Consider the following 55,829-nt stretch of genomic DNA (forward strand, 5'->3'; position numbering starts at 1 on the left):
GTGTCGGCGAGCGCGCTCACCGCGGCAACCGCCGAACAGAAGCTCTACCCGTCGTCACTGGCAGTAGCAGCCCAAGCGGGCATGTCGTGGGGTGCGTTCGCGCGCATGGCATCCACGATGGCGATGTCGGCCACCGGCGGGTCGTCAATGACCGCCGGATTCCCGGCCACCGCACCGGCCAGCGCCACCTATCCGACACCAGGCACCTACAGCTACACGATCCCGTGGTGGTGCCGCTACATCGCCTACGCGACACTCGGCGCGGGCGGTGGCGGCGGCAGACACAACGCGTTCAGTGCGTTCACCGGGCGCGGTGGCGCGGCTGGCACGTGGACGACCGGCATTCTGGAACGGGGCGTCGACTTTCCGTGGACAGCGACTGCTATCACCATCACCATCGGGGCCAAGGGCGTGGGCGGCGGACTCAACGGGACGGCGGGCGGCGACACCAGCCTGTCCGTCACCGGCCTGGGCACCCTGACAGCCCCGGGCGGTGTCGGTGGGCTGGGTGACCAGGCGGGCACAGTCACTGCTGGCGGTAGCCCCGGCAACGCCACCGTGGACGGCCAAACCTACGTCGGTGGCACCGGCGGGGCATCAGGATCGGGCACCAGCAGCCCCGGTGCCGGTGTTGCACCAGGCGCCGGAGGTGGTGGCGGCGGCGGCGGCCTGGTCAACGGGCAGCAGAACGGCGCGGACGGCGCGGACGGCCGCGCATGGATCAGAGCACGACAATGAAAGGGAACCCCCAGTGAATGTCACAGCAACCAAGAACGCGCTCGTCGACGCGCTCGCCGGACTCGGCGCGCACGTCGGGCTGGCCACCGGAGCACCCGGCACCACAGCCACCCCGGCGAACGAGGCATCCGGTGGCAGCTACGCCCGCGTCGCCACCACATGGGCGGCGGCGAGTGGCGGGGTCCGCACCGGGGCGGCAGTCATCATCAACGCACAGTCCGGGACCTACACCCACGGCTTCATCGCGAGCGCGGCCACCGGCAACACCATGATCGACAACGCGGCGCTGAGCCCATCGATCGTGCTCAACGCGCCCGGCCAGATCGTCGTGACACCAACCCTGGCCGTGGTCTGACATGCCCGACCTCGACCCGCTCGCCGCCGGGATGGACATCGACCTCGGAGTGTGGCCCGTCTACGTCGGCGTCAGCGACGACCCCGACCACCGTGCCCAGATCACATGGCGACACCAGGACGGGCAGATCGTCGGCGCCGCACAGCTGACCGTCCCTGCAGGCACCTACACGCGGCTGCACTACTTCCATTCTCCAACCAGCCCGGTAGCCACAGGCGGCGTGGTCGACATCGAACCCATCGTCATGGCCGAAGACAGCGTGATCGACATCGACCCGATCACCATGGACTGACCAGATCGCCGAGGAGACCTACATGATCCCCGCCAAGGAGGACACACCATGAGCACCATCACCTTCACTGTCGACGGTCAGGACGGCAAGGGAGGGCGGCTGACGTTCAAGCCGCGCGCCATGTCAACCGCGAACGGCGAGATCATCACCCCGACTCTGTCGGCCCGTGAGACCATCTTCCGCAGCAACGAACCGGCGACGGTCGATCTGCCGGATGGCGCGTGGCGAGTCACCGGCCTCGACGGCTCACGGTTCGTCGACATCAACGTCGACGGCGACGCGGACCTCAAAGACCTCATCATGTTCAGCATCCCGCCCGGCACCCCGGCAGACACGCTCACCGATGCTGTCGCCTCATGGCTGACGGCGCACGCGGCTGATGTGCTCGATGATGCGGGGGCCGCGAGGGACACGGCTACGGCGGCGGCGACCGCAGCATCGGCGTCGGAGTCGGCGGCTGGCGCGTCGGCGACCGCGGCTGCCGGGTCGGCGTCGGGCGCGTCGGGGTCGGCGTCGACGGCGTCGACGAAGGCTGAGGAGGCGAGCGCATCGGCGGCCGCCGCGGCGAGTTCGGCGACGGCGGCGGGCTCAGCGAAGACTGCGGCCGAGTCTGCGCGGGATGCCGCGGTGGCGGCGAAGGCCGCGGCCGAGTCGGCGCGTGACGAGACGGTGATCGCGGTGGCGGCCAGCTCGGATTGGTCGGGGGCGGTGTCGCCGTCGTCGGCTGATGTGTCGCAGTCGCGGTGGTGGAAGCGACGTTTGACGGGGAACGCGACGGTCACCCTGCCGAACGGTGTTGCAGGCAAAGCATATTCGATCATCATCGAGGTGACGCAGGATGCGACGGGTGGTCGGTCGCTGGTGTTCAAGCAGTCGGGCGGGTCTCAGGTGTCGTGGGCGTACGGCGTGACGCCGGTGATGTCGACGTCGCCGAATGCGCGTGATCTGTGGACGCTCACGTGGACGGGGTCGGAGTGGATTGGCGGCATTGGGGCGCAGGCCCTCGCAATCGGCACAGGGACAGGAGTCTGACGCATGGACACACCACAGGAGCGGTTGGATGCGGCGGTGGCCGCGGTGCAGGCTGCGGGCGGGACAGTGCGGTCGGTGACCCCGCTGGCTGACCCGGCCGATGTGCACACGGTCGTGGCGCACTGGATCGACATCACGTCCCCGGACCGTGACACGGATGTCGCGGTGCGGGCGGCGCTCGCCGAGGTGTCGGTGCCGACGGCCGGGCTGGTGCCGTGGGTTGATCCGACGCCGCCCGCCGACGTCGAGGATGTGGCGTGATGCGCGCGGCAACGATGGCCGACACCCGACTGGCGCCAGTCCGCAACCTCTACCCGCAGCCGAACGGCGAGTTGAAATCGGACACGCTGGTAAACGGAATCGGATTCCAGTGGGGCGCGTACTCGGCCACAGGCGCGGCAACGAACTCTACCCAGGCGGTCACCGGCCACCCGACGGGGTGGACGAAGGCCATCCGCACCACCCTCCACGACGACACCACGGGTGCGTGGGGTGTGTACTCGGGACTCAACACGACGGCAAGCGATCCCGCTCTCCGGCCCCTGTGGGGTGCGGGGAAGCGTTTCTTCATCTCGATGTGGCTGCGGTGCTCGAAGACCGTCGAGATAACTCCCACCTTGGAACGGTGGCTCCCGGGAAATGTGTCCGGCACACCGAGAACCTTGCCCGCGGGCGTGTGGACGCTGGTGACAATCCGACCAGGACCCCGCCAGCCGTCCAGCGACAACCCTGGATCAGCTTTAACCACATACATTTTCGGCGGCCAGGCCGGCGACTGGATTGAGGCAACAGGCATGACGCTGGTAGCCGAGCCGCTCTCTCTCTCTCTCTCTCTCTCTCTCTCTGCGCTCTCTTGGCAGGGTGCGACGAACGCGAGCGAGAGCGTCGGGATCCCGATCCTCGGCTGACCTGCGGGCCGCGGCGTGAGGGCCGCGCTCGTCCGCGACGACCGCGAACGGATCTGGCCGAACATGCTGCCCCCTCGTGCCGCGACCGCCGATTCGACGGTAGGCACGGGGCTGAACCAGATGAAGACCACGATCGCTACCGACACAGCCTGGGCGTCCGAGGGGATGCGGTCATGGAGAATCCAGAACGCCGATGGCAACACCGACCTCGACTGCTGGGCGGGACTCGCTGGGGATGCGGACGCGTTTCGCCTGGGGATGCGCCCTGGGCGGACGTACTGCCTGGTCGGAGACATCCGAATCGACACTCCGCTGGGAACTCCGACTGGGGGCAACGCGCAGCGAGCCCTGACGCTTTGGAAAACCACATCCACGGGCAAGCACACGATCACAATGGTCCGTCGGAGCCCGCTACACCGGCGGCGGGATGGTCGGCCAGGACTTCGTCACGCTCCCGCTGACCGTCGGAAACCGGTGTGACACCTACGGCCTCGTCGATAGCGGCGGCAAATTCTGGTACGACCGACCAACCGGACGAACTACCGCCACCATCGCCGGAGCCACCCTGCCTCACGAGAGAATTGCAAGTTCCACATCCAACAGCGCGGAAGCGGCCATCCGCACCCGCGGTCAGCGCACCGTCGTCTACGCCGGGGTGCACACACCCGCCACAGCAGCCCGAATCCGCGGGTGGCTGATGCGGCACACGGTGCTCACCTGACAGCGGGCACAGTCGGCGGTTTTCGTCGTTGACGGCTTCCTATCCGAGCGCCGCTGGATCTCCATCACCCTCGACGACGGGGACCTCGGACTCTTCGCCGCACACGAGATCGAGCACCTGGACTGACACCAGCCCCATCCTCATCGCGAGGGTGGGGCCGGTTTCGTCGTTGGAGGGGACTGCGTGCACGTCATTGGCGCCGACCGGTGGGGCAAGGTGGCGGGCGATCTGCGACCACTGATCGCGGTCGACCTCGACGACGGGGATCGGGGAGTGTTCGCGGCCGAGGAGCTGGAGCACCTGGACTAGTTGCCCTGTTGCCTAGGCAACAACACGCCAACAAACTTCCTGGTCGCGCGTCTGCCTCCGAGCCTGCTGCAAAACGCTCCGGCGCAGGTCAAGGGGCATTTCCGCAGGAGTGACAAGGGGTTCGATTCCCCTTAGCTCCACCGAGAACACCAGATCAGGCGGCCTCTCCCGAACCGAGGAGGGGCCGTTTTTTTGCTCACCCGCCGAAGGTCCGATCCGATCAGGAGGTCGGCGAGGTCGGGAAAGTCGGTGCCGCGTTTCGGACCGTAACGGTTGGTGTCAGACCAGGCGGCGATGCATATCCGCGACTGCTGCAGCTCGCTGATCGTGCGGGCGTGTGCCGGCAGGTGCGGCGGGTGGTGTCGTTGATGGGGTTGCGGTGGATCGCGTCATGCTGGGCGTCGAGCGTGAGCATCCCGATAGCGCGGTGTGGTGCCGCCGGGACCGCGCATTGGTCGGCACCACACGCCGGAACCGGTCGAGGACGCCGACGGTGCCTCTCCGACTCGGATGTCACCGAGGCTGGGGGTGATCTGCAGGGCGATCAGTTCGTGGTCATCGTCGAGGGTGTCCACCGCGTGGTCACCGAATTCGACGCGCATGGCGAGCCACAGCCGGGCGGGTGATCCGCTCCCAGGTGCCTGGGGGTAGCGGTGGACGTGGCATGGCTAGTCATCGAGACCGAGTTCGGCCATCACCTTGTCCAGAGGCATGGTGACGTCGTCGCGCTCGTGGGCTGACAGACGGTCTTCGAGGTCGTCGATGTGTGCCATGAGGTCGTCATAGCGCCGCGTGGAAATGAGGACGGCGGCAGGACGTCCGTAGTTCATGATGACGACGTTGTCGTCATCGGCGTCCCTGACGAGTTCGGAGAGACGCCCCTTGGCCTCACTGACCGGGACGAGATGTGGTGTGGTCATCGGTAAACCTATCCGCGTGAGCGATTCGGGTGACAGTGACGACGCGGATCGAATCCTCGATGAGATAGACGACCCGGGAGTTTCCGACGCGGATGCGATAGGCGTCAGTGCCGATCATGGCAGCGCCGAGAATCTGCGATGGCTGCGTACTTGGCCAGTGTATGACTGATCTGGTGTTGTGTGCCGAACGCCCGGAAACGGTAGGTTTCACTCTCTCGGAAACCGCTTGATATTTAGGTGATCGGCGGTAGGTTTCTCGGCGCACACCCGCGGGGACTCTGGTGGCGTGAGCGTGGTGGTGATCGGCCAGATCGGGCGTGATCTGGTAATCCGAACGGACGGCCTGCCCGAGCCGGGCGGGACGGCCCCGATCGTGCAATGGCACGAGGCGCTCGGCGGCAAGGGCGCCAATCAGGCTGTGGGACTTGCCCAATTGGGTGTCGAGGTGTCGTTGATCGGGGTTGCCGGAACCGATCGGTACGGCGACGACGCGGTCGCCCAGGCGGTCCGGGACGTCATCGATGTCACCGGGGTGGTTCGTCGTGGCCGCACGGCGTTGCTGGTCGACCTCGTCGACGAGCCGGCCAGTCGACGATTGTTCGAAGATGTTCCGGCGGAGGCGCTTTGCGGTGTGCCCGACATCGAGCAGTCGGCGGCGCTCATCGCCCGCGCCGACACCGTGTCGCTCCAGTTGCAGCAGCCGGGACAGACCGTGCTGGCAGCCGCGCGGCGGGGGAGGGTCGCCGGCGCGCGGGTCGTCGCGGACGGCGCCGTGCAACCAGACCTCCGGGCCGACCTACTGCCGCTGCTCGATGTGCTGCGTGCCGACGCCGAGGAGGCCGCGCTGATCGCCGACGACGCCGCTCCCACGACGCAGTCGGCGGCCCGCGGACTCGCCCGCAAGCTTCTGGCCGAAGGTCCGTCGCTGGTGGCGTTGGCGATTCCCGACGTCGGCGACCTGCTGGTCTGGCGCGATGGCAGCGAGCTCTACCCGCATGCCGACGTACCGGTGCAGGACACCACGGGTGCGGGAGACGCCTTCGTCGCCGGACTCAATGCGGCGTTGCGGACCGGCGCCGATCCACGTCGCGCCGGGCAGGTGGCATCGGCGGCTGCGGCATCGACCACCCAGCACCTCGGCGGCAGACCGACGCTGGAGGCAGTTCGTCGCCATCACCTCGCGAATCGGTAAGACATGGCTCCCGGAAACCGAGAGCCATGTCGTACCGATTCCGGGCGGGTCACCGTAGCGGGTTGACGATCCGCACGCCCCGACGTGTGTTGCCGTGTGTCAGGTCCTCGGTCCAGAGTTCGTCGCAGCTGCCCGGGCTGCCGCTTCGGCAGCGCGTCGAGGATTCTTGCAGCATCGGTGCGCGTCCGGCCGAGTTGGCGTGTGAGTACCGAGTGCAACTCGATGAGCACTTGCGTGCTGACGACCGCATTCGTGGCATTCGCGCCGAACAGGTCGCGCGCACGTGACTGCTTGTCGGGGAAGCTGTCGTCGAATTGGTAGGCGATAAGATTTGTGTCCAGGAATACGGTCACTGATCGGCCTTGTGGGGCTCGTCGTAGAGTTCTTCGCGCGTCCAGCCGGCGCCGCTGGTGGTTCCACTCAACGAGCGCGATAGGTGAACAAAGTCGACAGCCGCGCGTTGCCGACGGGAATCGTCGGCATCCGTCGGCGCACTCGATAAGACGTTGTGCAAGATACTGATTCACTGATTCGCCGCGTTCGATCGCCCGTATCCGCGCTCGCTTCAGTGTCTTGTCGTCGACGGTGATGGTCAGGTTCGCCACGAAGTCAGTGTAGTACTGGTTCCGTGTTACACGGCTCGCGTCGCGCGACAGGCTTCTCATGGGTATCCGCGGGGAGACTGGTGGTGATCGGCCAGGTCGCGTCATGTGCCGTCCTGTCCTTGCGCGCCATATCGAGTCCACCCCCGAACACCAAGAACTGGATCAGCACCACCCCGCGAATCGGTACGACATGGCTCCCGGAAACCGAGAGCCATGTCGTACCGATTCCGACCCCGGGGGACGGGGGCCGAGCGCTACTGCTGCTCGTTCTTCTCCCGCTGTTCGTCGGTCTTGGCCTGCGCGCGTGCCTTGTCGGCGGCTGCTTCTTTCTCCGCGACCTCGCGCTGGGAGTCGGCCTTGTCCTGCTGGGCCCGGCCCTCGCGGGTCAAGTTGTCCTGACCGCTCAAGGCGCCGGCAGCTTCTTTCACCTTGCCCTTGGCGTCTTCGACGACGCCCTTGACGCCCTCCGAGGGCCCACTGTTGTTGTCAGCCATCAACTTTCTCCTATCCTTGTTATCTGCTGCAGTTCCCGCAATGAGCGACGGTGATCACCTGGTGGTGTAACCGCCGTTGGCGAAGATGGTCTGCCCGGTGATCCATCCGCCATCGGTGACGAGATATTTGATCAGCGGCGCGATGTCCTCGATATCGGTGAGTTGATCGTCCATCGCTTGCGACTTGTGGAATTCGACCCGTTCATCGGTCTCCTGCGGGTAGAAGAAGGGGGTGTCCATCGGGCCGGGCCCCACATTGTTGACCGAGATGCCACGCTCGATGAATTCCTTGGCGGCGGCACGAGTGAAGTGCTCGGCAGCGGCTTTGCCGCCGTTGTAGGTGGAGTAGCCGTCGCTGAAGGCAGGCAAGAGCGAGGTGACCAGGGTGACGATCCGTCCACGGTCATTGATGCGCCGCCCCGCCTCCTTGAGAAAGAAGAACGCCGCTTTCGCGTTGATACCGAGCATCTTGTCGTACTCGTCCTCGGTGGTATCGAGAATCGGCTTGCGGAGCACCATTCCGGCGGTGTTCACCGCGATGTCGAATCCGTCGAATTCCCGGACAGCCGTGTCGAAGACGCTCTCGACGTCGTTCGGCCGAGTCAAGTCGGCCTGGACGGCGACCGCCTGCGCACCGGCCTCCTGCACGGCCTTCACCGTCTGCTCGGCGTCTGGGGCGGAACTGTCATTGTGATAGTGCACCACCACCCCGCGGGCGCCTGCGTCGGCGAACGTTCGGCTGACCAGACCGCCGAGATTCTTTTCGCCGCCGCCGATCACGGCGACCTTGTCTTCCAGCGTCGTCCTGTGCGTCGTCACCACGACCTCCTTCGGTCAGGAACTTCCGTTACGAGATTTCGCCTCAGCTGGGATAGGCAGTACCCGATGTCGGCAACCGGTAAACCGGTCACCGCGGTGGGGTCGGAGCGCCGACCCCCGGGGACACTCGGCCCTACTACCTCGCCGCGCGGGCGTCGACAGGAGCCGCGGCACGGTCGGTGAGCCGGTCGTATATGGGTCGCGAGCGCACCGCGACCGCGACGAGAAGTGCTGTGGCACAGGCGCCGAGCATCGGCGGTAGCTGGTTGGTGGTGCCGGTGAGCTCGGTCGCGAGAATGAGTCCGGTGATGGGGGCATGGACGCTGGCGGTGAAGAATGCGGCCATTCCGATGAGTGCGAGCGCTGCCGGATCGGGGGCCGTGTGGGGGCTGACGTGCACGGCGACCAGGCCGACGATGAGTCCGGTGTGCGTGCCCAGCACGAGCATCGGCGCGAAGAGACCACCGGGTGTGGCGGCCGCGTACGAGACGACACCCAGCGCGAACCGCAGCACGAGCACTGCCGTCACCGCACCGAGTGCGCCGTGTCCGAGAAGTGCGTTCTGCGTCAGGTTGTCGCCGCTGCCTGCCAGGTCAGGAGCGCACCATACGAGAATCCCGACAGCGCATCCGATCCCGGCGGCACGTGCTTCGGCAGGCAGTCGACTCGTATCGGCCACATGCAGACCGAACATCATCGCCGTGTTGTAGAGGACCCCGAGAACTCCGCAGAGGACACCGACGGCCAACACCCAGCCCGCGTTGGTCATATGGGGGTCGTGAAGGTGAGGCATGTGAAAGTCGGTGCTCGAACCGACGAACGGGTATGCGGCGGCAAATCCGGATGCGGAGGCGATGAGGGTGGCCACGGTGGTCCGCGGATCGAACCGCTTCACGAGTTCTTCGAGCACGAACACGCCGCCGGCGATCGGAGCGTTGAAAGCGGTCGCGAGACCGGCGGCGGCACCGCCCGCTGCCAGAATTCGCAGCTCTGCCGACGATCGTCGGGTCGCGGAGGCCACGATGACCGCGATGGAACCGCCCATCTGCACCGATGGGCCTTCACGCCCGAGCGCCAGGCCTGCCCCGATCGACAGCAACCCGCCGATGTACTTGATGGGCAGGATGCGGAATCGGCCCGGGTCGGCACGCCCGGCGACGACGGCCTCGACGCGGGGTATGCCGCTGCCCTCGGCATGGGGTTCGATCCGCCGTACCATCGCCGCCGCCACCGCGGTACACACGGCGCAGATCGCCACGACCACAACCAGGCCCCACCCGGTGCCGTGCGCCCATCCGGCGAGCGAGTCGCGCCAGTGTGCGATATGGACGAGCGCTATCCGGAAGCCGGCCGCGGCGAGCCCGGTCAACGCCCCGACCGCGGCTGCGGCCAGCACGAAACCCACAAGACCCTCGGCTCCTTCTCCGGAGTCGTCGACCGGGCGCGTCGTCGGCATCTGCCATCCGGTGAACACGCTGCGCAGCCAACGTGCCGTGGCCCGCTCGCGATCACCCATGTGTTCATCTCTATCGCGTTGCGGACACCGTTGCCGGATCGGGGGTTGCTACTACGCTGGAGTTGTGGCTTCCATCACAGACCGCGTCGGCGCGTACCTGCTTCGGAACCGTTCGGTGGTCCGCGCCCCCATCTGGCTCTATCGGCACGATCTCGGATGGCTGTTGGGTCGGCGGGTGCTGATGCTCGAACACCTCGGACGCCGGTCCGGCCTCCCGCGGTACGTCTGTCTCGAGGTGGTCGACCGGCCGTCGGCGGACGTGCTCGTCGTCGTCAGCGGATTCGGTACGAGCTCTCAGTGGTACCGGAATCTGATGGCCTGCCCGGAATGCAAGGTCAGTATCGGCACTGCGCGGAACAAGCCTGCGCGGGCGCGGCCGATGTCCGACGAGGAGTCCGCCGAGACCCTGCAGCGATATCAGCAGGCGCATCCTCGCGCGTGGCGGAATCTGCGGGGCATGATCGAACAGGCCACCGATGCGTCCGTCACGACTCTCCCGATGGTCGCTCTGGGGTTGGCCGACGTCAGTCGATCTGCAGGCGGACCGGATCATCGGTCGCATTGAGGTAGACCGCGAGGTCTGCCTCCTGCTCCATGAGTGCGGTGACCTGACCGCCGACGATCTTCAGCGGGACGTCATGCCCGGGGACCATGATCACGGACTTGTCGGCTTCCATCAACGATTTCAGCTTCCGGATGCTTGCGACGCCGGCTGCGGCATCCATCGTCGACGCGGCTGTCTCCGTGCCGAGCTCATACCGATTCTTGACGGAGTCGCCGGCGAAGAGAACGGTGCCGGTAGGGGTTTCGGTCCGGAAAGCGATATGTCCTGGGGTGTGGCCGGGCGTGTCGATCGAGAAGATGCCCGGCAGGACCTCCTGATCACCGCGCACCAGGCGCACATCGCGGCGACCGTTCGCCAGTTCTCTGACGTGGAGATCGGGAACAAACGTCGTTCCCGGCGGCTGTGCTGCGGCCCAATCCATTTCGGTCTCCGACACGAGCACCTGCGCGCCGGGGAACATCGTGAAGTTGCCGACGTGATCCCAATGGAGATGGGTCACCAGCACGTGCGTGATCTCGTCGGCGGTGATGCCGAGCCGGCCGAGTCGCTCGTGTAGAAGCGGAATGTAGGCCGGGGGACCGGTTTCCACCAGCACGCGCCGTTGGCCGTCGTGGAGCAACGAGACGCTGCTCCATCCCAGGCCGCCATGGGTTCGGCTGATGGCCGGAAAGCCTTCGACGAGAAGATCGAGCATGTACATCAGGCAGCCACCTCGGATCGTTGTAGCGGACGATTCGACAAGTACCGGCTGGTGAACGATCCGATGAGAAGCAGGACTCCGGCGACCAGGAATGGCGCGGTGTAGCCACTCGTCCAGTCCACGAGGTACCCGGTGATGATCGGTGCGAGCAGACCGAAGAGGTTGCCGCCGAAGGTCACCAGCGCGAAAACCCTTCCACCGGAAGACTTGTCGGTGGTCAGGTCGCCCGCCAGCGCGAAGTTGAGGGTGATGGCCGCGGTGATCACGAGCAGGATCCAGGAGATCAGGATGACGACGAGGGCAAAATTGCCCACCCACGGCAACGCCAGCAACGGAAGTCCGAGCAGCAGCGTGAGGCTCACAATCTTGCGCCGGCTGCCACTGAGCACGTCGGTGTTCTTGACGGCCCGGTCACTGATATAGGCGATACCGACACTTCCGACGGCGGCGATGCCGTACGTGATGCCGGTGACCCAGCCGGAGCCCACATCTTTGAGGCCCTTTTCGGTGGTGAGATAAAGTGGAAGGAAGCTCAGGAAGAGATAGTTGGTGTAGACGGCGCATCCCTGGGTGATCATCAGCCCCCAGATCGTCCGCATCCGCAGCAGCGCACCGACACTCAACTTTGCGGCACCGTCGGGGGTGATTGGGCTGTCCCGGTTCTCGAGAATGAACTGGCGCTCGGTGTTCGTCAGCCACCGAGACTTCTCCGGCGTGGTGTAGACGATGGACCACACGATTCCGACGAGGATACCGGCCGCGCCGAGAATGAAGAACGATGCGCGCCAGCCCCATGCGGCGATCAGGTAGGCGGCGATGACGGCACCGACGGCCGGACCCACCAGCGCACCCGCATTCAGCATGCCGGTGAAGATGCCGCGTTCCTTCGACGGCGCCCATTCCCGCACCACGAGATTGCCGACGGGATAGACGCTCGATTCGCCGGCGCCGAGCAGCAGTCGCGCGATGACGAGCATCGTGAGCCCCAGCGCTCCGCCGGTCAGGCCGGCACCCAGGGACCAGACGATGATGCTGATCGGCAGGATGAGTCGCGCGCCCCATCGGTCGGCCATCATGCCCACCGGTACGAGAAAGACGATGTAGGCCCAGTTGAAGACGGACGTGATCAGGCCGAATTGTCCGGTGGAGAGGTCGAATTGGTCGATGATGTGCGGCGCGGCCACGGACATGTTGACGCGGTCGATGTAGCCGAGCGTGATGATCAGCAACAAGCCGAACGCGATGATGAAGCGCCGGTTGTCGGTCAGGCCGCGCATAGTGCTGTGCTCCGTCTGCGACTGAGTCAATATTGACTTCATTGTCGAATATCCTTAGAAGGCAGAAACGAGGGTTGTTCGTTGGCCGTCCAAGGGCGCATCGATATCGTTGCGCCCTTGGACTTCCGGGGGTGCGCTATGCGAGGGGCTGGCCCTGCCGCGACGGCAGTTCGACGGTGTAGCGGTCGACCTTTTCGAGGTCGAGTTCCAGGCCCAGGCCGGGGCCCTGCGGAACGGCCAGCATGCCGTTGGTGGGCTCGGGGTAGCCCCCGACAAAGATCTCCCGGCAGGGATTGTCGATGAACATGTGCTCGAGCGCGAGCAGTCCGGGGGCCGCCGCCGAGACGTGCAGCGCGGCCAGCTGCGAGTACCCGCCCGAGAAACCCGTGTGCGGGGCGAAGGCCAGGTTGTGGGCGTAGGTGAGCGTCCAGATGTGCCGGGCGCCGGTGATGCCCCCGCAACGGCCGAGGTCGGGCTGCACGACGTCGATGAGGCGCTTTTCGATCACATCGCGCATCGTGAAGATGCCGAAGTCGGTTTCGCCGCGCGCCAACGGCGTCGACGTCATGCCGTGGATCTGCTCGTACCCGCCGAGGTCGTCCATGAACACCGGCTCCTCGAACCAGCGGATGTCCAGCGGCTCCATCTTGCGTCCCATCCGGATGGCGCCGGCGGCGTCGTAGGCACCGTTGGCGTCGACGACGAGTTCCAGCTCATCGCCCACGGCCTCGCGGATGGCCCAGAGTGCGCGGAGGTCGGCGTCCTGGCCACCCTCGTGCGGCTTGCGGCCGATCTTGACCTTGAGTCGCTTGAAGCCGCGGGCCTGCTGCGCGAGGGCCTCGGTGACCATGGTGTCGGGGTCGGAGATGTAGACCGACGAGGCGTAGACCGGGACCTCCGAGCGACCGGCGCCGGCGAGGAGCTGCCACACCGGCTTGCCCTCGATCTTGCCCACCAGGTCCCACAGAGCGGTGTCGGCGCCGGAGACGGCTTCCATCACCACACCCGACACGTGACCCCAGGTGCGCAACTGCTGAACCATCTCGACCCACAGGCCCTCGATGTTGCGCGGGTCTTTCCCGATGAGAACCGGGGCCAGCAGGGACTCGACTGCGACCGCGGTCATGGCACCCCCGCGTCGGGCGAGTGCTTCGCCGTAGCCGACGTGCCCGGAATCGTCGTGGATCTCCACCAGAACCATGCTGTAGGTGTTGAAGTCTCCGGCACCGAAGACGACGCCGGCCTCGGGCGTGGCTTCGAGAAAACGCGCTGTGACGGCGGTGATGATCGCCATGGTTGTAACTCCTTCTTCATGCTTCCCACTTTGTTGTGAAGCGGGTCACCACCGACGCTAATCACGCGTGGTGTCTCAGCTCAACCTCGCACGGGCAGGATCCGCGGCAAGTTGGCTGGCCCTTGCCATTTCGGGGAGGTAGCTCGCTCGGCTTCTCTATCCATGAAAAGCGGGAAGCGATTTTTCACCTAGTGAGAAGGTCGGATCGATGGCAAGTAGCCCATGCTGATCGACGCCTTGTCGGCGGCGCGCCGAAGCTGAGGGAGGAGTTCGTCGATCATCCGTTCGTGCGACCACTGCGCGGATTCGACGGACACGGCGATCGCCCCGGCTGCTCCGTCCAGGTTCATGACGGGCAGCGAGATCGAGCGCAGGCCGAAGGCCACCTCCTCGTCCTGCGATCCCCAGCCGCGTTCCCGGATGGTGGCGAGCTCGGCGCGCAGTTCGTCCATCGTCTGCACGGCATTGGGGCCCATCCGGTAGCTCGCCAGGTCGACGCCGGCCAAGGTCGCGTCCAGCTCGGGGCCCTCCAGACAGGACAGCAGTACCTTTCCCATTGCGGTGCACGCGGCCGGAAGCAGCGACCCGGCCACCACATTTCCCACGACGTATCCGGCCGACTTGTACCTCAGCAGGTAGACGATGTCGGCGCCGGACAGGACTGCCAGGCTGCAGGTCTCCCGGGTGTGCCGCTGCAACTCGCGCAAGGGCAGGCGGGTGGCCTCGACGACCTCGTTGCCCTGCAGCGCGGCGAACCCCAACGTGAGGACGGCCGCGCTAGGGGTGAACGTGCCGTCATCGAGCTGCTCGACGTAACCCGAGTCCTCAAGGGTGCGCAGGATCCGAAAGCACGTCGACACCGGAATCTTCGTCGTCCTGGCCACCTCGCTGACGCCGAGCGCCCGCTCGTTGGGAGTGAAGCAGGCCAGCACCCGCAGACCCTTCTCCAGCGCGGCAATCCGATAGTGGTCCGTCAAACCCCACTCCACTCGTCAGCAACTATGAACCACAGCATAACGAAGGGGAGTGGCGGTCGATCGTAGCTGTGCTCCCGCTCAACGATTTGCTTCCCGCTCACCGAGATCGGTGAGCGGGAAGCAAATGAGTGAGCGGGAAGCGAACCGGCGGCGGCCGCCGCCGGCGGATCACCGATACATCTGCACCAGCGGGCAGGTGAAGGGGTCACGCTCGCCGAGGCCGGCCTGGTTGAGGTAGCGGACGACGATCGCGTAGGAATTGAGCAGTGACGTCTCGGTGTAGGTGACCGAGTGGCGAGCGCAGTGCGCCCGCACGAGGGGCCGGACCTTCGCGAGATTGGGTCGCGGCATGCTCGGGAACAGGTGGTGCTCGATCTGATAGTTGAGCCCGCCCATCATGAAATCGGTGAAGCGTCCACCGCGGATGTTGCGTGACATGAGGACCTGACGGCGCAGGAAATCTACCCGCATCTCCTTGGGAACCAACGGCATACCCTTGTGGTTCGGAGCGAAGGCGCCGCCGAGCAGGACCCCGAACACGCCCATCTGGATAAGGATGAAGGCGAGCGCCAGCAGCGGTGGCATCACCACGAACGGCAGCACAAACCCGAGACCGAGTCGCAGTGTGATGAGTGAGAGTTCCAAAAAGCGTTGTGGCACATGCGTTCGCGCAAACAACCCTTGATAGCTCGCGACGTGGAGTGCGGCCCCTTCGAAGGTCAGCAACGGGAAGAACAGCCAGCCCTGCCTGCGAGTGAACCAGGCGTAAATGCCCGAACGCGCTGCCGCGTCCTCGGGGACGAACGCGATGGGGCCGTCGGCGATGTCGGGATCGACGCCGATCTGGTTCGGCGACTTGTGATGTCGATTGTGCTTGCCCCGCCACCAGTGCAGCGATAATCCGGCGCCGGCAGCCGCCGTGATGCGAGCCACCCACTCGTTGGCGGCGCACGAGGCGAACATCTGCCGGTGGGCACCGTCATGTCCGAGGAATCCGAACTGGGTGCTGATGATGGCGATGGCGCCCGCGACGCCCAGTTGCCACCAGGAGTCGCCGAGCATGACGACCGCGATCCAGGCGGCGACCAGCGCCACCGAGGTGGCCGCAATGCGGACGATGTAGAAACTCCGTCGGCGTTCCAGCAGGCCCGAGGCACGGACCTCGGCGGCCAGCTCGGTGTAGGAGCTGACGAAATTGTTGCGGTTGGGGCGGATCTGTTCGGTCTGTGACACGTATGCGCCTCGTGCTTTCTGCTCTGTGCGAGCCCCACTGTCAGGCGCCATCGGCGTGACGGGACTCCCAGGGATGAGGCGGGCGGTACTCAGGAAAGTACCGGCGGAAATTCAGGCCGGAGAATGGAATTCACCACGTGGGCCAGACCGTGATGTCGGATGTGCTGATGGGTACGGCGGTGTCGATGGGTGCGGCTATTCGGTGGACCGGTGTTCTCCGGCGCGGCGCGCTTCGGTGCTGTCGGAGAATGTGAGGTGCACCGACATCGGCGCGTCGGTGGGCAGTGGTGACTCGCCTGTCGCCTCATACGGGTGGGAGAAGAGTTCGTGGGTCATGGTCATATCCTTTGAGGTTCGCCGGATGCATCTGAATGTCGTGGGGGCAGTCGTGCGATGGGGTGCGGAGACGGCTCCGGACTCGGTGACTCGGGGGAATGCGCGACATCTCCGCGCTCCTCACTGGACGCCGCTGCAGCGAAATGATCGTCCTGCCGAAGGGTGCGTCAGCACCGGCTGGGGTGCCCCAACCCTACAGGACGCGGGGGATCTCGGTCGGAAACGCCGATATAGACGGCAACAGCCCCGACACCGGGATGGTGTCGGGGCTGTCGGGCCTGATGAGAGGCTTACAGAGCACTCACATTGGTGGCCTGAAGACCTTTGGCGCCCTGCTCGACGTCGAACTCGACGCGCTGCTGCTCTTCGAGAGAGCGGTATCCGTTGCCCGAGATCGCAGAGAAGTGAACGAAAACGTCCTCACCCTGGTCGTCGGGGGCGATGAAGCCGAAGCCCTTTTCGCCGTTGAACCACTTAACGGTTCCTTGTGCCATCCTGCAACTTCTTCCTGTTGAAGGGAATCAACGTGACTCCCCGCAAAGATTGTCGCACACTTCGTACACAAAGCAAGCATCAGTGCACAACGGCTACCATCCGGGCATGACAGCAACTCGCGTCCCCGTGAAGTTCGAGCCACTGTTCGGCGACGTCGGCCTCGATCCGACCTTTGAGGCGATCGCCGAGGAATCGGGCGTCAGCGTCGATGGCGCTCGCGAGGCGCTGACCGGCGCCGTCGACGATTCGACGACAGTGCAGAAGATCGCCGACACCTTGTGTGTGGTGCCCGAGGCCCTCGACGAGCTCATCCAGGAGCGATAGCCGGCCCGGCGGCTCCAACCTCGGCCGAACGCCCGTTCCGCGGCCCAAGCACTTGCTAGGTTCCCTGCATGGGCTTGCGCAGGATGGTCGTCGGCGTCAGTGTGATCGCCGGGGCGATCGTCGCCCTCATCGGCGGGGGCGGTGGAGTCGCACGCGCCGAGTTGCCGGTCGGCTACAACTTCCTCGGCGGCATCCCCGACGAACTCGCTCACCCGGGTGGGTCGCTGCCCGGCTCCAATGACCTCTCCTGCCGGCCGTCGGCCGCGCATCCGAATCCCGTTGTGCTGGTTCACGGTACGGGCGGATCGCAACAAACCAACTGGGGTACCTACGTACCGCTGCTGAAGAATCAGGGCTACTGCGTCTTCGCGCTCACCTATGGCGTCGTGGACCGGGCGCCGTGGCCGGTGAGCGCCGTGGGCGGGATGACGCCGATGGAGGGCAGTGCGGCGCAACTCGCCGCCTACGTCGAGAAGGTGCTCGCGGCCACGGGCGCGCACAAGGTCGACATCGTCGGGCACTCGCAGGGCACGCTGATCCCCGACTACTACGCGAAATTCCTCGGCGGACACGACAAGATCGACAAGTACGTCTCGCTCGCACCGCTGTGGCAGGGGACCGGTGTCGGTGGCGCTGCGGTGCTGATGCCGGTTCTCCGGCAACTCGGCCTCAGCGCCGCGCAGTTCCCGCTGTGTCAGGCCTGTGCACAATTCGACCCGTCGTCGGTGTTCATGACGAAACTGCGTGCCGGCGGCGTCTACTTGCCCGGCATCACCTACACCAACGTCAGCACGCGCAACGACGAACTCGTCGTGCCGTATACCTCCGGACAGCTACCCGGTGGTCCCAACGTTCACAATATCGTGGTGCAGCAAGGATGTCCGGTCGACTACACCGAACACGCCGGGCTCGCCGGTTCCCGGCGGGCGGCGTACTTCGTGCTCAACGCGCTCGATCCGGCGCATCCCCGGCCGGTCCCGTGTGACCGGGCCGCGCCGATCACCGGCAGCGCGTTCTAGGCGATGTCTGCGGCGGTCAGACTGCGGGCTGCCGCCAGGCGCCGATTGAGGCCGACGGCCAGCCATGGCTTTGTTCCCCACGCGATCGCCCGACCGGTGAGAAGAGCCGAGCCGGCCGAGAAGCGACCGTGCGCGGCGAGGACGACGGTGATCGGGTCGACGCTGATGTAGACGTCTGGGTGCGGCGAATCGGCCGGGTCGATCTCGAGGTGCCCGTCGTCGAATCGGTAGACGATCCGCTCGGAAGTGCGTCGGATGCGGACGTCGTAGGTGGCGTTGTGTCCATGGCAGATATGCGAATCTGCCCAGGGCCGCAGGAGTTGATGTCCGCCGCGGGTGACCATCGGCGCGATTGTCGGGTCGATGTCCCAGCGTGCACCGAGCACGCGCGCGATATCGCGGCCACGCACCGTCATCTCGCCGATGAGAATGCCCAGTGCGGTATCTGAGCGAACTCGCTGGCTGCCGGCGATCCGCATCATCGGGACCCGTGCGCCGAAGTGGCGAACAGTGTCGAGGAGCTCATCGAGGTCGGCGAGAAACTTATCGGCCAGTGTCCGGGTGTCCCGGGTGGGCAGATTGGCGATCTGCTTCGCGTAGACATCATTGAGATCGCTTGGCCGGCAGGGCCATTCGTCCTTACCGCCGACGAGGTCGAGGTAGCGCGACGGCTCGCATGCGATGTGTCCGACACAGTCGGCCAGCGACCATCCCCGACACGATTCGACGCGCACGTCGGGCGAGTCGACGTCGCGCACCAACTCGGCGAAGCGCTCGCCGATCGTCCGTGCCGCGTCGATGTAGTCGAAACGAGAAATCGTTCCGGGCATGCACACACCCCCATTCGCGCCGCCGACGTTACTCGGCAGTCGGCGAAAGTGCATCAGTTGATCCACAGCGAATTGTCAAAGGAAGCCGAATCGTGACCGATCCTGCTTTCTGGGGACGGACCTACCAATAAAAGGGGAAAGCTGTCTGTAAATACGGGAGGGTCAGAGTCTTCCGAGAAGCGATGCGATGCGGGAACCGCGGCGCGGCGCGGCCAGCTCGCCGGCCCGTCCGGCCCGGGTTCGCAGATCGTCGACGAGCGTGGCGACCGTCTGCGCGGAGTCGGTCTTGTTGGTGCCGATGAACCCCGACGGCCCGCGCTTGATCCATCCCGTCACATACACGTCCGCCAGCGGCGACCGGGACAGCGGTTCGCCGGCCGTTCCGTCGCCGACGACCCGGCCGTTCTCGTTGGGGATGACGCCCCGGACCGGATCGAACGGCAGGCCGGGCACGGGCCGACCGCGATATCCGATGGACGTCAGGATCAACCCGGCCTCGACGCACTCGGAACCGCCGTCGGAACGGTCGACGACGACACCGCAGGCACGTCCGTCGACCACGCTGATCGTGCGTGGCGTGCGGCCGAATGCGAAGCGGATGTGCGGGACCGTCGGCGTCGGACGCGCGGCGACCTCGCGCAGCACCTCGAGCTTGGCGCGTGTGACCGGGTCGGTCGTCGAGGACGGATCAGGAACCTCGTCGGACTGGTCGACGGTCACGGGGATGCCCCCGTCGACCAGCCCGACGAGCTCGGGCAGGGTGAACGCGGCGTGTTCGGCGCCGCGTCGACCCAGGATGGTGACCCGGCCGATGGCCGAGTTGCGGAGTGTGGCGAGGGCGTGGCCGGCGATCGAGGTGGCGGCCAGCTCGCGTGGGTCGCGCACCAGGATGCGGGCGACATCGAGCGCGACGTTTCCGGTGCCGATCACCACGGCCTCCGGCACCGAGAGATCGACGTCGAGGTCGGCGAAGTCGGGGTGATCGTTGTACCAGCCGACGAAAGAGGTGGCGCTGGTGACGCCCCGTGAGCCGGCGCCGTCGATCTCGAGGCGCCGGTCGGTGGGGGCGCCGCCGGCCCAGATCACCGCGGTGTGGCGCGAGCGCAGATCCTCCAGGCTCAGATCCTGGCCGATCTCGGTGCCCAGGCGGATCTCGAGGCGCGGGTGCCCGGCGATGTCGTCGAACAGCGCCATGACCGACCGGGTCGACTCGTGGTCGGGCGCCACGCCGAAACGGGCCAGACCGAACGGGCGGTCGAGCCGTTCGTACATGACCACCCGCACCTGCGGGTAGCGCAGCAGATCGTCGGCGGCGTACATCGCCGACGGTCCCGAACCGACGATGCCCACCGACACCGGGCCGTCGACGCCGAGGGTATCGGGGTGCCCGATCGGGGCGAGCGGCCGGCGGCGCGCGGGGTCGACCGGAAAGCGCGCCTCGGTGAGTCCGGCCGCGGTATCCGGTGCGTCGGCGGACGTGATGGGGTACATCGACGCGTTGATGTCGATGAACCGCTCCTGACCGTCGGTCAGGCGATGCGACGCGGTGATCGCGCCCACCGGGCACGCAGTGACGCATGCGCCGCAGTCCACGCACGTGGCCGGATCGATGTAGAGCATCTCGGCGATGCCGAAGTCGGGTTCGTCGGGGGTCGGGTGAATACAGTTCACCGGGCACGCGTACACACAGGACGCATCACCACAGCAAGCCTGCGTGACTACATGGGGCATGGGATCAGAGGTCTTCGGCTATCGGGGTAATGGCTATCGGGGGAGCTGACGCGGGGTCGCGGCGATCAGGGCGCCGAGTAGATGGGTTCGCTGCGGAATCGTGAGGACCGACCGGAGATGCCGAGTATCCGCCACAGGCCCCGGGCCGCCGAGTTGTCCAGGCCGCACTGCTCCGCGAGCATCCGCACGTCGCCGAAGACGTTGCGCCGCACGCGTTTGGATTCCGGTGAGCCCCAGAAGATCTGCCGCATCACCGAGTCCGGAATGTCGAATTCGCGACGGAAGGACCGCGGCGGCACCATGATCGCGCCGAGCAGCCCGCGCATGGCGATGGGGAGCGTGAGCGAGAGCAGGAAGCGCCGTGCCGGGCCCTTCTTCGGGACCGTCTCACGCAGGTGGTGGTGCGCAAAGGAGATGTGCCGCGCCTCCTCGGCGACGTGCAGTTGCATGACCGCCGACATCGCGGGATGTAGGTCGTCGGTGGTGCGCAGGAAGTCTTTTTGCAGGTGGTCGATCGGCTCCTCGCCGCCGAGTATGCCGAAAAAGAACACCGTCGGGAAGACCGTCGATATCAGCGGCAGGAACATCGAGACCCGACGGTAGAACACTTTCGCGCCGGGCACGTCCATCCCGATCCGGTTCACCATCTCCTGGAACATCAGGGTGTGGTTGCATTCTTCTTTGGATTCATGGGTGGTATAGCGAAATCGCTTGTCGCCGTTGTGGAGTGCGAAGCTGTACTGCATGAGACCACGGATCAGGATGGATTCGAACTGCAGGCCGACCTTGGCGACGTTGGCCTGACGCCACATGCCGATGGCGATCTGCTTGTCCCGCGGCTGCGACTGATACCAAGGGTGGCGTCCGATCGGATCGACGTCATAGGACAGAATCCACCGCGGATCGTCGGGTATCACCGCCATCTCCGGGGCATCCCAGTCGATGTCGAGGTAGGGATCGAAGTTGCGGTGTACCGACGCCGCCGACAGGTCATCGAGGACTCGTGCGTAATCGTGATCGGTGTCGGACTTGGATTGTTCGGGAACGTACCTGAGAACCTCGGTCATCTCTGGCTCCTGGAATTCGGGCGGCACGGGCGATCGGACATCGTGCCTTCATACGACAACAAGCGTTGACACTGACGGTAGATGTGCGCGCCGTCGTATGTCAACGGTCAATGTCACATTTGTCGGTGTGCCAAATCTCCTCATGTTTGCGACCGATCGCCTCGATCAGACGTGCTGACGAGATGCGGATGCCCTCAAGGACGACTCTCGGGAGATCATGTACGGCATGGAGAAGATCCTGATCGTCATCGGCGCGATTCTGTTGATCGTGGCCGTCACCGAGCTGGCGCCTCGTATCCGCGTCCCCGCGGCCCTGGCCCTGGTCGTGATCGGCGCGGTCATCGGTATCACCCCGTTCGTGCCGGCGATCCACCTCGATCCGGAATGGATTCTGGTCGGCGTCCTCCCGCCGCTGCTCTATGCGGCGGCCGTGCAGATGCCGACCATGGAATTCCGCCGCGACTTCCGCACGATCAGCGCGCTATCGGTGGTGCTCGTCCTGGTCAGCGCTGTCGCCCTGGGGTTCTTCTTCCGGGCGATCATCCCCGGAATCGATCTGGCGACCGGCGTGGCGTTGGGTGCCATCGTCAGCCCGACCGACGCGGTGGCCACCTCGATCGCCAAGAAGCTCGGGGTTCCCTCCCGCGTGACCGCGGTTCTCGAGGGTGAGAGCATGCTCAACGACGCGACTTCGCTGGTATTGCTCCGGGCGGCGGTCGCGGCGACCGCGGCCTCCATCTCGTTCGGCGGGGTCGTTCTGAACTTCGCGTATGCGGTGGTGGTTGCCGTGGTGATCGGCGGCGTCATCGGTGTGCTGAATCTGTGGGTGCGTGCGCGCGTCGCCGACCCGGCGGTCAACACCGCCATCTCCTTCACCGTGCCGTACCTCGCCTACCTGCCCGCCGAGGAACTGGGTGCCTCGGGCCTGGTCGCGGCCGTGACCGCGGGGCTGATCACCGGCGCGGGCGCGGTCCGTTACCTGACGCCGCGCCATCGACTCTCCGACACCCAGAACTGGCGGATGGTCGAGATGCTCGCCGAAGGTGGCGTCTTCTTCCTCATGGGCCTCGAACTGTTCGGCCTGATGCGGGACGTGGCCGACGAACACGACGGGGTGGGGCATGCGGTGTGGCTCGGGCTGGCCGCACTCGGGATGTCGCTGGTGATCCGCTCGATCTACATCGTGCCGGTGGTGTGGCTGATCGATCACCGCAGGCAGCGCGGTCAGGCCATCCGTCCATATCTCGAGAACTACACCGCGAGACCGACCGCCGGTGCGTCGTCGGACGAGCAGTCGCCGATACGTCAGCGGCTGCGGCGCTGGGGTTGGCGATTGCGGTTCCGGCACAAGCGGGATCCGGATCAGGCCTCGCCGAACACCATGTCGCCGGAGACGGCCGGACGCATCAACGCGCGCATCACGCGGACGCTGGCCGACATCAACTACTACGACGAAGCACCGCTGGGCCGCAAGGAGGGCGTCATCATGGTGTGGGCGGGAATGCGTGGCGTCGTCACCGTCGCCGCGGCGCAGACCCTGCCCACCGACATCCACTCGCGGTCCCTGCTGGTGTTGACCGCATTCGTGGTGGCGGCCGCCTCGCTGCTGTTGCAGGGCGGCACGTTGACGGGGCTCATCCGGAGCCTGCACCTGCCCGACACCACCGAGAACAAGCGGGCCGAGCGACTACGGTTGCGCGGGGAGATGGACCAGACGATGCGCACCGCGATGGCGCAATCGGAGTTGGTCCGGCAAATCCCTTGGCTGCGTGCACGTATCGAACAGGCCAGCCACGAGGCCGAGCAGGACGACGGCAGCGACGACGGCAATGAAGGAGATATCACGTCCGGGGCCAGCTACGGCCTGAACTACACCGAACGCGCCCAGCTGCGGGCGGTGCGCCGCGAGATCATCGCGGCCCAACGTAGACACCTCCTCCGGTTACGCCGAGAGGGCAGCTACTCGTCGGAGGCGTTGTCGCGGATGCTCAATCAACTCGACGCCGAGGAGATCAGCCTCGACCCACAGCTCGGCTGATCTCCTCGGATACCCGGCGACGGCGTTCAGCGACGGGACTCGCAGGGCAGCAACGCCATCTCGCGTGCGTTGCGGATCGCGGTGGCGACCTGACGTTGCTGCTGCGGTGTCAGACCGGTGGCTCGGCGTGGCCGGATCTTGCCGCGGTCGGAGATGAACTGCCGTAACGTCTCGACGTCCTTGTAGTCCACCGGTTCTCGGCCGGTCGGCCGTAGGCCCAGTGACATGAGCTTGTTGCGAGGCCGCGGCTGGTTCTCGTCGGGCCGCTTGCCTCGCTTGGAATCGGATGGGGACATGGGATTCTCCTGCTGAGTCGGAGGGCTGGGCGCTGGTAGCGATAGCGATACGTCGCTGTGGCAGCGGTTAGGTCGATCAGTGGGCCGCCCAATCACCAGCTCGACTTGCTGATTCCGGGGAGTTCGCCGCGATGTGCCAACTCGCGGAAGCGGATTCGCGATACACCGGCCTTGCCGAGGTAGCCGCGCGGACGGCCGTCGACGGCGTCGCGGTTGCGGATGCGTACCGGACTGGCGTCGCGGGGGAGGGCCTGCAGGCGCTGCCTGGCCGCAGCTCGATCTTCCGGGGCCGCAGCAGCATCGGAGGCGATCCGCTTGTACTCGGCCCGGCGGTCGGCGTAACGCGCAACCGCCTCCTTGCGTTTCTCGTTCTTGACGATCTTGGACTTCTTGGCCATCAGCGGTCCTCCTTGAATTCGACGTGCCTGCGTGCGATGGGGTCGTATTTGCGCAACACCATGCGGTCGGGATCGTTGCGGCGGTTCTTGCGGGTGACGTGGGTGTAGCCGGTGCCGGCCGTGGACCGCAGTGTGACGATCGGCCGGATCACGTTGCGCGCCATCAGATCTTCTCCCCGCGGGCGCGGATCTCGGCGACGACCGCCTCGATGCCGCGTCGATCGATGGTCTTGATGCCGCGGGCGCTGACCCGGAGGGTGATGTAGCGATCCTCGTCGGCCAGGTAGAAGCGGTGGCGCTGAATATTGGGATTCCATCGGCGGTTCGTCCGCTTGTGTGAATGCGACACGGCCTTGCCGAATCCGGGCGTCGCGCCGGTGACCTGACAACGGGCAGACATGCCCACCTCCTTGGTGACGAAGAGTCACCCTATTGACAATGATTGGCGTTAGAACTCGGCACAGGCTACCGTGGGTGCGAGCAAAATGAAAATCGTTCTCAATTACGGGAGGGGTGGTCGGCATCGAACCGCAGATCTTTGGGGGTGGGGAATCGGCGCCACGCCGCACACCGGTCACGCTGGTGACCGGACTCGAGCCGGCCGCGCTCGGACGCGCGGCCCACGCGATGCTCATGTCGGCAACGGTGCTGGTCCACCACGACCTCCGGGTGGTCGCGTCGGGCCGCGTGATCCGCACCGTCACATCGGTCGCCGCCGACGGCTCGGCCGTCGAGCAGATCACCGAGGTCGTCCTCGAACACGGTTGCGTGTCATGCACATTGCGGGAGGACCTGCTCCCGCTGCTGCGTCGGCTCCATCAGCGGGGTTCGGTGGACCGGATAGTGCTGCAACTGGACCCGCTGGTGGAGCCGGAAGCGCTGAGCTGGGCGATCGACAACGTCATCGTGAGTGACATGCCGGGATTCATCGACGGCCCGGCCGGGCGGGACGTCCAGATCGTCGCGACACTGACATGTGTCTCCGAGTCGGGCTGGCTCGAGGACGCGACCGGAGACCTCACCCTCGCCGAGGCGGGCATGGGGGTTCGCGACGACGACGAGCGAACCCTCGCTCAGCTCGCGGTCGCGCAGGTGGGCTTCGCCGACGCGTTGATCGTGCAGGCCACCGACCCGGCGATGCGCGATGCCTGGCAATCGGCGCGGCTCATGGCCGTTCTGCGCCGCGTGGCCCCACGTGTCCCGATCGCGATGGAGCTGCCGCAACGCCGCATGACCGCGGTCACCGTCATGCAACTGCTGCGCGCCATCCCCGAGGGAGCGCGTCGCGGCCGCATCGACGGGCCCCACGATCCGTTGCTGCGCGGCCAACCCCCACTGGTCGACGAATGTGGGGTCGGGATAGTCGAATTCAACGCCGATCGGCCGTTCCACCCGCGGCGGTTGCACGAGGCACTCGACGTCCTGCTCGACGGAGTGGTGTGTACGCGCGGGCGGCTCTGGCTGGCCACCGGACCCGACGAGGCGTACTGGATCGAGTCGGCAGGTGAGGCGTTGCGGGTGGCGACGGGTGGTCGATGGCTGGCCGCGATGGATGCCGACGAGCTGGCCGGACAAGATCCCGAACGACGCGCGATGGCCGCGTTGCGCTGGCGTCCCCAATACGGTGACCGGCACAGCGCGCTGGTCATCGTCACCCACCGGGCCGATGGCGACGACATCAGCCAGGCGCTGGCCGCGGCGTGTCTCGACGACGCAGAAATGGCCGCGGGCCCCGACGCGTGGCGGGAGTTCGACGATCCGTTCGGTACCGAGCACACCGATCCGTGCGACGAGATGACCCTGACCGACCCCGCAGTCGCCGAATACCGCGACACCCCCCGAACCCAGAGCCCCCGAGAGGAACACCCATGAAACCCGGCATCCATCCCGACTATCACCCCGTGGTCTTCCGCGACGCCTCCACCGGAACGCAATTCTGTACCCGATCGACGATGACGTCGGCGACGACGGTCGAATGGTCCGATGGCAACACCTATCCGCTGGTTGTCGTCGACGTGACCAGCGACTCGCATCCGTTCTGGACCGGGACGAGCAGGCCGGTCGACACCCAGGGGCGCGTCGAACGATTCCGCCGCCGCTACGGTGATCAGGCATATCGGACGACGAGGCGGCCGCAGGCGAAGCCCGCTGAATAGGCCCTCACCAGCGACGACGGGTCGTACTCCGTTCGATTGGTTATCGGGCTCGCCGCAACGGGCACGGGTTAGAGTGACTGCGTCACGCCGTCGACCTCGTTGGAGGAATCATGTCCCCGCGCCCCGAGCGCCGAGCCCGTCATGCGATGCGGATCCTGCTGTTTGCCGCGGCCGTCGCGGTGGCGCTCGTCGGTCTCGGGTCAGGGGTGTCGGGGCTCGCCGGGCAGGTGGCCGCCGATCCGGTGACCGGGTCGACCGCGGTCACCGCCGACCCCGGTGATCCGGGCACCTCTCAACCGCCGGACTCCACCCCGCCGCCGGAGACCTCCACCACCGAGCCGACGACGTCGGAAACCGTGCCCTCACCTCCGCCGACGCAGCCCTCGGCACCACCGTCGACGTCGACGACCACGGTGGTGCCCACGAGCCGCCCGCAGACGACGGTGCAACAGGCTCCGCAGCAGCCGGCACCGACGTCGAGGCCGCGGGTGACGTCGGCGCCGGTGACCGTCACCCAGAACGTCGTCCCGGTCGCCCAGAAGAAGTCGTCGTCGGGGCACACCGCACTCATCGCGGTGTCGGTGATCGCGATCGTCGGTGCCGCAGCAATTCTCGGGTATCTGCTGGTCGGCAGACTGCGGAGCCGGCGATGACTCCCGGCGGACCACCCGCCGCCGGCCCGGGCCCCCGCCCTGGACCGCCCGCTGCCCCCGCATCTCCGACGCGCCATGTCCCGGCGCCGGGGTTCGTGCCGCGACCGGTACCGGGCCGGTTTCCGCCCGGTCCGCCGCATCCCGGTCCCCTCCGGTCCGGGGCGGCCCCATCCGGTCGCGGCGATCTCACCCCGGAGCTGATCGAGACCGACGTGTGGACCGACGCGATGGTCGAGCAGGCCGGGATTCCGGTGGTCGACGTCGCGTTCGTCACCGTGGGTTCGGGTATCGGTTCGTTCGTGACCGTCGACTATCTGCGAATCTGCGGGGTTCGACTCGACCAGATCGCGGTGCTCGGGCCGCAGGATGTGCCATGGCATTCATACGAGTACCTGACGCGGGTGTCGCAGATCCCGCGTCGCGAACGGCTGCGGTCGGATTCGGCGTCGACTCCCGACAACATCTGGGGTTTCCCGTCGTATGCGGTGCGCGAGGCGTGGGCCGACAAGTCGATCGGGCCGCTGTGGACAGTTTTCGCAGAACCGGTCTTCGCCAAATTCTACACACCCAAGGCCGGCCATGCCTTCGACTCGATGGAGAAGGAATGTCATCGGATCGGCTACCAGCAGTGCCTGCGGCAAGGGCAGGTGCGGATGATCCGCCGCCGAGCCGGTGGCGGCTACTACACGATACTCACACCGCCGCAAGGGAGTTCGTCGACCAAGCGCATCGCATTCCGCAGTCAGTGGGTACACGTCGCCATCGGCTATCCGGGCATCAAACTGCTGCCCGATCTGCAGGCATTCCGCGAGACGTATCGGGATGCGAGCAAGGTGGTCAACGCTTATGAGCCGCACGAGCACATCTATCAATCGTTGCAGCGCCGCCCGGGGACGGTGATGATCCGTGGCGCGGGCATCGTCGCCTCACGGGTGTTACAGCGGTTGATCGACGACCGCGACGCCCTCGGCCTGCAGACGCAGATCGTGCACCTGTTCCGCACGTACGTCGACAAGTCGCACGGCCCGCATATCTTCATGCGCCGCAAAGGCAAAGACGGATGGGCATATCAGGGATTCAACTATCCCAAATCGGTGTGGGGCGGGCAGCTCAAGTCGCGTATGCGCAAACTCGAGGGCCACGAGCGGGCCGCGGCGTATAAGCTGATGGGCGGTACCAACACGCCCGTGCGCGACGATTGGCAGGAACAACTCGCGAGGGGCCGCCGTGAGGGCTGGTATCGCGTGGCGGTCGGCAAGGCCGAGGCTCTGGTGCCCGCGCCCGGTGGGCAGGGCGTGGTCGCCACCGTCCGCGTCGATCCGCATGCGCCGATCGCCCAGCAAGCCCGCCCCGATGGCACCTTCGAGCTCTACGCCGACTATGTGATCGACTGCACGGGTCTCGAAGCCGATGTGCGGGAACACCGTCTGCTCGCCGACCTGCTCGACCACACCGGTGCCGGCCTCAACCCGATCGGTCGGATGGATGTGGCGCGCAGCTTCGAGCTCACCGGTACCGGCAGCGGTAACGGCAAGATATATGCGTCCGGCTCGGCCACCCTTGGTGGATATTTCCCGGGTGTCGATACTTTTCTCGGGCTGCAGATCGCCGCGCTCGAAATCGTCGACGACCTGGCAAGGCAAGGTTTCTGCAAAAGGCTGTCGCCGTGGCGCTCGACAAGCCAGTGGTGGCGCTGGGCACGTAGCAAAGGGGTGGACTGAGTTGTTGCCGACCCTGTGGGGACGTATCCAGACCCGAATCCTGGTGCTGGGCATCATCGGTGGCCTGTGGACGCTGATCATCGGCCCGCTGCTCCCGGACGGCGCCGCGCTCGGTGACACCTACGCCGTCGCATTCATCGTGCTCGCGGTGATCGTGGTGCTCGGCGTCGGCTGGGAGTTGCTGTATCACCTGCTGCAGCAATTCCGTTGGGAGAAGGACTGGCCGACGTTGTTCGGTCTGCTCACCGGTGTCAACGAGGGCATCGTCGCGTGGTTCGTCGTACAGTATGCGCCGATCTTTCCGGGCACGCTGGGCCCGCCACCTCCCGGTGCATATGCACTGCAGTTCGTGACGACGTGGTTGCTGGTGTGGATCGTGCTCAACGGGCCGCTTCGAGTGTCCTTCCCGCACTGGAGATTCCAAGGAGGTCGGTTCTTTTGAGCGCGCCCGTTCCCAACCCGAATGTGACGCCTGCGGTGACATTGGTGCCGGGGTCGGGCATCGTCATCCGCAAGCGGGCGTTCTTGTGTGTGCTCGGGGAGAGTTCGCGATCGCTGCTTCCCGGCATTCTCGCGATCGAGGAGTCGGTGGCCACACCCGACCGGATGCCACGCCGGGGTCGGCATGTGGTGCGTGCGGTGGCGCAGTTGGTGGCCACCGCCGACCTCGATGAGGTGCCCGACATCGGCTTCGCCGCGCCCGAGGGCGTCGGGATCGCGATCTACCTCAGCGGGGCGGTATTCGGTGAGGCCGACGGGCGGCGGCTGCGCAGCGACGGGACCGAACCATTCGATCGGGCCATCGGGTGGCCCTATGAGGGTCTCGGGCTCTATCTCGCCGATGCCGTGCCGGCCGAGCCCGGTGAGGAGACCTACGATCTCGTCGAGGGATTCGTCCCGGCCGCCGGTGCGCTGCTGCACACACCGCTGGGTCTGCGCGGTACCGAGGTCCTCGACCTCGAGCCTGATGGGCGGAAGCCCGAAGGCGCGCCGGCGGTATCGATTGCCAAGAAGCCCGCGCCGCAGTCCGATCCGGCACCCCCGATCGACCCGACACCCCCGGAACCGCCGTCACCCGACCCGACACCCCCGGAACCGCCGTCACCGCAACCGCCGTCACCGCAACCACAGTCACTTGCGCCGGGTGGTGCCTTTCAGGTCGACTCGCTGCAGGATGCGGTCCCCGAACGCCGTGAACCGCTGCCCGTGCAGGAGAGGCAGAAGCCGGCGACCGAGGTCGTCAAGGTGGTCGAATCGCGTGCTCAGGTCCACGGGATTCGCTGTAGCCGTGGCCATCTCAATCATCCACGCTCGTGGCTCTGTGGTGTGTGCGGTATCCGGATGGACCAGTTGACCGGCATTCTCGTCGAAGGCGAACGCCCGCCGCTGGGGTGGCTGCTCCTCGACAACGGATCGACGCATCTGCTCGACGAGGACCTCGTTCTCGGCCGTGAGCCCGAGAGCCCCGGCCGAGCCGGCCGCGGAACACCGAAACCGATTCGCGTACAGGACGAGTCGGGTCAACTCTCCCGACGGCACATCGAGCTGCGGCTGGTCGAATGGGATGTACACCTCATCGACCTGGGTTCGGCGAACGGTACTTACGTCAGCGACCAGTCGAGCCAGAGCCGCGAGTTCCGGCTGACGCCGCGTCAGCCGCACGTACTGGCGCCGGGCTCGCATGTCCGGATCGGCGGACGGCACTTCATCTTCGAGTCACCACACGCCCGGACGTGACACCGGTGACGAGTATGGCGCGGGTGACGAAGAGGGCGTGGGGGTCGGTCTGATGGACAAACATCTGGTGGCGTTTCTGCTGTTGGACGTCGCGGTGGTGATCGTGGCGGCGCGTATCGGCGGACGCATCGCGCAGGCGTGCCGGCAGCCGGCGGTGGTCGGGGAGATCGCGGCGGGCATCGCCCTGGGCCCCAGCCTGCTCGGCCTGCTCCCGGGCAATCCGACCGAGGTGCTGTTTCCCACCGAGGTCCGACCGCTGCTGGAAGCCCTCGCCCAGATCGGGCTCGTCCTGTTCATGTTCATCGTCGGCCTCGAACTCGACATGCGGTTGATCGCCGGCCGGGAGCGCTCCGCGGCAACCATCTCGGTGTGCTCGATCGTGCTGCCGTTCGCACTCGGTGCCGGGCTCGCCGTGGCGCTCTACCCATCCCACGAGGTGGTCGGTGGGCAACGGATCGGCCTGCTGGGTATGACCCTGTTCCTCGGTATCGCCATGTCGATCACCGCCTTTCCGGTGCTCGCCCGCATCCTCACCGATCGCGGGATGCAACGCACGCCGCCCGGCGTGTTCAGCCTGGCCGCGGCCGCTGTCGACGACATCATCGCCTGGACCGCATTGGCTTTCGTGATCGCCGTGATCCAGGGTGGCAGTCCGCTCGCGGTCGCGCGGATCATCGGGCTGACCGCGGTCTACGTCGCGGTGATGTTTCTCGTGGTGCGCCCGCTGCTTCGTAAGCTGCTGGCCTGGCGCGAGCGTGCCGGTCGCATGACTCCCGACGTGCTCGCCGTGGTCCTGATCGGGCTGTTGCTGTCGGCTGCGGCCACCGATGTCATCGGCATTCACCAGATCTTCGGTGCCTTCGTGTTCGGCGCGATCATGCCCAAGGCCGGCGGCGAGACCCTCACCCGGGAGATCCTCGAACGCCTCGAGCAGGTCAGTGTGCTGCTGTTGCTGCCGATGTTCTTCGTGATCACCGGCCTCGCCGTGAACCTCGCCGGAATCGGGTCGAACGGCTGGTGGCAGTTACCTGCGATCCTCGTGGTCGCGATCGTCGGCAAGTTCGCCGGCGCCTTCGCCGGTGCCCGGCTCTCGAAGATCCCGTCGCGGCAGGCGTCGGCGATCGGGGTGCTGATGAACACGCGCGGTCTCACCGAGCTGGTGATCCTCACCGCCGGTAAGGAACTCGGCGTCCTGTCCGACGAACTGTTCGCGATGATGGTGGTGATGGCGTTGGTCACCACCATCCTCACCGAACCGCTGCTTCGGCTGGTCTACCCGGACTCGGTGGTGGCGCGCGACATCGCCGCCGCCGAGCGTCGTGCATTGGCCGTCGGTACGGCAGCGCGCACGATGATCGTGGTCGCCGACCTCGATGCGGACGTGGAGGAACTACTCGGCCGGCACCGACGTGCCTTCGCCGCCGGCGCCGGGACCGACGTGGTCATCGCGGGCGTGCTGCCGAGTGCGCCGCGTTCGGAACGACTGGAACTCGGCGTGCCGCTGGTGCCGGACCTGTCGGCGATGGCGTCGGCGGTCGAGAAGCTCACCGACCTGGGTAGTCGGCTTGCCGGCGTCGGGTCGGTCTCGGTGTTGTGCCGCTTCGGAATCGACCCGCCCGCCGACCTCGAACAGATGGCCGCCAACGCGGCCGTCGACGTCGTCGTCATCGACACACGGTGCCGGGAGATGGCCGCAGCGATCACCAGCGCGCCGGTCCTCGTCGTCGACGAAGCGCCCGCTCCCGGCGTCGTGCCCGGCGTCGTGCCCGGCGCCGCGCCGCTGGTATGCGCCTGTACCGACAGCAGATCGGGCCGTACCGCGGTGTTCCTGTCGGCCGCTCTGGCGCAGCCGAGCGGTGCCGCGCTGACGGTGGTCACTGCCTCGTCACGCCGTCGGCTGGCCGCGGATCTCGCTCCGTTGGCCGAACTCGGTGTGCAGGTTACGGTTTCGACGCACTCCGACCTTCTGACGAATCCGGGGACACTGCTCCTCGTGCCCGCCGGGGCACAGTCCGTGACCGCACCGGCCGCCTACACGGTCATCGACCACACCGGCACGAGCGAGCAATCGTTGTCCGAGCGGATCGGCATCCGCTTCGCGGCTGATCGCGCGCAGATCGCCGCGGCACCGACCACGCCCACCGCACCTACCCCGGTGGGGTCCACATCGACGGCGCCCGCATCTTTCGCGTCGACACCCACTGCGTCTCCGGAGAGGCACTGACATGGCCACACTCGACGTTCCACAAGAGCTGGCGGACTTCACCGTCCTGCACCGACTGGGCGAGGGCGGCAACGGCACCTTCTACCTCGCGGTGCCGCCGCAGCGCCTCGGCCTCGACACCGACCGGGTCGTGCTGAAGGTGTTCAGCGGGGTATGCAGCGACGACGCCTACCGTCGTGGCGTGCGGGAACTGCGTGCCTTCGCCGCGGTGCGCTCGCCCTATCTGGCGTCCCTGTACGACGCAGTTCTGCAGGGACAGTTCATGTATGCGATGGAGTACTTTCCGCTCGGTTCGTTGCAGACGCCCACCGGATCGCTCTCGCGGGCGGCGGCGCTGGCCGCGGTCGCCGACGCCGCGCGGGGGGTGGACGCACTACACGAGGCGGGAATCGCGCACGCCAACATCACGCCGTCGAGTGTCATGCTCGCCGGTGGTGACAAGCCGAATGTGCACGGCGGCAAGATCTCCGACCTGGGGCTGGCCCGCGTGCTGGCCGCTGATGAACCGATCACGAGCTTCGCCCAGCCCGGCGCCGTCGCCTATATGGACCCGGCGTTGCTCGCCGGCGATGTGCCGTCGCGGGCCACCGACATCTGGTCGCTCGGTGCGGTGCTGCATCGGGCGCTGACCGGTCAGGGCGTGTACGGGGCGGTGCCCGACACGCAGCCGCTGCTGGCCATCCGTGCGGCGCTGTCGAACCCGCCTGCGTTGTCGGAGAATCTCAGTCGCGACGAACGTGCTCTGATCGCCAATTGCCTTGCGCTCTCCGGCGAACGTCCGGCCACGGCGGGTCAGGTCGCCGAGCGCATCGATCGGCTCGCGCCCTAGCGAGCCGGGGCCGGCCTCGGCAGCTCAGCTACCGAACGGTGCGTTGCGCCACCATTCGTCGAGTACCTGTTGACCGGTGTGGCCTGCCCAGGTGGCGACGACGGTGTACGGCGCGCGGGCGGCGTCGGCGAATGTGGTGACCACCCAACCGTTGGCAACGGCGTCGGCCGAGACCGCCACCGACCCCTCCGACCAGATGCGCGGGGTGCCCGGCTGATTGCCGAGTGCATCGAGTACGACGGCCCTCGACTGCGGTGTCGGGGTGTGCGTCACCGTGTAGTGCACCCCTGACTGGGCCGAACAGGTGATCGCGTCGAGTCCGTTGTCGGCGGACGTGGTGCAGTCCGCATCCCCCCAGCCCTGCGCCCCGGGGCCGGCAGGCAGGAGGGCGGAGAACTGTTGCGCGATGGGTTCGGTTGCCGCGGGCCAGGTTCCGGTGTTCGGGCGATTCAGGTAGGCGAGCACGCCGGCGATCACACCGACCAGCGCGAGCACGGTTGCGAGCGAGACCAGGATCGTCGTCTTGCGGTGATCACTCGCGCGTGGGCGGGCGACGGGTGCGGGCGCGCGGTTGCCCACGAGTTGGGTGGCGGTGTCCGGGTTGCCGGCGGGGGCGAACACCCGACCCCCGGTGCCGGGGGCCGCGAAGCGTGGATCGGAGAAGCGGGGATCGGAAACAACCGAGGTCGGCGTGTGCCGGGGTCCGCTCGGTGCTGTGTTATGCGCTGCCACACCGGGATTCGACGAGTTTCCGGAGGTGATGAGGGCGGTGCGCATGCCCGCCGACAGCGGTGACGCCGGGGGCGGGTTCAGGCCGATCGCCACCGCGGCGGCATAACAGAACTCTGCGCATGTGCGGTACCGCTGATCGGGCTCCTTGGCGAGGGCGATCGCGAGCACGGAGTCGAGGTCGGCAGGCAATGACCGCACACGTTCGCGCACCGACGGCGGAGCGTCGTGCAGGTGTGCGCTCATCGCGGCCAGGCGATTGTCACGTGGGAAAGGTGGTGCCCCGGTGAGTAATTCGACAAAGGTGCACGCCAGTGCATAGATGTCGGCACGGCCGTCGAGCTCGTAGCCGTGGAGTTGTTCGGGCGAGGCGTAGGGCACCGACGCCACCGTCAGACCGGTGTCGGTGAGGTGCATGGCGTCGTCGACGGCGCGCGCGATGCCGAAGTCGGTCAGCATGATGGCACCGGTGGTGCCGTCGTCGTCGGATTCGATCAGGATGTTGGCCGGTTTGACATCGCGGTGCACCATGCCGCGCCGATGCGCGTGGTCGAGACCGGTACCGATCTCGCTGATGATGTGGACCGCGAAGGCCGGGTCGACGCCGGCCGGCCGGCCGCGGATCAGTGCCGAGGCGTCGTAGCCGCGAACATAACGCATCGCGATCCACAGCTGGCCGTCGTCGACGCCCCGGTCGTACACCGACACGATGTTGCGGTGCTCGAGGCTGCCGGCGAGGTCGGCCTCGCGTTCGAAGCGCGCCCGGAAACTGGGATCGCTGGAGAACGACGGATTGAGGAGCTTCAAGACGTCGAGGCGCGGCAGGCGTGGATGTGCGGCGACGTAGACGGTGCCCATGCCGCCGTGTCCGAGCACATGATCGATGCGGTAGCCGGCGAACACGGTTTCGGGGCGGAGCTGGCCGAGGTTCGGTGGCGCCTGCGGATGGGTGGTGGCGGGGCCGGAAGGGGTGTCCGCGTCATCGCCCTGCGTCACGTTTTCGCTCCCGTTGCGCTCCTGAGCCATTGCGGTACGAGTGTAGCCGGTGAACATCGCCCGTCGCGGGGGCGTGCACTGTTCAACCGACCAGTGCCGGGCCCGTGCTGAACAGGAAGACGACGAACAGTGCCAGCAGGAACCAGGCCGCGCCTTGCCACACCTGCCAGCGTCCCCCGGCGCGCCACACGGTGAAGGTCCGCCACAGCGCCCCGAGCCCGCCGACCCCGACGACCAGGGGAGCGGCGATCACCAGCACCGTGCGCAGTCCATCGGCGGAGAGCAGGGCTACGACGAGGGTGGCGATTCCGAGAGCGATGACCACCGCCCCGTAGGTCACCGCCTGACGTATCGGTGGCGGTTCGCCGGGCTCAGGCGGTGGATGCTCGTCGGGGCTCATCAGTGGTGCCGATCAGATCCTCGGTGGTGTACGACACGGTTGTTCCCGACTCTACACATCACACCGAAACCGGGGATGTTCAGGACTTTCTTCTCATTACCCACCAGTCAAGCTCGTGGCAGGATGAGAGGTGAAAGGTTGTCCACGGATGTTCGCGACAAGGAGATGACACAAAAATGAGCGCAATTCTCGTCGGCGTCGACGGGTCGGAGGCGTCGGCCACTGCAGTCAAGTGGGCCGCGGCCGCGGCGAATCTCGAGGGGCATGAACTCAAACTGGTCGGTGTCTATGACGCGAGCACGAGCGACTACGCGCCCGGCCTGATCATCCCGCAGGACGTCATCGACGCGATCCGCCAGGACGCCACCGATGCCGTGCATGCGGCCGCCACGCTCGCGGAGCAGACCGCGCCCGGCGTGCCGGTCCACGCCTCGATCGTCGACGGCGACGCCGCGCGCGTACTGCTCGAACTCGGCAAGGACGAGGCCGCGATCGTGCTCGGTACCCGCGGCCTGGGCAGCATCAAGGGACTGTTCCTCGGCTCGGTGAGCGTCACGGTGGCCGCCCACTCGCACGGCCGCGTCGTCGTGGTGTGCGGGCCGTCGGAACCCACCGCGCCGGTCGTGGTCGGCATCGATGATTCGCCGGTCAGCGACAGTGCCATCAAAGAGGCGTTCCGGCAGGCGTCGCTGCGCAACACCCGGCTCATCGCCGTGCACACGTGGACCCCGCTCGACGCCGATGCACTGCACGGCTACGGCATCGAGCCCGGCGAAGTGGACCGGATGTCGGAGGACGCCGTGGCCGCGGTCGCCGAGCGGCTGGCCGGGTTCCGCCAGGAGTACCCCGATGTGGAGGTGGTGCGCGAGGTGCTGCCCGAGGAGCCGGCGAAGGCCGTATTGGCTGCCGCGGAGAAATATGATGCCGGACTCGTCGTCGTCGGCAGCCGTGGCCGCGGCGGATTCCGGGGGCTGCTGCTGGGCTCGACCAGCCAGAAGATCCTGCATCAGGCGCACCTGCCGGTCATGGTCGTCCGCAGCTGATCTCCAGAGCCGGTTCGTATGGGACTCAAGAAGATCGAGCTCTCGGTCGGGGAGCTCGCCCTGCGGGCCGGGATCGCCCCGTCTGCGGTGCGGTACTACGAGGAACAGGGTCTGATCTTCGCCCGCCGCACCGCAGGCAACCAGCGTCGCTATCACCGCGCGATGCTGCGCCGGGTCGCCTTCATCAGGGCCTCGCAGACGGCGGGAATCCCGCTCGCGGTGATCGCCGAGGTGCTCGCCGAACTCGGCGACACCGAATCGCCGTCGACGGCGATGTGGGAGGCGGCGTCCACCCGGTGGATCGACGACCTCGATCACCGCATCGCGTTGCTGGTGAAGATGCGCGACATGATCGGCTCGTGTGTGGGTTGTGGCTGTCTGTCGCTGAGCGCCTGCCATCTGCTCAACCCCGGCGACGAACTCAACCGGCAGGGCCCCGGACCGCGCCGGCTGCTCGAGGACTAGCACGTCGCCGTCGGATCGGCCGCGCCACCGGCCATGGCCGGGCCGGAAAACTGCGCCACTAGGCTGAGCCCATGGCCGATCTGCCGAACCTCGTCACCCACCGATGAGGCAGATCCCCAGCGGATTATGGGTGCTGCTGAGTGCGAATGTGGTGATCGCGCTCGGGTTCGGCCTGATCGCCCCCGCCCTGCCGAGCTTCGCGCGGAGCTTCGACGTCGGATACACCGCGGTGTCGGCGGTCGTGTCGGCGTTCGCGGTGATGCGGTTGCTGTTCGCACCGGCCACCGGCCGCCTCGTCACGGTCCTCGGGGAGCGCCGGATCTACCTCGGCGGCCTGCTGATCGTCGCCGCGAGCACACTTGCGTGCGCCTTCGCCCAGAGCTATGTGCAGTTGCTCATCTTCCGGGGGCTCGGCGGCATCGGGTCGACGATGTTCACCGTCTCCGCGATGGCGTTGCTGATCAGACTGTCGCCCAACGAGATCCGTGGGCGCGTCGCCGGGGCGTTCTCGGCCGGCTTCCTGCTGGGCAACATCACCGGGCCGCTGGTGGGTGCCGCGCTGCTGGGGTTCGGGCTGCGGATGCCGTTCGTGGTGTACGCCGTCGCGCTGCTGATCGCGTCGCTGGTGGTGGCGACCCAACTACGCGGGTACGGTGCCCCACCGGCCACCGAGGCCGGTGCCGGCCATGGCGTGATGTCGTTGCGGACGGCGCTGCGCGACAACACTTACCGTGCCATCCTCGCGTCCAACTTCACCCAGGGCTGGGCGTCGACAGGGGTGCGGGTGGCTGTCGTGCCGTTGTTCATCACCGACGGGCTCGGCCAGCGCCCGGCGATGGCCGGGATAGTGCTCGCGGTGTATGCGGTCGGCAACGTCATCGCGATCCTGATCGCCGGCCGTTTCTCCGACAGATACGGCAGGCGCCCGGTCATGCTGCCGGGCCTGGTGATCATGGCGGTGGCCACCGCGCTGCTCGGGTTCTCGCCGAATGTGGCCGTGGCGCTGGCATTGTCGGTGGTTGCCGGGGTCGGCTCCGGATTGTTTGCGCCGACCCACCAGGCCGCGCTCGCCGACGTGCTTGGTACCCGGCAGCAGGGCGGGTCGGCACTGGCCGCCTACGGGATGTCGTCGGACCTCGGAGCCATCGGCGGTCCGGTGATCGTCGGATATGTGGCCGACGCCGTCGGGTTCGGCCCGGCGTTTGTGCTCACCGCGGCGGTCGCCGCCGTCGCCGTCGTGCTGTGGCTGTTCGCGCGGGAGACCGCACCGGACGTGGTCGGTGCACCGGCCAAGCTCTCCGATCCGGAATCGCCGGCGCCACCGGACTAACGTTGACCCCATGGCGACAGCTGACCCCATGGCGACCGGACCGGCACACCCGGCGCCCGCAGCCCGCACCGGAACCGAATCACCGGCCCTGGGGTGCACCACCGAGGTGGGGCGGCTGCGCACGGTGATGCTGCACCGTCCGGGACCGGAACTGGCACGCCTGTCCGCGGCGAACAGCGCCGAATACCTCTTCGGCCGGGCGCCCGACCTGGTGCGTGCGCGCGAGCAACACGACGCCTTCGCCGGTGCACTGCGCGAGCGCGGGGTGGAGGTGTTGCTGCTCGGCGATCTGCTGGTGGAGGCGATCGAACACAGTGGGGCCGCCCGCATCCAGGGGATCACCGCGGCGGTGAGCGTGCGGCGCCTCGGGCCGCACCTCGGCGCAGAACTCGGCAAATATCTGCGCACGTTGCCTGCGGCCGATCTGGCGTGCATCCTCACCGCCGGAATCACCTTCGGCGAGCTCCCCGACATCTCGGTGTCGACCTCGTCGTCGCTCGTCCGCCAGATGCATCACGGCGACGATTTCGCGATCGATCCGCTGCCCAACCTGATCTACAGCCGCGACAGCTCGTTCTGGATCCGGTCGCGATTCGCGATTTCCTCACTGGCGCGGCGGGCGCGCGCACGCGAGGCCTCACTCGTCGACCTGATCTACGCCCACCACCCGAGATTCTTGGGCGCCCGACGCGCCTATGAATCCCGGGTGGCGCCGGTCGAGGGCGGTGATGTGTTGCTGCTCGCCCCCGGGGTGGTCGCGGTCGGGGTGGGGGAGCGCACCACCCCGGCCGGCGCCGAGGCGCTCGCCCACAGTCTCTTCGCCGACGACCTCGCCCACACGGTGCTGGCCATCCCGATGCACCGCTCCGGGGTGTTCATGCACCTGGGAACGATGTGCACCATGGTCGACACCGATGCCATGGTCGTCCATCCTGCGATGGCAGATGACATGTCCGCCTTTACTGTTCACGACGACGGAGTAGGTGGGGTGGCGGTGTCGCCGGCCCGGCCGTTCGCCGAGGCTGCCGCGGCGGCGATGGGTCGCGAGCGCATCCGGTTTCTCGACCCCGACATCGCCGTGGGCGTGACCGACAACGGCGAATGGAACGACAGCAGCAACACCCTCGCCATCGCCCCCGGCGTCGTCGTGTCGTATCGGCACAATTCCGACACCAACCGGCGCCTGGGCGATTCGGGGATCGAGGTCATCGAGATCGATGCCAGCGAACTCGACGCCGGGCGGGGCGGCCCGCGCTGTATGGCCTGCCCGCTGGCCCGCGACGAGATCTGAGCACCGATGAGCACCGATCCGAGAACCCCGATCGACCTCGCCGGCCTGCTCTCGATCGACCCCGAGAGCGCGCGGCCACCGTTCGAGCAGATCCGGCTCGGCGTCATCGATCTGATCGGAACCGGACGGCTGCTCGTGGGAGCGCGGATCCCGACGGTGCGGGCCCTGGCCGCCGATCTGCAGCTGGCGCCCAATACGGTCGCCCGCAGCTATCGCGAACTCGAGGCGGCCGGGGTCATCGAGACCCGCGGGCGACATGGATCCTTCATCAAGGCCGGGCCCGATGCGACCCTCGCGGCTGCGCAAAACGCGACCATCGAACACCTGAAACGGCTGCGGGAGTTCGGTTTCGACGACGATGCGATCCTTGGCCTGATGCTCCGGGCATTGGGCCGGAGTTGAATCTCACCTCGTCCGGACACGATCCGCGTCCGCCGGTCCTCAGCCCCAGCTCGGCAGCCAGATCTCCTGGCGCCACATCGTCGGCGAGATGGGCGAGGCGGTCAGGATGGGCCACAGCCAGACGAAGTTGGCGACCACCAGCCCGACGTAGATCGCCACCACGATGACCGCGAGCATCTGCCGTTCGGGTCTGGCGCCCGGGACCGCCCGTCTCGATCCGCGCAGGATGTCGCCGCAACACAGGGCCAGCCCCATTGCCAGGAACGGCGCGAGGGCCGTCGCGTAGAAGAAGTACATCTGGCGGTCGAGTTCGATGAACCAGGGGAGGTAGCCCGCGGCGTAGGCGCTGACCACCGCGGCGTAGCGCCAGTCGCGCCGCACGAACCACGACCACAGGCCCCACAGCAACATCGGCGCCGCCAGCCACCACATGGCGGGTGAACCGATCAGCATCTGCGCACGTACACATTCCCCGCCACCGCACTGATCGGGGCCGTTTTCCATTGCGTACAGCATCGGCCGCAGACTCATCGGCCACGTCCACGGCTTGGACTCCCACGGGTGGTGATTGCCCGCCGAATTGGTCAGATGCTGGTGGAAACTCAGGACCCCGGCCTCGTAGTACCAGAGGGAGCGCCACGCCCCCGGCAGCCACGACCAGGGGCCGTCGGTGCCGATGGTGTTGCCGACCTGATAGCGATATACCGACGTCTCGCTGGAGAACCAGGGGATGAAGGTGGCCAGATAGATGACCACCGGCATGACTGCCAGGCTCATCCCCGACGGCACCACATCCCGGCGCAGGGTGCCCAGCCACGGACGTTGCACGTGGTAGGCGCGCCGCGCGGCGACGTCGAAGCCCACCGAGAGCAGCACGAAGAACACCACGTAGTAGATGCCAGACCACTTTGTGCCGCAGGTCAGCCCGAGCATCACCCCGGCAGTGAAGCGGTACCAACGAAAGCCCAGACGTGGGCCGTACACAGAGTCGTTGATCCGGCCCTCGAGATACACCTTGTGCATGCGGGCCCGCACCTGGTCGCGGTCGGCGATCAGGGCGGTGAAGGTGGCGACGACGAACAGGGCCTGAAAGATGTCGAGCATGCCCAGCCGCGACTGGACGACGAGCACCCCGTCGCAGATGGCGAAGACGCCGGCGATCGCACCGATCAGCGTGGACCGGGTCATCCGCCGGACGGCGAGATAGATCATCACCACGATCGCGATCCCCGACAACGCCGAGATCACCCGCCAGCCGAGTGGCGTGTAGCCGAACATGGACTCGCCGATCGCGAGCATCCACTTGCCGACCGGCGGATGCACCACCAGCCCGTAGGCGGGGTTGTCCTCGATCCAGTTACCGCCGGTCAGCACCTGCCAGCCCTGCGGCACGTAGTGCTTCTCGTCGAAGATGGGGGTGCCGTCATCGGTCGGCGAACTCAGCGACCAGAACCGGGTGATGGTGGCCGCCAGCGTGATGACCAGCCCGACGATCAGTCCCCGGACCCGGTCGGGCGCACCGAAGAGTGGGGCGGGGATCTGCGGACCGGCGGTCGGAGCCGTCGGATGTGCCGACGCGGTGATCTCGGCGCTGTGGTGTCGGTCGCGCAGGGCGACGTCGCCGGCAGTGAGGGTCACGGGACCGATCGTAATGGTCGGGTGCCCGGCGGCGTGGGAGCCGTACGCTTGCGGGCATGACTTCGACGCTGCCGACGGGCGCGCTGGTCCTCGCGGCCACACCGATGGGCCGCTACGACGACGCCTCCCCGCGACTCGTCGAGGCCCTGCGGAGTGCCGACATCGTCGCCGCCGAGGACACCCGTCGCGCCCGCGCACTGGCCGCCGGCCTCGACGTGACCATGACCGGCGAACTCATCAGCTATTACGACCAGGTCGAGGCGGCCCGGACACCGCGCCTCGTCGAGGCCATCACCGGTGGCGCGACGGTGCTGCTCATCACCGACGCGGGGATGCCCTCGGTGAGTGATCCCGGATATCGCATCGTGGTGGCGTGCGCAGATGCTGGATTGCCGGTCACCGCACTGCCCGGGCCGTCGGCGGTGACCACCGCGCTGGCCGTGTCGGGGATGCCGTCGGAACGCTTTTGTTTCGAGGGCTTCGCGCCGCGCAAATCGGGTGCGCGCCGCGACTGGCTGGCGTCGCTGCGGGACGAGCCGCGGACCGCGGTGTTCTTCGAATCGCCCCATCGGCTCGCCGACACCCTGGCCGACGCGGTCGAGGTGCTCGGCCCACAGCGCCGGGTGGCGGTGTGCCGCGAACTGACGAAAACCTACGAGGAGGTGCGCCGCGGGTCGTTGGCCGAACTCGCCGAGTGGGCGTCGAACGGGGTGCGCGGCGAGATCACCGTGGTGCTCTCCGGGGCGCTGCCCGTCGAACCCGAACTCGACGACCTCGTCGCGCGTGCGGCCGCACTCGCCGACGGCGGCATGCGATTGAAGCAAGCCTGCGCCGAGGTCGTCAAGGGCACCATCGCCTCGCGCCGCGAGGTCTACGAGGCGGTGCTCGCCGCGCGCAGGTGAGGGTCCGTGGATCGGCACAGCTGCGGGGCTTCGGAAATATAGCGTGCGGCTATGGCGACGGTCGAGCCGATTATTGTCGTGTTCGTCGCTATAGGCGCAGGTTATATTCGCTTGTCGCTCAGAGTTTGTCGCTCAGGGGTGGTGGATCGGCGTCGAAGCCACTCGTTGCGCAATTCTGTCGGACCCCCTTCGTAGAATGGAGACTGTTCCACACGCGGATCGGGGGGAGGTGAGCGGTGATGATCACTCGAGAATTGTTCTGCTATACCGATTCCGAGGCCGACCTGTCGGCGATCGACGGTCTGTCGTCCACTGATGTCACCGCGGCCACCCGCGAGATCCAGACCTTGCAATATCAGAATGCCGCACGGACGGTGTTCCTCGCAGATCGGCTGGCGGCGGCCGTCCTCGACGAGTTGTCGTTCGCCGACCGGCTCGGACACCCGCATATCGACCAGTTGGCCGACAAGGCCATCGTCGGTGAAGTGTCGGTGCGCCTGGGTATCTCACGCACCCAAGCCCGTTCCTGGTTGTTCCTGGCGAGCGCACTCCGCGTCTTCCCGGCACTACTCGACGCCTTCATGGCCGGGCGGTTCGCCATCCGCCGCACCCAGATCATCGTCGAGGAACTCTCGGTGCTGCCCGACCGCACCGACGACGAGCAGCAGATCCGTGACCACGCCGAACGCCTCGCGATCGCCATGGCCGACGGTCCGGTGCACGATTCGGTACTCCGCGAACGCCTCGCCGAGATGGTGATCGCGTTGGCCCCCGAGTTCGCCGCCGCCGGGCGCCGCGACCATGCCCGAGATCGCCAGCACGTCACCGTACGCAAAGACGCCAACGGCCACGCCCAGCTCAACGCCAACGTGCCCGCCGAGGTCGGAGTGCACCTGCGACAACGTATTTCGGCACTCATCGAGGAACGGCTGTGCGCCGACGACCCACGCCCGGCAGGCGTCCGCCAGGTGGATGCACTCCGGGAGATCCAGGGGATGCCCGGCTACCGGCTCGCATGCAAATGTGGACGCGAGGGCTGCGCAGGCAGAATCCCCGAGCCGATGCCCGAGTGGATGAACGACCTCCACGATGACGACCTCCCCGATGAGCCCCGAGCCGAATCCGAACCTGCCGAATCCGAATCCGCTGGCCCCGAGCCCGTTCCGTCAGAAACCGCTGTGGGCGAACAGACCGCGCTGACCGTGATCACCGACCCCACCGGCCGGCATGCGCCGCGTCTGCAGGGGTTCGGCGCGATCGACCCCGCGCACGCCGTCGACCTGATCGGCTCCGGCGCCGCCACGGCGATCGGCGGCCCCACCTTCGCATATCCGAGTGGCAGCAGTGATTCGCTCGACGAGTACCTCTGGGCGCTCGGCGAGGATCTCGCCACCTGGCAGCGGGCCGCTCTGGTCGCCGACCATGGGTTGGCGCCGCCGGTCGACTCCACCGGCCATGGCGGCGAGAGTCTGCCGCCACCCGGAGCACTCCGATACCGGCCGTCTCGCCGGATGATCGAGAAGATCGTCGCCCTCGACCGCATCTGTCGTTATCCGGGGTGCGGAAAACCGGCCGCCGACTGCGAGATCGACCACGTGGTCAAATTCCGCAACGCCGACCCCGAAAACGGTGGCTGGACCGTGGAATTCAACCTGGCCGCGTTGTGCACACCGGACCACCACCGCAAACACATGGGCCTGTGGATACCCACCATGCGCGCCGATCGCACCATCACCTGGCGGAGTCCGCACACCGGCGAGACCGTCGTCACCTATCCCGGGTGAGCGCGCGGGCTCCGACGATGCTGGCGGCCTTGTCGAGACACTCCTGCCATTCGCGTTCGGGGATCGAGTCGATGGTGATGCCGCCGCCGACGCCGAGTTCGAGTCGGCCGGCGGGGGAGATCTCGACCGTGCGGATGGCGACACTGAGATCGAGGAGACCGTCCGGGCCCGCCAAACCCACTGCGCCGCAATATGCTCCGCGCGGATGTGCCTCCCACTCCTCGAGCAGTGCGGCGGCCCGGATCTTCGGGGTCCCGGTGACCGACGCCGGCGGCCACGTGGCGTCGAGCAGTCGGGTATTGAGTAGATCCGGCCCGACGATGGCCTGCACGGTCGACACCAGATGCCACACCCCGGGCGCCGCGACGACCTCGAGTAGGTCGGTGACGCGCACCGACCCGGTGACCGCGACGCGGCCGAGATCGTTGCGGACCAGGTCGACGATCATCACGTTCTCGGCAATGTCTTTGGTCGACGCCGACAACAGGCCCGGGTCGGCGTCGGCGGGGATCGTGCCCTTGATCGGAGACGACGTCACGATGTTGCCGGTCCGGCGCAGGAAGCTCTCCGGCGAAAAGCTCGTCACCGCACCCCAATCACCCTGCAGAAAAGCAGATTTCGCGGGCCGGGTGGTGGCGGCCACGTCGTGATAGAAGTCGATCGGGTCGCCGTCGAGCCGACCGGTGAACCGGGTGCAGACACACGCCTGATAGATCTCGCCGGCCCGGATGGCGTCCAGGCACTTCTCGATCGCCGCGAGATGGTGGTCGTGGTCCGGTGCAACCCACGTCGTGGCCCACGCCGCCCCGGTCGGCAGCGTCGCCGACGCTCCCGCGACGGCGTCGACGACCCACCCCGGTGGCGCCGACCCGTCGACGGACACGGTGTCCCACCGGCCCTCTCGCAGCACCAACAGATGAGCGGTGACCCCGCCCGCACCCGGCGGGAGCATCGCCGCGGTCGCTCGTGGACCGCCGAAACCGCAGTAGCCCAGCCAGAATCGGTCGGCGCCGGCGTCCGGGGTCAGCCCGGCGCGGATCTCGATCGAGGGCGCGATCACCGCGTCGGCACCCCACCAGTCGCCGATCAGCGCCGCCGGTGGCGGCAACCCGTGCCGACGGGTGTGGGCGTAGAGCGCGCGCAGCACGTCGAGCGCGGTCGCGGTCATCCCGCTCGGTCAGGCTTCGTAGCGCGGGAAAACCGGTGTGGGCTTGGGTAGCTCGGTGCCCGGCACCAGGCGCTGCGTCACGGCGGCGAAGTCGCGTTGCGCGCCGACGCCGAGCAGATCGAGCAGCTTTCCGCACGACGTCGGCAGCACCGGCTGGGCCAGCAGCGCCACCACGCGAACCACCTCGGCGCACACGTAGAGCACGGTGCCGGTGCGGTCGAGGTCGGTCTTGGCCAACTTCCACGGCTCCTGGGCAGAGATGTAGCGGTTGGTGTCGGCCAGCGTCGACCACAGGGTCTCGAGCCCGAGGTGGATGGCCTGCGCGTCGAAGTGTGCGCGCACCTTCGGCAGCAGTTCGGTGGTCGCGGTGAGGAGTCGCTGATCGTCATCGGTGAAATCGCCCGGGGCGGGGACGGTTCCGTTGAAGTTCTTTCCGACCATCGACAGGGTCCGCTGCGCCAGATTGCCGAATTCGTTGGCGAGATCGGCATTGATCCGGGAGACGATCGCCTCGGCCGAATACGAACCGTCCTGCCCGTAGGAGACCTCGCGCAGGAAGAAGTAGCGCACCGGGTCGAGCCCGAACTCGTCGATGAGGTTCTCGGGGTCGACGACGTTGCCCACCGACTTGCTCATCTTCTCGCCCTTGTTGAACAAGAACCCATGGGCGAACACACGTTTGGGCAGCGGAATCCCGGCGCTCAGCAGGAACGCCGGCCAGTAGACACAGTGGAACCGGATGATGTCCTTGCCGATGACATGCAGATCGGCGGGCCAGTACCGCTCGAAAGTTGCTGTGTCGTCCGGGAATCCCACCCCGGTCAGGTAGTTGGTGAGGGCATCGACCCAGACGTACATCACGTGATCGGGATGGCCGGGGACCGGGACACCCCAGTCGAACGTCGTGCGCGACACCGACAGATCGGTCAGGCCGCCCTTGACGAAGCTGATCACCTCGTTGCGGCGCACATCGGGTCCGACGAACTCCGGGTGGTTCTCATAGAGGTCGAGCAGCTTGTCCTGATAGGCCGAGAGCCGGAAGAAGAAGCTCTGCTCCTCGGTCCAGGTGACCACGTGGCCGGTGTCGGTGGCCACCCGCTCGCCCGCCTCGTTCACCTCGGTGTCGGCGGCGGCGTAGAACATCTCGTCGCGGATGTCGTACCAGCCCGAATAGGTGTCGAGGTAGATGTCGCCGGCCGCGGTCATCCGTTCCCAGATCGCGGCCGAGGCGCGCTGGTGGTCCTCGTCGGAGGTCCGGATGAAGCGGTCGTAGCTGGAGCCGAGCCGATCCTGCGTGGCCTGGAAGCGATCCGAATTGCGGATGGCGAGCTCCGCGGTGGGGATGCCCTCCTTCTCCGCGGTCTGCTGCATCTTCTGCCCGTGTACGTCGGTGCCGGTGAGGAACCGGACGTCGAACCCGTCGAGCCGCTTGAAGCGCGCGAGGGCGTCGGCGGAGATGTACTCGTAGGCGTGCCCGATGTGCGGTGCGCCGTTGGGATAGGCGATCGCGGTGGTGATGTAGTACGGGTGGCCTGCGCCGTATGACGCGGTGGCATCCGAAGCGGGGGTGTCGGTGCTGGTCAGATCACTGGGCATAGTGGCTGCCAGGATACGTGGCGTCGCGCGGTCGGGCACCGGCGCACCTGCCACGGCCCCGGCGTGGATCCACGACGGCCGCCCACCTTGCGTCGGGGCGGATACGCTGTCCGCATGGTGATGGCCGATCGTCCCGAAGTCCAGACCGCATCCGGGCCGTTGACGGCGCTGACCCTGGTCGGGCTCGCCGACAACATGCTCAACGGACTGGCGCGCGTGCCGTTCCGGCGCTTCTGGCAGGGGCCCGGCGGTCTCCTCGACAACGTCGGACAATCCGTCACCAGGCAGGCCGTGCGCTCGTTCATGGGCTACATCGTCGGGCTGCCGATCGAGGAGTTCCGCTCGATGGAGAAGGTTCTCGACGAGCTCTGCCGGGTGGTCATCCCGCCGTTCATCCACCTCACCGACGACGTCGAGGTCACCGATGACGAGATCGGTGGCGTGCCCGGATTGTGGCTGCGGTCGCGGGCGAGTTCGGACGACGCCGTCGACGACGCGTCGGACAAGAAGACGATCGACGGCACCATTCTGTATCTGCACGGCGGCGGCTACATCGGGACGACACCGATGATGTACTCCGCGTTCGCCGCGTCGCTGTGTAGCGGCACCGGTTGCGAGGTGTTCATCGCCGACTATCGGATGGCGCCGGAATTCCCCTTCCCGGCCGGTGTGCACGACGCCGCCGACGTCTACCGGGGTCTGCTCGAGCGCGGCGTCGACGCCGACCACCTGGTGATCGCCGGGGATTCCGGTGGCGGCGGACTTGCCACCTCGCTTGTCGGCTACCTGGGCAACAACGACTTGCCGCGGCCGGCGGCGCTCGCCTTGTTCTCGCCGGAGGTCGACCTCGACCTCGACTATCCCTCGGTCACCGAGAACGCCACGACCGACATCCTGCCGTGGAATGTGCCGGTCACTCCCTACCTGCATGGGGTTTCACCCGACGACGTCCGGGTCTCGATGGTCAATGCCGAGCCCGATCCGGCATGGTTTCCGCCGACCTTCGTCACCTGGGGAGGCGACGAGATGTTTCGCGACCCGATCCGTGCCTTCGTGGCGTCCCTGGGTAAGGCCGACATCGAGGTGACGTCGCTGGAGGAGCGGGGCATGTTCCACGTCTTCCCGATCCTGATGCCGTGGGCGGAGAGTTCGCACGAGGTCTACCGCGAACTCGATGCCTTCATCGACCGCCACGTCACGCCCGACCCGGACGCCGAGCCCACGCACTGAACCGTCCCCGCCCGGATCGGGCGAACCGGGCCGGCCGGCGCCGACGACGGCCGCCTAGGCTGGACGTATGGTGATGGCCGATCGTCCCGAGGTCCAGACGGCGTCCGGGCCGGTGAGTGTGCTGGCGGTGACCGGGCTGGCCGAGAGCCTGCTCAACGGATTGGCCCGGGTGCCGTTCCAGAAACCGTTCAGCGGGCCCGGCGGACTCCTCGACAACCTGGGCCAGACAGTGACCCGCCAGACCATCCGCTCGTTCATGGGCTATTCGATGGGATTGCCGATCGAGGAGTTCCGCTCGGTGGAGAAGCTTCTCGACGACGTCTGCACGCTCGTGCTGCCGCCGGTCGTCGGACTCGCGGGCAAGGTCGAGATCATCGAGGACGAGATCGGTGGGGTGGGCGGCATCTGGTGCCGGGCCAAGGACAGCACCGACTCGTACGTCGAGGACAGCGATGAGAAGAAGGCCATCGAGGGAACGGTCCTGTACCTGCACGGCGGCGGATACATCGGCACCACGCCGATGATGTACGCAGCGTTCGCGGCCGCCCTCGTGCGCCTGTCCGGATGCGAGATCTTCATCGCCGACTATCGCATGGCCCCCGAATTCCCGTTCCCGGCAGGCATTCTCGATGCCGCCGAGGTGTATCGCGGACTGCTCGAGCGGGGCGTCGACCCGCACCATCTGATCGTCGCCGGCGACTCCGGCGGCGGCGGGCTGGCCACCTCGCTGATCACCCACCTGCGTGATCACGACCTGCCCAAACCGGCCGCGATGGCGCTGTTCTCACCGGAGATCGATCTCGACCTCGATCAGGATTCGATCGTGAACAACGCGCAGCACGACATCCTGCCGTGGAGCATCCCCGTTGCTCCCTACCTGCGTGGGGTGCAACCCAACGACGACCGGGTCTCGGTCGTGCACGGTACGCCCGATCCCGACTGGTTCCCACCGACATTCGTGTGCTGGGGCGGGGCGGAGATGTTCCGCGACGGCATCCGCCAGTTCGTCGAGAATCTGCGCGCCGCGGGAGTGCCGGTGAGTGCGATGGAGGAGCGCGGCATGTTCCACGTCTTCCCGATCCTCATGCCGTGGGCGGAATCGTCCAAGCGGGTGCTTCGCGAACTCGGAGAGCTCGCCAAACTCTACGTCGTTCCCGATCCGCAAGCCGCACAGACGCATTGACCGTCAGACCTGACGACGGTACGGCTCGCAGCCGGGCGGCGCCTTCGGTGGCTCCCGCCATGGGATCTCCTTGATCGGCATGGTGACCGGGGTGTTCTCGGTGAGGACGAACTTCTCGCCGTGGTGGGCCAGATCGATCTCGGGTCCCGACAGCAGCCGGTAGGTGGCCGAGGTCTTGTCGATGGCGACCACCAGCTTCGAGTCGCGCACGATCATGCGGAACGACAGGTAGTCCAGCCGCGACGGCAGGCGGGGCGCGAAGGTGATGTTGCCGCCGAAGTCGCGCATGCCGCCGAATCCGGCGACGCAGTCCATCCACGCCCCGGACAGTGCGGCGATGTGCAGGCCGCTGGCCACGTTGTTGTGCAGGTCGTGCAGGTCGGTGAACACCGATTCGACGAGCAGGTCGTAGGACAGATCGGGGTAGCCGACCTCGGCGGCGGTGATCGCCTCGCAGCATGCCGACAGCGACGAGTCGCGCACCGTCAACGGGTAGTAGTAGTCGAAGTTCCGCAGTTTCTGTTCCGGAGTGAAGCTTTCGCCGAACATGTACATCGCGAACACCAGGTCCGCCTGTTTGACGACCTGCTTGCGATACAGCTCGTAGTACGGATAGTTGAGCAGCAGCGGGTACTTGCCGATCGACGCCTCGAAGTCCCATGCGCCCAGCAGGGTGAACGCCTCGCACTGCTGGTGCACCCCGAGTGCCTCGTCGTAGGGCAGCACCATGTCGTCGGCGCACGACTCCCAGTGTGCCGTCTCGGCATTGGTGACGCCGAGCTCCCGCGCCACATCCGGCCGCCGGTGCACCGCGGAGATCGCGTCCCGAAGGTTCTGCTGGGCAGCAAGATTGGTGAAGACGTTGTTGTTCACCACGGCGGTGTACTCGTCGGGGCCGGTGACGCCGTCGATGCGGAAGTGTCCGTTCACATCATGGTGTCCGAGCCCGGCGAACAATCGGGCGGTCTCGACGAGGAGCTCGACACCGCACTCGGTTTCGAACTCTTCGTCATGGGTGGCCCGCAGATAGCGGCCGGTGGCGTTGGCGATGTCGGCGCTGACATGGACGCCCGCGGTGCCCGCAGGCCAATACCCCGAGCATTCGTCGCCGTTGATCGAGCGCCACGGGAACATCGCCCCGCGCTGGGCGAGTTCGGCCGCCCGCGCCTTGGCCTTGTCCATGGTGGCGTGGCGCCAGCGCAACTCCTCGCCGGCCGCCGCGGGCACCGTGTACGTGAGCATCGGCAGGATGAAACTCTCGGTGTCCCAGAAGGTGTGGCCGTCATAGCCGGGGCCGGTGAGGCCCTTGGCCGGGATGGCGCGGGACTGGCCCCGGGCCCCGGCCTGCAACACGTGGAACAGTGCGAACCGAATCGCTTGCTGCAGTTCGGGATCGCCGTCGAGTTCGACGTCGGCGTCGCGCCAGAAGTCCTCGAGGTAGGCGACCTGGTCGGCCTTCAACGACTCCCAGCCGGTTTCCATCGCCATGGCCAGCGCGGCGTCGACCTGGGCGCGCAACGCCGGCACCGAGCGACGGGCCGACCAGCCGTATCCGATGTACTTGGTCAGGCTCAGGCGGGTGCCCTCGGGTACGTTCGCGGCCACCGTCAGGCGTGCGAGATCTCCGTCGGCGCGGATGAATGTGTCTGCGCGGTCCGGGAATTCGATCTGGTGATCCATTCCGGCGGCCACATGCAGGCCGGACTTCTTGGTGTGGTGGACGAGGATGCCCCAATAGTTGCGGCAGGTGGCCAGATCCGAGACCAACGGCTGATCCAGCGCCGCGGCCAGCCGTGGATCGTTACCCGGCGTCGGGATCGGCTCATTGGCAAGCAGATCCGACTGCAGTACCAGTTTCATGTCCTCGCCGACCGGCTCCACCTCGTAGTGGATCGCGACGATGGTGCGTTTGGTGAACGAGACCAGTCGCTCGGATTTGATGCGGACCGTGCGCCCAGTGGGGGAGGTCCACAAGGTGTTGCGCCGCAGCGTGCCGGTACGGAAGTCGAGCACCCGCTCGTGTTCGACGGTGCGCCCGTAGCGCAGGTCCATCGGCTCGTCCTCGACGAGCAGACGGATGATCTTTCCGTCGGTCACGTTGACGACCGTCTGCCCGGATTCGGGGTAGCCGTAACCACTTTCGGCGTAGGGCAGCCCGCGCTGCTCGTAAAAGCCGTTCAGGTAGGTGCCCGGGTGATCGACGGGCTCGCCCTCCTCGAAGGTGCCGCGCAGCCCGATATGTCCGTTGGACAGGGCGAACAGCGTCTCGGTCCGGCCGAGCATGTCGACGTCGAGTCCCCGCCAGCGCAACTGCCACGGGTTGACGTCGAATCCGAAGACGTTCTCACTGGTGCTCATGTGGTCAGCAATTCCTCGAGATCGTTGACGACGATGGACGCTCCGGCTGCGGTCATCGATGCGGCTTGGGTGCCGCCGACCCGGTCGATGCCGACGACGTAGCCGAAGTGGCCGGCGACGCCGGCCTGTACTCCCGAGATCGCATCCTCGACGACGGCGGCGGCTGCCGGTTCGACGCCCATGCGTTGCGCGCCGAGAAGATACGAATCGGGCGCGGGTTTGCCGCGCAGTCCCGCGGCCGCGGTTTCGAGTCCGTCGACACGTACCTCGACGAACGTGGACAAGCCGGCCGCATCGAGTACTGCGGCACCGTTCTTCGACGAGGTCACCACCGCGATCCGCAATCCCGCCTCTTGCGCGGCCTGTAGGTAGCGCACCGAACCAGGGTAGGGACTGACCTCGCCGCGTTCGAGTTCGGTGAGGAACATCTCGTTCTTGCCGCCGCCGATGGTCTCGACGGTGTGCGCGTCGACGTCGTCGATTCCGCGGGCGGTGAGGAAGGCGCGCACGCCGTCATCACGTGGACGACCGTCGACGTAGTCGAGGTAGTCCTGCTCGGTGAACGGCGTGAAGTCCTCGCCCACCTGCTCGCGCAGGTAGGCATCGAACGCGGTCTTCCACGCCTTGCGATGAAGGACGGCAGTACTCGTGAGGACCCCGTCGAGGTCAAAGAGGCCGACGGTGACCGAATCTGGCAAACCCAACACGATTGGCAACGCTACCCGTCGGCGACGCATGGGGCTCGGTATGCGAGAGAAGCCGAACCTGCGTGTGTCGCCCGCCGACGACAAACGTGTGGACGAGCCGACGGCGAATGCTGAACGATGGGGCCATGTCTCGTCGTTTCGCACAGGTTGATGTCTTTGCCTCCGAACCCATCTCCGGTAACCCGGTGGCCGTCGTCGTCGACGCCGACGGGATCACCGACGAACAGATGGCGGCTTTTGCCCGCTGGACGAACCTCTCGGAGACGACCTTCGTGCTGCCCGCGACCGACCCGGCCGCCGACTACCGGTTGCGAATCTGGACGCCCGGCGGAGAGCTGCCCTTTGCCGGTCATCCGACGCTCGGGTCGGCGTCCGCGTGGTTGCAGGCCGGCGGTACCGCGGCCGGCGAGCACATCGTGCAGGAATGCGGAATCGGTCTGGTGCGGATCCGCCGTGACGGTGCGCGGCTGGCGTTCGCCGCGCCGCCGCTGACCCGGACCGGGCCGGTGGAGGACGCCACCCGCGCCGAGGTGATCGCCGCGATCGGGCTGCACGGCGAGCAGGTACTCGACGCCGAGTGGGTCGTCAACGGTCCGCAGTGGATGGCGTTGCGTCTCGACTCGGCGCAACGCGTGCTCGACGTGCGACCTGACTTCGCCGCGCTCGGCGATCGCGAGGTGGGCCTCGTCGGCGCCTATCCCGACGGGCCGGATACGCCGGCTTTCGAGGTGCGTGCCTTCGCGCCCGGGGTGGGCGTGAACGAGGACCCGGTGACCGGGTCCCTCAATGCGGGTCTGGCGGTCTGGTTGCGCCGCGCCGGACTGGCCCCCGACTCCTATGTGGCCGCGCAGGGCAGCGCACTGCGCCGCGCCGGGCGGATCCACGTGCTCGACGACGGCGCCGACATCTGGATCGGCGGTTTGAGCGCGACGGTCATCGCGGGCACAGTCGAGCTGTGACCCACCCTGCAGACAGTGCTTCGCAGAGCCCCGACAGCGCTTCGCAAGACACCGACAGTGCTTCACAAGACACCGACAGTGCTTCGATGAAGACCGAGAGCGCCAAGGAGGCCAAGCGTCGGCGTCGCCGGGAGCCGCCGCCCGACCCGGCGCCGCTGCCCGGGCTCGTCGATGCCCACACCCACCTGGCCGCCTGCGGTGGCCGGGACCCCGAGTCGGTGCGGGCGATACTCGATCGGGCCGAGGCGGTGGGGGTCGGGCAGGCGGTCACCGTCGCCGACGACATGGTCGACGCCCGGTGGGCCCTCGATGCCGCACGGTGGGACGACCGCGCGTTCGCCGCCGTCGCCCTGCATCCGACCCACGCCGCCGAACTCGACGACGCGGCGCGGGCCGAACTCGAGCAGATGGCCGCCGATCCGCGGGTGGTGGCGATCGGGGAGACGGGCCTTGACTACTACTGGCCGGGTAAGTCGGAGTCGGCGGCACCGCCGGAGGTGCAGAAGGCGGCCTTCGCGTGGCACATCGATCTGGCCAAGCGGATCGGCAAGCCGCTGATGATCCACAATCGGGAGGCCGACCGCGATCTGCTCGACATCCTCGCGGCCGAGGGCTCCCCGGACGTCGTGATCATGCATTGCTTCTCCGGTGACCGAAATGTAGCCCGCGAATGCATAGATCGCGGATATTTTCTGAGCTTCGCCGGAACTGTGACATTTAACAATGCCGCAGAACTTCGAGAGTCAGCTCACATGGCGCCCGCCGGCCAGCTCCTCGTCGAGACCGATGCACCCTTTCTGACCCCGCATCCCTACCGTGGCCAGCCCAATCAGTCGTATTGCCTGCCGTACACGGCTCGGGTACTGGCCGACGTCCGCCGTATGGATGACGACGTGATGGCGCAGACGCTGGGCGAGAATGCGCGACGCGCGTATCGACTTCCTTTGCGGTAATCATCCCGGCTCGTTATCGTATTGTGATCCATCGCCCCGGCGGTGGCCCGTTCATCGGGGGAGCGGCCCGCGGGCCCGACCTGAACGGCCACGACGCGCCGGGTGCGAGGTGCCCACGTTCCCGACCAGGATGCTTGATCTTGTCTGTTTTTGCGAAAATTCATGTGCTGGATTCGATGCGTGCGCGCGTCGCCATCGGTGCCGTGCTCTGCACCGTCGCTGCCGGCGGCATCACGGGTGCGGCGATGCACAAGAACGTCACCATCGATGTCGATGGGCAGAAGGTCCAGGTCGCCACCATGTCGATGAATGTGGACTCGTTGCTCGAGTCGCAGGGCTATCACCCCGCGGACGGTGACATCGTGTCGCCGGCTCCCGATTCGTCGTTCGCCGATGGCCAGACGGTCACCTTCCATCGCAAGAAGCAGGTCGTCCTCGACGTCGAGGGACAGCGCCGGGTCGTGGAGACGACTGCGGTCAACGTCAACGAGTTGCTCAACCAGCAGGGTCTCGCCCACGGCGCCGACGATCCCAACTTCAACGCCAACGGCCCGATCCCGGTCAAGGGAGCGGTCGTCGACGTCACGCTGCCGAAGAATCTCGTCATTCTCGACGGCGGTACCCGCACCCAGACCTCGGTGCCGGCCGAGACGGTCGCCGAGGCGCTCCAGCGACTCGGCGCGCCGCTTCAGGCCACCGACAAGGTGGAGCCGGCCGCCGATGCCAAGGTCGGCAACGGCACGACCATCACCGTCACGCGTATCCGCACCAACCAGACCACGGTCGAAGAGGACGTCAACGCTCCCGACATCACCCAGGACGATCCGACGGTGACCAAGGGCCGCCGGGTCGTGGCCAAACCCGGCACGCCCGGACGCGCCAACGTCCACTACG

The 55,829-nt window shown here is 67.0% G+C and carries 59 protein-coding genes (1 of these 59 running past the window's edge); 31 read left to right on the top strand and 28 right to left on the bottom strand.

Annotated features, from left to right (window positions below):
• From ACPXB3_RS16375 to ACPXB3_RS16395, 5 genes are all read left to right on the top strand, one after another.
• Positions 1–738: hypothetical protein (locus ACPXB3_RS16375; RefSeq protein ID WP_425728477.1), on the top strand; the 738-nt coding region annotated here is incomplete at its 5' end.
• Between the two features lie 13 nt (positions 739–751).
• Entirely contained in the window at positions 752–1,093 is a 342-nt protein-coding gene (locus ACPXB3_RS16380) for a phage tail fiber protein (RefSeq protein ID WP_425728479.1), read from the top strand.
• Position 1,094: 1 nt separating this feature from the next.
• Positions 1,095–1,385 (top strand): hypothetical protein, encoded by a 291-nt coding sequence (locus tag ACPXB3_RS16385; protein WP_425728481.1) that lies wholly within the window; start codon positions 1,095–1,097, stop codon positions 1,383–1,385.
• A 48-nt stretch (positions 1,386–1,433) separates the two neighbouring features.
• Positions 1,434–2,417, top strand: coding sequence for a hypothetical protein (locus ACPXB3_RS16390; protein ID WP_425728483.1), 984 nt, complete (start codon positions 1,434–1,436; stop codon positions 2,415–2,417).
• A 3-nt stretch (positions 2,418–2,420) separates the two neighbouring features.
• Complete coding sequence (locus tag ACPXB3_RS16395) at positions 2,421–2,678, top strand: hypothetical protein (protein WP_425728485.1); 258 nt, start codon at positions 2,421–2,423, stop codon at positions 2,676–2,678.
• Between the two features lie 49 nt (positions 2,679–2,727).
• Here the strand turns inward: ACPXB3_RS16395 and ACPXB3_RS16400 are convergent, their stop codons facing one another.
• Together ACPXB3_RS16400 and ACPXB3_RS16405 are read right to left on the bottom strand one after the other, a co-directional pair.
• Positions 2,728–3,525: a hypothetical protein gene (locus tag ACPXB3_RS16400; protein ID WP_425728487.1), complete on the bottom strand. Its 798-nt coding sequence runs from the start codon at positions 3,523–3,525 to the stop codon at positions 2,728–2,730.
• A gap of 560 nt (positions 3,526–4,085) precedes the next feature.
• Positions 4,086–4,346 carry a hypothetical protein gene (locus ACPXB3_RS16405; RefSeq protein ID WP_425728489.1) on the bottom strand — a complete coding sequence of 87 codons (261 nt, stop codon included), beginning with the start codon at positions 4,344–4,346 and terminating at the stop codon, positions 4,086–4,088.
• A gap of 365 nt (positions 4,347–4,711) precedes the next feature.
• Between ACPXB3_RS16405 and ACPXB3_RS16410 the strand changes: the two genes are divergently transcribed.
• A complete protein-coding gene (locus ACPXB3_RS16410; RefSeq protein ID WP_425728491.1) occupies positions 4,712–4,981 on the top strand; it encodes a hypothetical protein in 270 nt (89 codons plus the stop codon).
• 42 nt (positions 4,982–5,023) lie between these two features.
• Here the strand turns inward: ACPXB3_RS16410 and ACPXB3_RS16415 are convergent, their stop codons facing one another.
• Positions 5,024–5,275 carry a type II toxin-antitoxin system prevent-host-death family antitoxin gene (locus ACPXB3_RS16415; RefSeq protein ID WP_425728493.1) on the bottom strand — a complete coding sequence of 84 codons (252 nt, stop codon included), beginning with the start codon at positions 5,273–5,275 and terminating at the stop codon, positions 5,024–5,026.
• A 286-nt stretch (positions 5,276–5,561) separates the two neighbouring features.
• Here ACPXB3_RS16415 and ACPXB3_RS16420 point away from each other — a divergent pair, with 286 nt between their 5' ends.
• The gene (locus ACPXB3_RS16420) at positions 5,562–6,467 is read left to right on the top strand and encodes a PfkB family carbohydrate kinase (RefSeq protein ID WP_425728495.1); all 906 of its coding nucleotides are present in this window, start codon (positions 5,562–5,564) and stop codon (positions 6,465–6,467) included.
• On the opposite strand, the gene ACPXB3_RS16425 is transcribed toward ACPXB3_RS16420, so the two are convergent.
• The 4 genes from ACPXB3_RS16425 to ACPXB3_RS16440 form a co-directional block, all read right to left on the bottom strand.
• Positions 6,449–7,072: a hypothetical protein gene (locus ACPXB3_RS16425; protein ID WP_425728497.1), complete on the bottom strand. Its 624-nt coding sequence runs from the start codon at positions 7,070–7,072 to the stop codon at positions 6,449–6,451. The genes ACPXB3_RS16420 and ACPXB3_RS16425 overlap by 19 nt on opposite strands.
• A gap of 254 nt (positions 7,073–7,326) precedes the next feature.
• Positions 7,327–7,566, bottom strand: coding sequence for a CsbD family protein (locus ACPXB3_RS16430; RefSeq protein ID WP_425706476.1), 240 nt, complete (start codon positions 7,564–7,566; stop codon positions 7,327–7,329).
• A gap of 54 nt (positions 7,567–7,620) precedes the next feature.
• Positions 7,621–8,385, bottom strand: coding sequence for an SDR family oxidoreductase (locus tag ACPXB3_RS16435; RefSeq protein WP_425728499.1), 765 nt, complete (start codon positions 8,383–8,385; stop codon positions 7,621–7,623).
• 136 nt (positions 8,386–8,521) lie between these two features.
• Positions 8,522–9,901 carry a ClC family H(+)/Cl(-) exchange transporter gene (locus ACPXB3_RS16440; protein WP_425728500.1) on the bottom strand — a complete coding sequence of 460 codons (1,380 nt, stop codon included), beginning with the start codon at positions 9,899–9,901 and terminating at the stop codon, positions 8,522–8,524.
• Between the two features lie 64 nt (positions 9,902–9,965).
• Here ACPXB3_RS16440 and ACPXB3_RS16445 point away from each other — a divergent pair, with 64 nt between their 5' ends.
• Positions 9,966–10,466: a nitroreductase family deazaflavin-dependent oxidoreductase gene (locus ACPXB3_RS16445; RefSeq protein ID WP_425728502.1), complete on the top strand. Its 501-nt coding sequence runs from the start codon at positions 9,966–9,968 to the stop codon at positions 10,464–10,466.
• On the opposite strand, the gene ACPXB3_RS16450 is transcribed toward ACPXB3_RS16445, so the two are convergent.
• From ACPXB3_RS16450 to ACPXB3_RS16480, 7 genes are all read right to left on the bottom strand, one after another.
• Positions 10,426–11,166: an MBL fold metallo-hydrolase gene (locus tag ACPXB3_RS16450; protein WP_425706473.1), complete on the bottom strand. Its 741-nt coding sequence runs from the start codon at positions 11,164–11,166 to the stop codon at positions 10,426–10,428. The two genes, ACPXB3_RS16445 and ACPXB3_RS16450, sit on opposite strands and share 41 nt — an antisense overlap.
• Positions 11,166–12,443, bottom strand: coding sequence for an MFS transporter (locus ACPXB3_RS16455; protein WP_425728504.1), 1,278 nt, complete (start codon positions 12,441–12,443; stop codon positions 11,166–11,168). Before ACPXB3_RS16455 ends, ACPXB3_RS16450 begins: the two co-directional genes overlap by 1 nt.
• 136 nt (positions 12,444–12,579) lie before the next feature.
• On the bottom strand, positions 12,580–13,737 hold the full coding sequence (locus ACPXB3_RS16460) for a mandelate racemase/muconate lactonizing enzyme family protein (RefSeq protein WP_425728505.1): 1,158 nt from the start codon (positions 13,735–13,737) through the stop codon (positions 12,580–12,582).
• Between the two features lie 188 nt (positions 13,738–13,925).
• Positions 13,926–14,714: an IclR family transcriptional regulator gene (locus ACPXB3_RS16465; RefSeq protein WP_425728507.1), complete on the bottom strand. Its 789-nt coding sequence runs from the start codon at positions 14,712–14,714 to the stop codon at positions 13,926–13,928.
• 168 nt (positions 14,715–14,882) lie between these two features.
• Positions 14,883–15,947, bottom strand: a complete 1,065-nt coding sequence (locus ACPXB3_RS16470; protein ID WP_425706469.1) for a fatty acid desaturase family protein — start codon at positions 15,945–15,947, stop codon at positions 14,883–14,885.
• Positions 15,948–16,142: 195 nt separating this feature from the next.
• On the bottom strand, positions 16,143–16,283 hold the full coding sequence (locus ACPXB3_RS16475; protein ID WP_425706468.1) for a hypothetical protein: 141 nt from the start codon (positions 16,281–16,283) through the stop codon (positions 16,143–16,145).
• A gap of 290 nt (positions 16,284–16,573) precedes the next feature.
• On the bottom strand, positions 16,574–16,777 hold the full coding sequence (locus ACPXB3_RS16480) for a cold-shock protein (protein WP_425706467.1): 204 nt from the start codon (positions 16,775–16,777) through the stop codon (positions 16,574–16,576).
• Between the two features lie 106 nt (positions 16,778–16,883).
• Between ACPXB3_RS16480 and ACPXB3_RS16485 the strand changes: the two genes are divergently transcribed.
• Positions 16,884–17,102 (top strand): hypothetical protein, encoded by a 219-nt coding sequence (locus ACPXB3_RS16485; protein ID WP_425706466.1) that lies wholly within the window; start codon positions 16,884–16,886, stop codon positions 17,100–17,102.
• Between the two features lie 68 nt (positions 17,103–17,170).
• Positions 17,171–18,121: an esterase/lipase family protein gene (locus tag ACPXB3_RS16490; RefSeq protein ID WP_425728509.1), complete on the top strand. Its 951-nt coding sequence runs from the start codon at positions 17,171–17,173 to the stop codon at positions 18,119–18,121.
• On the opposite strand, the gene ACPXB3_RS16495 is transcribed toward ACPXB3_RS16490, so the two are convergent.
• The 3 genes from ACPXB3_RS16495 to ACPXB3_RS16505 form a co-directional block, all read right to left on the bottom strand.
• Complete coding sequence (locus ACPXB3_RS16495) at positions 18,118–18,951, bottom strand: maleylpyruvate isomerase N-terminal domain-containing protein (protein ID WP_425728510.1); 834 nt, start codon at positions 18,949–18,951, stop codon at positions 18,118–18,120. The two genes, ACPXB3_RS16490 and ACPXB3_RS16495, sit on opposite strands and share 4 nt — an antisense overlap.
• Before the next feature lie 162 nt (positions 18,952–19,113).
• On the bottom strand, positions 19,114–20,682 hold the full coding sequence (locus tag ACPXB3_RS16500) for a 4Fe-4S binding protein (RefSeq protein ID WP_425728512.1): 1,569 nt from the start codon (positions 20,680–20,682) through the stop codon (positions 19,114–19,116).
• Between the two features lie 65 nt (positions 20,683–20,747).
• Positions 20,748–21,749, bottom strand: coding sequence for an AurF N-oxygenase family protein (locus ACPXB3_RS16505; protein ID WP_425728514.1), 1,002 nt, complete (start codon positions 21,747–21,749; stop codon positions 20,748–20,750).
• A 226-nt stretch (positions 21,750–21,975) separates the two neighbouring features.
• On the opposite strand from ACPXB3_RS16505, the gene ACPXB3_RS16510 reads away from it, so the two are divergent.
• Positions 21,976–23,787, top strand: coding sequence for a cation:proton antiporter (locus tag ACPXB3_RS16510; RefSeq protein WP_425706461.1), 1,812 nt, complete (start codon positions 21,976–21,978; stop codon positions 23,785–23,787).
• A gap of 26 nt (positions 23,788–23,813) precedes the next feature.
• On the opposite strand, the gene rpsR is transcribed toward ACPXB3_RS16510, so the two are convergent.
• The 4 genes from rpsR to rpmB all read right to left on the bottom strand — a co-directional run bounded on the left by rpsR (position 23,814) and on the right by rpmB (position 24,881).
• The gene (rpsR, locus tag ACPXB3_RS16515) at positions 23,814–24,083 is read right to left on the bottom strand and encodes a 30S ribosomal protein S18 (RefSeq protein WP_425728515.1); all 270 of its coding nucleotides are present in this window, start codon (positions 24,081–24,083) and stop codon (positions 23,814–23,816) included.
• 92 nt (positions 24,084–24,175) lie between these two features.
• On the bottom strand, positions 24,176–24,481 hold the full coding sequence (gene rpsN / locus ACPXB3_RS16520) for a 30S ribosomal protein S14 (RefSeq protein ID WP_425704834.1): 306 nt from the start codon (positions 24,479–24,481) through the stop codon (positions 24,176–24,178).
• Positions 24,481–24,645, bottom strand: coding sequence for a 50S ribosomal protein L33 (gene rpmG, locus ACPXB3_RS16525; RefSeq protein ID WP_425728517.1), 165 nt, complete (start codon positions 24,643–24,645; stop codon positions 24,481–24,483). Before rpmG ends, rpsN begins: the two co-directional genes overlap by 1 nt.
• Complete coding sequence (rpmB, locus tag ACPXB3_RS16530; protein ID WP_425704832.1) at positions 24,645–24,881, bottom strand: 50S ribosomal protein L28; 237 nt, start codon at positions 24,879–24,881, stop codon at positions 24,645–24,647. The genes rpmG and rpmB overlap by 1 nt, the downstream gene beginning before the upstream one ends.
• 113 nt (positions 24,882–24,994) lie before the next feature.
• Here rpmB and mrf point away from each other — a divergent pair, with 113 nt between their 5' ends.
• The 8 genes from mrf (at position 24,995) to ACPXB3_RS16570 (ending at position 33,801) form a co-directional block, all read left to right on the top strand.
• Entirely contained in the window at positions 24,995–26,353 is a 1,359-nt protein-coding gene (gene mrf, locus ACPXB3_RS16535) for a ribosome hibernation factor-recruiting GTPase MRF (protein WP_425728519.1), read from the top strand.
• The gene (locus ACPXB3_RS16540) at positions 26,350–26,637 is read left to right on the top strand and encodes a type B 50S ribosomal protein L31 (RefSeq protein ID WP_425728521.1); all 288 of its coding nucleotides are present in this window, start codon (positions 26,350–26,352) and stop codon (positions 26,635–26,637) included. Before mrf ends, ACPXB3_RS16540 begins: the two co-directional genes overlap by 4 nt.
• A 110-nt stretch (positions 26,638–26,747) precedes the next feature.
• Complete coding sequence (locus ACPXB3_RS16545) at positions 26,748–27,290, top strand: hypothetical protein (RefSeq protein WP_425728523.1); 543 nt, start codon at positions 26,748–26,750, stop codon at positions 27,288–27,290.
• Entirely contained in the window at positions 27,287–29,011 is a 1,725-nt protein-coding gene (locus ACPXB3_RS16550; protein ID WP_425728525.1) for a hypothetical protein, read from the top strand. Before ACPXB3_RS16545 ends, ACPXB3_RS16550 begins: the two co-directional genes overlap by 4 nt.
• A 1-nt stretch (position 29,012) precedes the next feature.
• Positions 29,013–29,453, top strand: a complete 441-nt coding sequence (locus tag ACPXB3_RS16555; protein WP_425704828.1) for a hypothetical protein — start codon at positions 29,013–29,015, stop codon at positions 29,451–29,453.
• On the top strand, positions 29,450–30,748 hold the full coding sequence (locus ACPXB3_RS16560) for an FHA domain-containing protein (protein WP_425728527.1): 1,299 nt from the start codon (positions 29,450–29,452) through the stop codon (positions 30,746–30,748). The genes ACPXB3_RS16555 and ACPXB3_RS16560 overlap by 4 nt, the downstream gene beginning before the upstream one ends.
• 52 nt (positions 30,749–30,800) lie before the next feature.
• Positions 30,801–32,972 (top strand): cation:proton antiporter, encoded by a 2,172-nt coding sequence (locus ACPXB3_RS16565; RefSeq protein ID WP_425728577.1) that lies wholly within the window; start codon positions 30,801–30,803, stop codon positions 32,970–32,972.
• A 1-nt stretch (position 32,973) separates the two neighbouring features.
• Positions 32,974–33,801 carry a protein kinase domain-containing protein gene (locus ACPXB3_RS16570; RefSeq protein ID WP_425704826.1) on the top strand — a complete coding sequence of 276 codons (828 nt, stop codon included), beginning with the start codon at positions 32,974–32,976 and terminating at the stop codon, positions 33,799–33,801.
• A 24-nt stretch (positions 33,802–33,825) separates the two neighbouring features.
• On the opposite strand, the gene ACPXB3_RS16575 is transcribed toward ACPXB3_RS16570, so the two are convergent.
• Both ACPXB3_RS16575 and ACPXB3_RS16580 read right to left on the bottom strand, forming a co-directional pair.
• Positions 33,826–35,556, bottom strand: a complete 1,731-nt coding sequence (locus tag ACPXB3_RS16575; RefSeq protein ID WP_425728529.1) for a protein kinase domain-containing protein — start codon at positions 35,554–35,556, stop codon at positions 33,826–33,828.
• A gap of 52 nt (positions 35,557–35,608) precedes the next feature.
• Positions 35,609–35,926 carry a hypothetical protein gene (locus ACPXB3_RS16580; RefSeq protein ID WP_425704824.1) on the bottom strand — a complete coding sequence of 106 codons (318 nt, stop codon included), beginning with the start codon at positions 35,924–35,926 and terminating at the stop codon, positions 35,609–35,611.
• Positions 35,927–36,102: 176 nt separating this feature from the next.
• On the opposite strand from ACPXB3_RS16580, the gene ACPXB3_RS16585 reads away from it, so the two are divergent.
• The 5 genes from ACPXB3_RS16585 (at position 36,103) to ACPXB3_RS16605 (ending at position 40,457) form a co-directional block, all read left to right on the top strand.
• Entirely contained in the window at positions 36,103–36,969 is an 867-nt protein-coding gene (locus ACPXB3_RS16585; RefSeq protein WP_425704823.1) for a universal stress protein, read from the top strand.
• 18 nt (positions 36,970–36,987) lie between these two features.
• Positions 36,988–37,434 carry a redox-sensitive transcriptional activator SoxR gene (gene soxR, locus ACPXB3_RS16590; protein WP_425728531.1) on the top strand — a complete coding sequence of 149 codons (447 nt, stop codon included), beginning with the start codon at positions 36,988–36,990 and terminating at the stop codon, positions 37,432–37,434.
• Between the two features lie 103 nt (positions 37,435–37,537).
• Positions 37,538–38,764: an MFS transporter gene (locus ACPXB3_RS16595; protein ID WP_425728532.1), complete on the top strand. Its 1,227-nt coding sequence runs from the start codon at positions 37,538–37,540 to the stop codon at positions 38,762–38,764.
• A 28-nt stretch (positions 38,765–38,792) separates the two neighbouring features.
• On the top strand, positions 38,793–40,055 hold the full coding sequence (locus tag ACPXB3_RS16600; protein WP_425728579.1) for an arginine deiminase: 1,263 nt from the start codon (positions 38,793–38,795) through the stop codon (positions 40,053–40,055).
• A gap of 6 nt (positions 40,056–40,061) precedes the next feature.
• On the top strand, positions 40,062–40,457 hold the full coding sequence (locus tag ACPXB3_RS16605; protein ID WP_425728534.1) for a GntR family transcriptional regulator: 396 nt from the start codon (positions 40,062–40,064) through the stop codon (positions 40,455–40,457).
• Between the two features lie 39 nt (positions 40,458–40,496).
• Here ACPXB3_RS16605 and ACPXB3_RS16610 read toward each other — a convergent pair whose 3' ends face one another.
• Positions 40,497–42,041, bottom strand: a complete 1,545-nt coding sequence (locus tag ACPXB3_RS16610; RefSeq protein ID WP_425728581.1) for a dolichyl-phosphate-mannose--protein mannosyltransferase — start codon at positions 42,039–42,041, stop codon at positions 40,497–40,499.
• A gap of 110 nt (positions 42,042–42,151) precedes the next feature.
• On the opposite strand from ACPXB3_RS16610, the gene rsmI reads away from it, so the two are divergent.
• Together rsmI and ACPXB3_RS16620 are read left to right on the top strand one after the other, a co-directional pair.
• On the top strand, positions 42,152–42,997 hold the full coding sequence (gene rsmI, locus ACPXB3_RS16615; protein ID WP_425704819.1) for a 16S rRNA (cytidine(1402)-2'-O)-methyltransferase: 846 nt from the start codon (positions 42,152–42,154) through the stop codon (positions 42,995–42,997).
• 239 nt (positions 42,998–43,236) lie between these two features.
• Entirely contained in the window at positions 43,237–44,781 is a 1,545-nt protein-coding gene (locus ACPXB3_RS16620; RefSeq protein WP_425728535.1) for a hypothetical protein, read from the top strand.
• Here the strand turns inward: ACPXB3_RS16620 and ACPXB3_RS16625 are convergent.
• Positions 44,765–45,949: an aminodeoxychorismate synthase component I gene (locus ACPXB3_RS16625; RefSeq protein ID WP_425728537.1), complete on the bottom strand. Its 1,185-nt coding sequence runs from the start codon at positions 45,947–45,949 to the stop codon at positions 44,765–44,767. The genes ACPXB3_RS16620 and ACPXB3_RS16625 overlap by 17 nt on opposite strands.
• Before the next feature lie 9 nt (positions 45,950–45,958).
• On the bottom strand, positions 45,959–47,545 hold the full coding sequence (gene metG / locus ACPXB3_RS16630) for a methionine--tRNA ligase (protein WP_425704816.1): 1,587 nt from the start codon (positions 47,543–47,545) through the stop codon (positions 45,959–45,961).
• Positions 47,546–47,659: 114 nt separating this feature from the next.
• On the opposite strand from metG, the gene ACPXB3_RS16635 reads away from it, so the two are divergent.
• Positions 47,660–48,775: an alpha/beta hydrolase gene (locus tag ACPXB3_RS16635; protein WP_425704815.1), complete on the top strand. Its 1,116-nt coding sequence runs from the start codon at positions 47,660–47,662 to the stop codon at positions 48,773–48,775.
• 67 nt (positions 48,776–48,842) lie between these two features.
• The gene (locus tag ACPXB3_RS16640; protein ID WP_425728539.1) at positions 48,843–49,958 is read left to right on the top strand and encodes an alpha/beta hydrolase; all 1,116 of its coding nucleotides are present in this window, start codon (positions 48,843–48,845) and stop codon (positions 49,956–49,958) included.
• Between the two features lie 3 nt (positions 49,959–49,961).
• Here ACPXB3_RS16640 and ACPXB3_RS16645 read toward each other — a convergent pair whose 3' ends face one another.
• Both ACPXB3_RS16645 and ACPXB3_RS16650 read right to left on the bottom strand, forming a co-directional pair.
• Positions 49,962–52,316, bottom strand: a complete 2,355-nt coding sequence (locus ACPXB3_RS16645; RefSeq protein WP_425728541.1) for a glycoside hydrolase family 65 protein — start codon at positions 52,314–52,316, stop codon at positions 49,962–49,964.
• Positions 52,313–53,053 (bottom strand): HAD family hydrolase, encoded by a 741-nt coding sequence (locus tag ACPXB3_RS16650; protein WP_425704812.1) that lies wholly within the window; start codon positions 53,051–53,053, stop codon positions 52,313–52,315. Before ACPXB3_RS16650 ends, ACPXB3_RS16645 begins: the two co-directional genes overlap by 4 nt.
• A gap of 95 nt (positions 53,054–53,148) precedes the next feature.
• Between ACPXB3_RS16650 and ACPXB3_RS16655 the strand changes: the two genes are divergently transcribed.
• The 3 genes from ACPXB3_RS16655 to ACPXB3_RS16665 all read left to right on the top strand — a co-directional run.
• Positions 53,149–53,982 carry a PhzF family phenazine biosynthesis protein gene (locus tag ACPXB3_RS16655; RefSeq protein ID WP_425728543.1) on the top strand — a complete coding sequence of 278 codons (834 nt, stop codon included), beginning with the start codon at positions 53,149–53,151 and terminating at the stop codon, positions 53,980–53,982.
• Positions 53,983–54,068: 86 nt separating this feature from the next.
• Positions 54,069–54,935: a TatD family hydrolase gene (locus ACPXB3_RS16660; protein WP_425704810.1), complete on the top strand. Its 867-nt coding sequence runs from the start codon at positions 54,069–54,071 to the stop codon at positions 54,933–54,935.
• A gap of 176 nt (positions 54,936–55,111) precedes the next feature.
• Positions 55,112–55,829, top strand: the 5' portion of a protein-coding gene (locus ACPXB3_RS16665; protein WP_425704809.1) for a transglycosylase family protein. Its footprint extends 368 nt past the window's final position; the window shows 718 of its 1,086 coding nt (coding positions 1–718); its start codon is at positions 55,112–55,114; its stop codon lies off the right edge, out of view.

It is taken from the genome of Gordonia sp. DT219 (assembly GCF_049847065.1).
Taxonomy (GTDB): Bacteria; Actinomycetota; Actinomycetes; order Mycobacteriales; family Mycobacteriaceae; genus Gordonia.

Coding starts and splice junctions, on each gene's coding strand:
- ACPXB3_RS16595 (WP_425728532.1), top strand. CDS start 37,538: ATGAGGCAGATCCCCAGCGGATTATGGGTGCTGCTGAGTGCGAATGTG.
- rpmB (WP_425704832.1), bottom strand. CDS start 24,881: ATGTCTGCCCGTTGTCAGGTCACCGGCGCGACGCCCGGATTCGGCAAG.
- ACPXB3_RS16540 (WP_425728521.1), top strand. CDS start 26,350: ATGAAACCCGGCATCCATCCCGACTATCACCCCGTGGTCTTCCGCGAC.
- ACPXB3_RS16475 (WP_425706468.1), bottom strand. CDS start 16,283: ATGACCCACGAACTCTTCTCCCACCCGTATGAGGCGACAGGCGAGTCA.
- rsmI (WP_425704819.1), top strand. CDS start 42,152: ATGACTTCGACGCTGCCGACGGGCGCGCTGGTCCTCGCGGCCACACCG.
- ACPXB3_RS16650 (WP_425704812.1), bottom strand. CDS start 53,053: ATGCGTCGCCGACGGGTAGCGTTGCCAATCGTGTTGGGTTTGCCAGAT.
- ACPXB3_RS16455 (WP_425728504.1), bottom strand. CDS start 12,443: ATGCGCGGCCTGACCGACAACCGGCGCTTCATCATCGCGTTCGGCTTG.
- ACPXB3_RS16565 (WP_425728577.1), top strand. CDS start 30,801: ATGGACAAACATCTGGTGGCGTTTCTGCTGTTGGACGTCGCGGTGGTG.
- rpsN (WP_425704834.1), bottom strand. CDS start 24,481: ATGGCCAAGAAGTCCAAGATCGTCAAGAACGAGAAACGCAAGGAGGCG.
- ACPXB3_RS16640 (WP_425728539.1), top strand. CDS start 48,843: ATGGTGATGGCCGATCGTCCCGAGGTCCAGACGGCGTCCGGGCCGGTG.
- ACPXB3_RS16395 (WP_425728485.1), top strand. CDS start 2,421: ATGGACACACCACAGGAGCGGTTGGATGCGGCGGTGGCCGCGGTGCAG.
- rpmG (WP_425728517.1), bottom strand. CDS start 24,645: ATGGCGCGCAACGTGATCCGGCCGATCGTCACACTGCGGTCCACGGCC.
- ACPXB3_RS16505 (WP_425728514.1), bottom strand. CDS start 21,749: ATGACCGAGGTTCTCAGGTACGTTCCCGAACAATCCAAGTCCGACACC.
- ACPXB3_RS16495 (WP_425728510.1), bottom strand. CDS start 18,951: ATGCCCGGAACGATTTCTCGTTTCGACTACATCGACGCGGCACGGACG.
- ACPXB3_RS16390 (WP_425728483.1), top strand. CDS start 1,434: ATGAGCACCATCACCTTCACTGTCGACGGTCAGGACGGCAAGGGAGGG.
- ACPXB3_RS16655 (WP_425728543.1), top strand. CDS start 53,149: ATGTCTCGTCGTTTCGCACAGGTTGATGTCTTTGCCTCCGAACCCATC.
- ACPXB3_RS16600 (WP_425728579.1), top strand. CDS start 38,793: ATGGCGACCGGACCGGCACACCCGGCGCCCGCAGCCCGCACCGGAACC.
- ACPXB3_RS16580 (WP_425704824.1), bottom strand. CDS start 35,926: ATGAGCCCCGACGAGCATCCACCGCCTGAGCCCGGCGAACCGCCACCG.
- rpsR (WP_425728515.1), bottom strand. CDS start 24,083: ATGTCCCCATCCGATTCCAAGCGAGGCAAGCGGCCCGACGAGAACCAG.
- ACPXB3_RS16450 (WP_425706473.1), bottom strand. CDS start 11,166: ATGTACATGCTCGATCTTCTCGTCGAAGGCTTTCCGGCCATCAGCCGA.
- ACPXB3_RS16480 (WP_425706467.1), bottom strand. CDS start 16,777: ATGGCACAAGGAACCGTTAAGTGGTTCAACGGCGAAAAGGGCTTCGGC.
- ACPXB3_RS16385 (WP_425728481.1), top strand. CDS start 1,095: ATGCCCGACCTCGACCCGCTCGCCGCCGGGATGGACATCGACCTCGGA.
- ACPXB3_RS16605 (WP_425728534.1), top strand. CDS start 40,062: ATGAGCACCGATCCGAGAACCCCGATCGACCTCGCCGGCCTGCTCTCG.
- ACPXB3_RS16625 (WP_425728537.1), bottom strand. CDS start 45,949: ATGACCGCGACCGCGCTCGACGTGCTGCGCGCGCTCTACGCCCACACC.
- ACPXB3_RS16485 (WP_425706466.1), top strand. CDS start 16,884: ATGACAGCAACTCGCGTCCCCGTGAAGTTCGAGCCACTGTTCGGCGAC.
- ACPXB3_RS16430 (WP_425706476.1), bottom strand. CDS start 7,566: ATGGCTGACAACAACAGTGGGCCCTCGGAGGGCGTCAAGGGCGTCGTC.
- metG (WP_425704816.1), bottom strand. CDS start 47,545: ATGCCCAGTGATCTGACCAGCACCGACACCCCCGCTTCGGATGCCACC.
- ACPXB3_RS16510 (WP_425706461.1), top strand. CDS start 21,976: ATGGAGAAGATCCTGATCGTCATCGGCGCGATTCTGTTGATCGTGGCC.
- ACPXB3_RS16550 (WP_425728525.1), top strand. CDS start 27,287: ATGACTCCCGGCGGACCACCCGCCGCCGGCCCGGGCCCCCGCCCTGGA.
- ACPXB3_RS16490 (WP_425728509.1), top strand. CDS start 17,171: ATGGGCTTGCGCAGGATGGTCGTCGGCGTCAGTGTGATCGCCGGGGCG.
- ACPXB3_RS16500 (WP_425728512.1), bottom strand. CDS start 20,682: ATGCCCCATGTAGTCACGCAGGCTTGCTGTGGTGATGCGTCCTGTGTG.
- ACPXB3_RS16545 (WP_425728523.1), top strand. CDS start 26,748: ATGTCCCCGCGCCCCGAGCGCCGAGCCCGTCATGCGATGCGGATCCTG.
- ACPXB3_RS16460 (WP_425728505.1), bottom strand. CDS start 13,737: ATGGCGATCATCACCGCCGTCACAGCGCGTTTTCTCGAAGCCACGCCC.
- ACPXB3_RS16440 (WP_425728500.1), bottom strand. CDS start 9,901: ATGGGTGATCGCGAGCGGGCCACGGCACGTTGGCTGCGCAGCGTGTTC.
- ACPXB3_RS16645 (WP_425728541.1), bottom strand. CDS start 52,316: ATGAGCACCAGTGAGAACGTCTTCGGATTCGACGTCAACCCGTGGCAG.
- ACPXB3_RS16575 (WP_425728529.1), bottom strand. CDS start 35,556: ATGGCTCAGGAGCGCAACGGGAGCGAAAACGTGACGCAGGGCGATGAC.
- ACPXB3_RS16635 (WP_425704815.1), top strand. CDS start 47,660: ATGGTGATGGCCGATCGTCCCGAAGTCCAGACCGCATCCGGGCCGTTG.
- soxR (WP_425728531.1), top strand. CDS start 36,988: ATGGGACTCAAGAAGATCGAGCTCTCGGTCGGGGAGCTCGCCCTGCGG.
- ACPXB3_RS16585 (WP_425704823.1), top strand. CDS start 36,103: ATGAGCGCAATTCTCGTCGGCGTCGACGGGTCGGAGGCGTCGGCCACT.
- ACPXB3_RS16415 (WP_425728493.1), bottom strand. CDS start 5,275: ATGACCACACCACATCTCGTCCCGGTCAGTGAGGCCAAGGGGCGTCTC.
- ACPXB3_RS16660 (WP_425704810.1), top strand. CDS start 54,069: ATGAAGACCGAGAGCGCCAAGGAGGCCAAGCGTCGGCGTCGCCGGGAG.
- ACPXB3_RS16570 (WP_425704826.1), top strand. CDS start 32,974: ATGGCCACACTCGACGTTCCACAAGAGCTGGCGGACTTCACCGTCCTG.
- ACPXB3_RS16620 (WP_425728535.1), top strand. CDS start 43,237: ATGATCACTCGAGAATTGTTCTGCTATACCGATTCCGAGGCCGACCTG.